The 57671-nt window shown below is 61.1% G+C and carries 52 protein-coding genes, 1 tRNA gene and 1 pseudogene (2 of these 54 only partly in view); 24 read left to right on the top strand and 30 right to left on the bottom strand.

Going from position 1 to position 57671, the window contains the following annotated elements; all coding sequences use genetic code 11:
• The 12 genes and pseudogenes from LOL23_RS17370 to LOL23_RS17315 form a co-directional block, all read right to left on the bottom strand.
• Window positions 1–852 carry the 5' portion of a TadA family conjugal transfer-associated ATPase gene (locus LOL23_RS17370; RefSeq protein ID WP_160979274.1) on the bottom strand. 594 nt of this gene lie to the left of the window's left edge, so 852 of the gene's 1446 nt are visible here — the first part of the coding sequence; its start codon is at window positions 850–852; its stop codon lies off the left edge, out of view.
• Window positions 852–2069, bottom strand: coding sequence for a CpaE/TadZ family protein (locus tag LOL23_RS17365; protein ID WP_160979272.1), 1218 nt, complete (start codon window positions 2067–2069; stop codon window positions 852–854). The genes LOL23_RS17370 and LOL23_RS17365 overlap by 1 nt, the downstream gene beginning before the upstream one ends.
• Before the next feature lie 19 nt (window positions 2070–2088).
• Window positions 2089–2628: a CpaD family pilus assembly lipoprotein gene (locus LOL23_RS17360; protein WP_237173981.1), complete on the bottom strand. Its 540-nt coding sequence runs from the start codon at window positions 2626–2628 to the stop codon at window positions 2089–2091.
• Window positions 2629–2702: 74 nt separating this feature from the next.
• A complete protein-coding gene (locus LOL23_RS17355) occupies window positions 2703–4115 on the bottom strand; it encodes a type II and III secretion system protein family protein (RefSeq protein WP_237173980.1) in 1413 nt (470 codons plus the stop codon).
• Between the two features lie 144 nt (window positions 4116–4259).
• On the bottom strand, window positions 4260–5210 hold the full coding sequence (cpaB, locus tag LOL23_RS17350; RefSeq protein ID WP_160979270.1) for a Flp pilus assembly protein CpaB: 951 nt from the start codon (window positions 5208–5210) through the stop codon (window positions 4260–4262).
• A 28-nt stretch (window positions 5211–5238) separates the two neighbouring features.
• The gene (locus LOL23_RS17345; RefSeq protein WP_160979268.1) at window positions 5239–5739 is read right to left on the bottom strand and encodes an A24 family peptidase; all 501 of its coding nucleotides are present in this window, start codon (window positions 5737–5739) and stop codon (window positions 5239–5241) included.
• Between the two features lie 76 nt (window positions 5740–5815).
• Window positions 5816–6010 carry a Flp family type IVb pilin gene (locus LOL23_RS17340; protein ID WP_237173979.1) on the bottom strand — a complete coding sequence of 65 codons (195 nt, stop codon included), beginning with the start codon at window positions 6008–6010 and terminating at the stop codon, window positions 5816–5818.
• Window positions 6011–6580: 570 nt separating this feature from the next.
• Window positions 6581–7273, bottom strand: a complete 693-nt coding sequence (locus tag LOL23_RS17335) for a response regulator transcription factor (protein WP_160979264.1) — start codon at window positions 7271–7273, stop codon at window positions 6581–6583.
• 223 nt (window positions 7274–7496) lie between these two features.
• On the bottom strand, window positions 7497–8222 hold the full coding sequence (locus LOL23_RS17330) for an ABC transporter substrate-binding protein (protein WP_237173992.1): 726 nt from the start codon (window positions 8220–8222) through the stop codon (window positions 7497–7499).
• Between the two features lie 48 nt (window positions 8223–8270).
• Window positions 8271–8855 (bottom strand): annotated as a pseudogene (locus LOL23_RS17325) (2-hydroxychromene-2-carboxylate isomerase); the annotation flags it as partial.
• Between the two features lie 128 nt (window positions 8856–8983).
• Window positions 8984–9724, bottom strand: a complete 741-nt coding sequence (locus tag LOL23_RS17320) for an SDR family oxidoreductase (RefSeq protein WP_160979260.1) — start codon at window positions 9722–9724, stop codon at window positions 8984–8986.
• 88 nt (window positions 9725–9812) lie between these two features.
• Window positions 9813–11375 carry a class I adenylate-forming enzyme family protein gene (locus LOL23_RS17315; protein ID WP_237173978.1) on the bottom strand — a complete coding sequence of 521 codons (1563 nt, stop codon included), beginning with the start codon at window positions 11373–11375 and terminating at the stop codon, window positions 9813–9815.
• A gap of 596 nt (window positions 11376–11971) precedes the next feature.
• Between LOL23_RS17315 and LOL23_RS17310 the strand changes: the two genes are divergently transcribed.
• From LOL23_RS17310 to LOL23_RS17295, 4 genes are all read left to right on the top strand, one after another.
• Window positions 11972–12919 (top strand): Bug family tripartite tricarboxylate transporter substrate binding protein, encoded by a 948-nt coding sequence (locus tag LOL23_RS17310; protein ID WP_160979364.1) that lies wholly within the window; start codon window positions 11972–11974, stop codon window positions 12917–12919.
• A gap of 96 nt (window positions 12920–13015) precedes the next feature.
• Window positions 13016–13987, top strand: a complete 972-nt coding sequence (locus tag LOL23_RS17305) for a tripartite tricarboxylate transporter substrate binding protein (RefSeq protein WP_160979258.1) — start codon at window positions 13016–13018, stop codon at window positions 13985–13987.
• 126 nt (window positions 13988–14113) lie between these two features.
• Window positions 14114–15100, top strand: coding sequence for an NAD(P)H-dependent flavin oxidoreductase (locus tag LOL23_RS17300; RefSeq protein ID WP_237173977.1), 987 nt, complete (start codon window positions 14114–14116; stop codon window positions 15098–15100).
• Window positions 15097–15831: an enoyl-CoA hydratase-related protein gene (locus LOL23_RS17295; protein ID WP_160979254.1), complete on the top strand. Its 735-nt coding sequence runs from the start codon at window positions 15097–15099 to the stop codon at window positions 15829–15831. The genes LOL23_RS17300 and LOL23_RS17295 overlap by 4 nt, the downstream gene beginning before the upstream one ends.
• A gap of 165 nt (window positions 15832–15996) precedes the next feature.
• Here LOL23_RS17295 and LOL23_RS17290 read toward each other — a convergent pair whose 3' ends face one another.
• From LOL23_RS17290 to LOL23_RS17270, 5 genes are all read right to left on the bottom strand, one after another.
• Entirely contained in the window at window positions 15997–16644 is a 648-nt protein-coding gene (locus LOL23_RS17290; protein ID WP_237173976.1) for a 3-oxoacid CoA-transferase subunit B, read from the bottom strand.
• A 15-nt stretch (window positions 16645–16659) separates the two neighbouring features.
• Complete coding sequence (locus tag LOL23_RS17285; RefSeq protein ID WP_160979252.1) at window positions 16660–17340, bottom strand: 3-oxoacid CoA-transferase subunit A; 681 nt, start codon at window positions 17338–17340, stop codon at window positions 16660–16662.
• Window positions 17341–17402: 62 nt separating this feature from the next.
• Window positions 17403–18380, bottom strand: a complete 978-nt coding sequence (locus tag LOL23_RS17280) for a Bug family tripartite tricarboxylate transporter substrate binding protein (protein ID WP_160979250.1) — start codon at window positions 18378–18380, stop codon at window positions 17403–17405.
• 134 nt (window positions 18381–18514) lie between these two features.
• A complete protein-coding gene (locus LOL23_RS17275) occupies window positions 18515–19693 on the bottom strand; it encodes an acetyl-CoA C-acyltransferase (RefSeq protein ID WP_160979248.1) in 1179 nt (392 codons plus the stop codon).
• A 49-nt stretch (window positions 19694–19742) separates the two neighbouring features.
• On the bottom strand, window positions 19743–21836 hold the full coding sequence (locus LOL23_RS17270; protein WP_237173975.1) for a 3-hydroxyacyl-CoA dehydrogenase NAD-binding domain-containing protein: 2094 nt from the start codon (window positions 21834–21836) through the stop codon (window positions 19743–19745).
• 196 nt (window positions 21837–22032) lie between these two features.
• Between LOL23_RS17270 and LOL23_RS17265 the strand changes: the two genes are divergently transcribed.
• Window positions 22033–23235 (top strand): acyl-CoA dehydrogenase family protein, encoded by a 1203-nt coding sequence (locus LOL23_RS17265; protein WP_160979244.1) that lies wholly within the window; start codon window positions 22033–22035, stop codon window positions 23233–23235.
• Between the two features lie 64 nt (window positions 23236–23299).
• Entirely contained in the window at window positions 23300–24451 is a 1152-nt protein-coding gene (locus LOL23_RS17260) for an acyl-CoA dehydrogenase family protein (RefSeq protein ID WP_160979242.1), read from the top strand.
• A gap of 162 nt (window positions 24452–24613) precedes the next feature.
• Here LOL23_RS17260 and LOL23_RS17255 read toward each other — a convergent pair whose 3' ends face one another.
• Window positions 24614–25435: an IclR family transcriptional regulator gene (locus LOL23_RS17255; RefSeq protein WP_237173974.1), complete on the bottom strand. Its 822-nt coding sequence runs from the start codon at window positions 25433–25435 to the stop codon at window positions 24614–24616.
• Window positions 25436–25687: 252 nt separating this feature from the next.
• Here LOL23_RS17255 and LOL23_RS17250 point away from each other — a divergent pair, with 252 nt between their 5' ends.
• Window positions 25688–26677 (top strand): Bug family tripartite tricarboxylate transporter substrate binding protein, encoded by a 990-nt coding sequence (locus LOL23_RS17250; RefSeq protein WP_160979240.1) that lies wholly within the window; start codon window positions 25688–25690, stop codon window positions 26675–26677.
• A 6-nt stretch (window positions 26678–26683) separates the two neighbouring features.
• Window positions 26684–27889: a CaiB/BaiF CoA transferase family protein gene (locus tag LOL23_RS17245; protein WP_160979238.1), complete on the top strand. Its 1206-nt coding sequence runs from the start codon at window positions 26684–26686 to the stop codon at window positions 27887–27889.
• Between the two features lie 287 nt (window positions 27890–28176).
• Here the strand turns inward: LOL23_RS17245 and LOL23_RS17240 are convergent, their stop codons facing one another.
• Window positions 28177–29898, bottom strand: a complete 1722-nt coding sequence (locus LOL23_RS17240; RefSeq protein ID WP_237173973.1) for a sigma-54 interaction domain-containing protein — start codon at window positions 29896–29898, stop codon at window positions 28177–28179.
• Window positions 29899–30046: 148 nt separating this feature from the next.
• Here LOL23_RS17240 and LOL23_RS17235 point away from each other — a divergent pair, with 148 nt between their 5' ends.
• The 6 genes from LOL23_RS17235 (at window position 30047) to LOL23_RS17210 (ending at window position 37031) form a co-directional block, all read left to right on the top strand.
• Window positions 30047–31591, top strand: a complete 1545-nt coding sequence (locus tag LOL23_RS17235) for an acyl-CoA carboxylase subunit beta (RefSeq protein WP_160979234.1) — start codon at window positions 30047–30049, stop codon at window positions 31589–31591.
• 49 nt (window positions 31592–31640) lie between these two features.
• Entirely contained in the window at window positions 31641–32675 is a 1035-nt protein-coding gene (locus LOL23_RS17230; RefSeq protein ID WP_160979232.1) for a Bug family tripartite tricarboxylate transporter substrate binding protein, read from the top strand.
• A 31-nt stretch (window positions 32676–32706) separates the two neighbouring features.
• Window positions 32707–34854: an acetate--CoA ligase family protein gene (locus tag LOL23_RS17225; RefSeq protein WP_237173972.1), complete on the top strand. Its 2148-nt coding sequence runs from the start codon at window positions 32707–32709 to the stop codon at window positions 34852–34854.
• Window positions 34851–36266 (top strand): acetyl-CoA carboxylase biotin carboxylase subunit, encoded by a 1416-nt coding sequence (locus LOL23_RS17220; protein ID WP_237173971.1) that lies wholly within the window; start codon window positions 34851–34853, stop codon window positions 36264–36266. Before LOL23_RS17225 ends, LOL23_RS17220 begins: the two co-directional genes overlap by 4 nt.
• 36 nt (window positions 36267–36302) lie before the next feature.
• Window positions 36303–36515, top strand: a complete 213-nt coding sequence (locus LOL23_RS17215; RefSeq protein ID WP_160979226.1) for an acyl-CoA carboxylase biotin carboxyl carrier protein subunit — start codon at window positions 36303–36305, stop codon at window positions 36513–36515.
• 69 nt (window positions 36516–36584) lie between these two features.
• Window positions 36585–37031 carry a PaaI family thioesterase gene (locus LOL23_RS17210; RefSeq protein WP_237173970.1) on the top strand — a complete coding sequence of 149 codons (447 nt, stop codon included), beginning with the start codon at window positions 36585–36587 and terminating at the stop codon, window positions 37029–37031.
• Between the two features lie 73 nt (window positions 37032–37104).
• Here the strand turns inward: LOL23_RS17210 and LOL23_RS17205 are convergent, their stop codons facing one another.
• Window positions 37105–38088, bottom strand: coding sequence for a Bug family tripartite tricarboxylate transporter substrate binding protein (locus tag LOL23_RS17205; protein ID WP_160979222.1), 984 nt, complete (start codon window positions 38086–38088; stop codon window positions 37105–37107).
• Between the two features lie 84 nt (window positions 38089–38172).
• Complete coding sequence (locus tag LOL23_RS17200; protein ID WP_160979362.1) at window positions 38173–39756, bottom strand: sulfatase family protein; 1584 nt, start codon at window positions 39754–39756, stop codon at window positions 38173–38175.
• Window positions 39757–39863: 107 nt separating this feature from the next.
• Between LOL23_RS17200 and LOL23_RS17195 the strand changes: the two genes are divergently transcribed.
• A complete protein-coding gene (locus LOL23_RS17195) occupies window positions 39864–40790 on the top strand; it encodes a LysR family transcriptional regulator (RefSeq protein WP_160979220.1) in 927 nt (308 codons plus the stop codon).
• Between the two features lie 37 nt (window positions 40791–40827).
• Here LOL23_RS17195 and LOL23_RS17190 read toward each other — a convergent pair whose 3' ends face one another.
• Window positions 40828–41946: a mechanosensitive ion channel family protein gene (locus LOL23_RS17190; protein ID WP_160979218.1), complete on the bottom strand. Its 1119-nt coding sequence runs from the start codon at window positions 41944–41946 to the stop codon at window positions 40828–40830.
• 128 nt (window positions 41947–42074) lie between these two features.
• On the opposite strand from LOL23_RS17190, the gene LOL23_RS17185 reads away from it, so the two are divergent.
• A complete protein-coding gene (locus tag LOL23_RS17185) occupies window positions 42075–42767 on the top strand; it encodes a tellurite resistance TerB family protein (protein WP_237173969.1) in 693 nt (230 codons plus the stop codon).
• A gap of 90 nt (window positions 42768–42857) precedes the next feature.
• On the opposite strand, the gene LOL23_RS17180 is transcribed toward LOL23_RS17185, so the two are convergent.
• Entirely contained in the window at window positions 42858–43595 is a 738-nt protein-coding gene (locus LOL23_RS17180; RefSeq protein WP_160979214.1) for an IclR family transcriptional regulator, read from the bottom strand.
• 134 nt (window positions 43596–43729) lie between these two features.
• On the opposite strand from LOL23_RS17180, the gene LOL23_RS17175 reads away from it, so the two are divergent.
• The 7 genes from LOL23_RS17175 to LOL23_RS17145 all read left to right on the top strand — a co-directional run bounded on the left by LOL23_RS17175 (window position 43730) and on the right by LOL23_RS17145 (window position 50378).
• The gene (locus tag LOL23_RS17175; RefSeq protein ID WP_160979212.1) at window positions 43730–44686 is read left to right on the top strand and encodes a Bug family tripartite tricarboxylate transporter substrate binding protein; all 957 of its coding nucleotides are present in this window, start codon (window positions 43730–43732) and stop codon (window positions 44684–44686) included.
• Window positions 44687–44714: 28 nt separating this feature from the next.
• The gene (locus tag LOL23_RS17170) at window positions 44715–45608 is read left to right on the top strand and encodes an amidohydrolase family protein (RefSeq protein ID WP_237173968.1); all 894 of its coding nucleotides are present in this window, start codon (window positions 44715–44717) and stop codon (window positions 45606–45608) included.
• Window positions 45609–45647: 39 nt separating this feature from the next.
• Window positions 45648–46640, top strand: a complete 993-nt coding sequence (locus LOL23_RS17165; protein ID WP_160979208.1) for a Bug family tripartite tricarboxylate transporter substrate binding protein — start codon at window positions 45648–45650, stop codon at window positions 46638–46640.
• Between the two features lie 59 nt (window positions 46641–46699).
• Complete coding sequence (locus LOL23_RS17160; RefSeq protein WP_160979206.1) at window positions 46700–47383, top strand: RraA family protein; 684 nt, start codon at window positions 46700–46702, stop codon at window positions 47381–47383.
• Window positions 47380–48351, top strand: coding sequence for a hydroxyacid dehydrogenase (locus tag LOL23_RS17155; RefSeq protein ID WP_237173967.1), 972 nt, complete (start codon window positions 47380–47382; stop codon window positions 48349–48351). Before LOL23_RS17160 ends, LOL23_RS17155 begins: the two co-directional genes overlap by 4 nt.
• Before the next feature lie 84 nt (window positions 48352–48435).
• On the top strand, window positions 48436–49323 hold the full coding sequence (locus tag LOL23_RS17150) for an amidohydrolase family protein (protein WP_160979204.1): 888 nt from the start codon (window positions 48436–48438) through the stop codon (window positions 49321–49323).
• Window positions 49324–49457: 134 nt separating this feature from the next.
• A complete protein-coding gene (locus LOL23_RS17145; RefSeq protein WP_160979202.1) occupies window positions 49458–50378 on the top strand; it encodes an SMP-30/gluconolactonase/LRE family protein in 921 nt (306 codons plus the stop codon).
• 254 nt (window positions 50379–50632) lie between these two features.
• On the opposite strand, the gene ychF is transcribed toward LOL23_RS17145, so the two are convergent.
• Window positions 50633–51724, bottom strand: coding sequence for a redox-regulated ATPase YchF (gene ychF, locus LOL23_RS17140; RefSeq protein ID WP_160979200.1), 1092 nt, complete (start codon window positions 51722–51724; stop codon window positions 50633–50635).
• 181 nt (window positions 51725–51905) lie between these two features.
• On the opposite strand from ychF, the gene LOL23_RS17135 reads away from it, so the two are divergent.
• Window positions 51906–53741 (top strand): gamma-glutamyltransferase family protein, encoded by a 1836-nt coding sequence (locus LOL23_RS17135; RefSeq protein WP_237173966.1) that lies wholly within the window; start codon window positions 51906–51908, stop codon window positions 53739–53741.
• A 67-nt stretch (window positions 53742–53808) separates the two neighbouring features.
• Here the strand turns inward: LOL23_RS17135 and LOL23_RS17130 are convergent, their stop codons facing one another.
• The 6 genes from LOL23_RS17130 to ispE all read right to left on the bottom strand — a co-directional run.
• Entirely contained in the window at window positions 53809–54645 is an 837-nt protein-coding gene (locus LOL23_RS17130; protein ID WP_160979196.1) for a CPBP family glutamic-type intramembrane protease, read from the bottom strand.
• A complete protein-coding gene (gene pth, locus LOL23_RS17125) occupies window positions 54626–55219 on the bottom strand; it encodes an aminoacyl-tRNA hydrolase (RefSeq protein ID WP_439652105.1) in 594 nt (197 codons plus the stop codon). Before pth ends, LOL23_RS17130 begins: the two co-directional genes overlap by 20 nt.
• Window positions 55220–55331: 112 nt before the next feature.
• Window positions 55332–55958: a 50S ribosomal protein L25/general stress protein Ctc gene (locus tag LOL23_RS17120; RefSeq protein WP_160979192.1), complete on the bottom strand. Its 627-nt coding sequence runs from the start codon at window positions 55956–55958 to the stop codon at window positions 55332–55334.
• Between the two features lie 105 nt (window positions 55959–56063).
• Window positions 56064–57014 (bottom strand): ribose-phosphate pyrophosphokinase, encoded by a 951-nt coding sequence (locus LOL23_RS17115; RefSeq protein ID WP_160979190.1) that lies wholly within the window; start codon window positions 57012–57014, stop codon window positions 56064–56066.
• Window positions 57015–57130: 116 nt separating this feature from the next.
• A tRNA-Gln gene (locus LOL23_RS17110) sits at window positions 57131–57207 on the bottom strand.
• A 5-nt stretch (window positions 57208–57212) separates the two neighbouring features.
• Window positions 57213–57671, bottom strand: the 3' end of a protein-coding gene (ispE, locus tag LOL23_RS17105; RefSeq protein ID WP_160979188.1) for a 4-(cytidine 5'-diphospho)-2-C-methyl-D-erythritol kinase. The gene runs 468 nt beyond the window's last position; the window shows 459 of its 927 coding nt (coding positions 469–927); its start codon lies beyond the right edge, outside the window — the gene reads right to left on this strand; the stop codon is at window positions 57213–57215.

The raw sequence follows: 57671 nt of genomic DNA, 5'->3' as shown, positions 1-57671 counted from the left end.
GGATACGTCGATGTAGCGCGACAATGCATTGAGCATGGTTGTCTTGCCCGAGCCGGTGCCGCCCGACACGATAATGTTGAGCCGGCAGGCGGCTGCGATCTGCAACACCTGAGCCATGCCGTGCGACATGCTGCCCTGGCTCGCCAGTGTTGGCAAGGTCAGGTTGCGTCGCGAGAATTTACGTATTGAGATCGACACGCCATCAATGGCCAGCGGCGGCATCACGACGTTGACGCGGCTGCCGTCGGCCAGGCGCGCATCCACCATGGGGCTACTTTCATCGACGCGGCGCCCCACCGAGGCAGCGATGCGCTGTGCCACGTTGGCCACGTGCATATGATCGCGAAACTTCAGCGCGGTCAGTTCCAGCTTGCCGCGGCGCTCGACGAATACCTGATCAGGCCCGTTGACCATGATGTCGCTGACGGAATCATCCTGGAGCAACGGCTCGATCGGGCCGACACCGAACATATCGTTCAGGATTTCGTCCGTCATCTGTGCCTGCTCACGCTGCGTGACGGGCAGCCGGTCGCGCATGGCGAATTCGGCGATCAGGCTTTCGACTTCGCGGCGCACCTGTTCGCGCGTCTTGCTCAATGCGCTGGAGACGTTCATGGTGGTGAACACGAACTGGCGCGCCGCCCCATAGTGCTCGGAACGAATGATGCTGGCCACAGCCTCGGACACAGGCTCGGCATCACCGGCTGAAGCGCCCGCGATCACCGCGGACGACGCGGCTGTAGCGGCGGGCGCATCCAAAAGCACATCTGCCGGATGCGGCAGGGCCAGCGTGTGCCCCGTGTCGTTGTATTGGCCGTTGTCGGTACCGGCTTCGGGCTTGCGGCCGAACATCACGCCGCCCTCCACAGCCAGCGCGCCATGCGCGAGCCGCCACGTGCCGCAGGATTAATCTCGCCGGTAAGCAGCCTCGCCAGCCGGCTTGATGCTTTGCGCAGTTCGCTGTTGGCCGGCAACGGTTCGCCCAAGTCTTCAGACAATGTCGGCGCCTTTCCATCATGCGGAATATCCAGCGACACTGGGTGTGCGATCGCACCTGCAAAAGCCTTGGCATCCACACTGCCGCGCACCGGCGGGCGCGGCGAATTCAGTACTACATATAGGGCGGGCGGCTGCGGCAGCCCATCCACGTGAGCTAGCAGCCGCGCCATCACACGCGCCGAGTGCACGCTGCGGTCAGCGACCACGCAGGCCATATCGGCCCCACCCAGTACTTCGGCCGCCACGGCGCCACCCGGTTCATGCAGATCCACCACAATGTAATGAAAATACTGGACCAGCATGTCCAACAAGCGCGCCATCACTCCTTTGCTAAAGACGATTGCATCCCCGTGGCCCAACCCCGCGCCCAGCACGAAAAGCTTGCCGTCCGCACTGCCCAGGGTGCGCTCCAGAAACTGCGGGTCGATGCGATCCAGGTTTTGCAACAGCTCCTGCAAACCGTGGTTGGGCACGGCACCAAGCCGGGTGGCGCAAGCGCTCCCATAGAGATCGAGATCCAGGTACGCCACCCGGCGGCGGCCCTTGCCTTCGGTAAGCTGGGCAGCCAGCGCCACCGCAACCGACGTGACCCCCACGCCGCCACGCGTGCCAGTGACTGCGATTACCTTGCCGGTGCGGGAGCGGCGCAACGGCTGCCCATCACGGTCGCCCAGCGAGGTGCGCAGCATATCGGCAGTCAGCGGCTTGACCAGGTAGTCCTGCACACCCGCCTGCAGCAGATCCCGATACAGGCTCACGTCGTTGTTGTCACCCAATATATACACCTGCACCGAAGGGTCGCAGGCATCGGCAAGGCGGCCCAATGCGGCCATGGGCATGGCCGCGCCCGATACATCCACGACCAGCCGCTGCGGTGTCGCGACCGCCTGGCCCAGGTGTTCAATGGCGGCATCAATGCCGCCTCGTGCGATGCGGGCATTCGTGATGCCCATGTCCTGCGCGAAACGCGTGAGCTCCTGCACACTCTCATCATCGCTGGCAAATGCCACAAAGGTGGCATGCCGGACATCGTCCGTTTTTTTTGCGCTCAATGCACCCAGTACACTCATGACGCTCTCCCTTGCCGTATCATTTGCCGCCCTTGGCGCCCACGTCGGTCGAGCGGGTTTCGCGCAGCGGTGTCACCTCACCCTCGCGATAACGTTTCACTGCTTCGCCCGCCGTATCGCCGGATTGGCCGCGATAAGTGCGCGGGCGCACGAGATCGTCGGGGCGTGCCACCTGCTCGGCCAGGTTGCTGTAGGTGGCGCAACCAAAGGCGATCGACATGCGCAGGTCGTCAGCCTTGTTGTATTGCGAGGGCTGCAGCAATTTATTGCAGTCGGGGGCAACAGCCCGGAAGCCCGGCCCTGACTGCTCGACCCGAATGACACCCGGATCCGGCACGCCCGAAAAATCTTTTCGTGGGAAGGCACAGGCGGTCAGCGCCAGCGTCAGTGCCGCCAGCACACAGGCCCGTGCACCGCGCCGATATGCGGCGGGCAGCCTGGCCTGCACCACCGGCCGGGGGCATAGCCGTGCCGCGCACCGCATCGGGGCGCCGGGCAAGCCTGCGCCAGGCGCAGCCGAAGTCTGGGGGTATAGGTATTTGTGCGTCATATCCAGCATGATGGTTTTCCGGTTGTGTTCCGACAAAGGAACGGGCCAATGCTGTGCTCACTAGCCGGGCTCAGCAGCCGCGCTCAGTAGACAAAGCCTGCCGAGCCGGTCAGGCGCGGCACTTCGCCACTCAAAGGATCCAGGCCAATCTTGTCGTGCAGAATGTATTCAATGTCGGTATTAGGTCGCAGGCTGTCCAGCGGCGTCGCCAACTGCGTGCTGTCGCTGGGCTTGACCAAGTAAGGCGTCACGATTACCACCAGCTCGCTCTTGTTGTTGCGGTATTTCGACGACGAAAACAGCTTGCCAAGCACGGGGATTTTGCCCAGGCCCGGTACCTGCGAGACGATGTCACGGATGTTGTTCTGCAGCAGGCCGCCGATAGCGAAGCTCTGGCCGCTGGCCATTTCCACCGTGGTCTCCACGCGTCGCACAGACAAGCCCGGGATGACCAAGCCTTCCATGACGATGCTGCTGTTCGGATCGATCTCGCTGATCTCGGGGCGCACCTTGATGCTGATGCGATCATCGGCCAGCACGGTAGGGGTGAAGTCCAGCGCCACACCAAACGGCTTGAATTCCACCGTCATGCTGTCCCTGTCCTGCTTGACAGGGATGGGGAACTCACCGCCCGCCAGGAAGCTCGCGGTCTCACCGGACACCGCTGTCAGATTGGGCTCGGCCAACACGCTGATCATGCCTTCCTGATCCAGCGCATCGATCATGGCCTGGATGGATCGCCCTTCTTTGGCGTAACCACCCAGGAAGGAGTAGCCACCGTTGCCGGCGCTGGTATAGCCGCTGCGCGTCGCAAAGCGCATCTCGCTGTCACCCTGTGCGAAAGCGCCCACCAGGCTCTGGAAAGGCCGGCCGCTGATCACTCCTGCAAAAAAGTTTCCAGGCGTGGCGATGGCCGACCAATTGATGCCCAGCTCCTGCGTCACTTCACGCGATACTTCGGTGACCCGTACACGCAAATACACCTGGGTGGGGCTGCTGATGGCCAGCCGGTTGATGAGCTGGTCTTTCTCGCCCAGATAGGACTGGACCGTGCGCGTGATGGCGTCGATCGTCTGCGCGTCGGGCACGGTGCCGGTCAGCATTAGTGAGCCCGGCGCGGATTCGAGCGAAAAGCGCATACCTGGAAACCGCTGGCGCAGCACTTGGTCAATTTCGGCGGTGTTATGGCGTACTGTGATTTTCTGCTGCGCAAGCGTCTGGCCGCCCAGCCCCAATACATAAAGCGTGGTCTGGCCGGTACGCTTGCCTACCACCAGCACAGCACCTTCGGAAGGCACCTGTACATCCGCAATGTCAGGATCCGCCACGAAGACGGTCTGCGCAATACCGTTGAACTTGATCAACTGCCCCTCGCCCACCGACAATGCCGCCGCCTGGGCGGCGGGCGCGTAACAGGCCATCACCGTCGTCGCGCATAACGCGGCGCAAATTGTTGCCGGATTTGCCGTCGCAAAACGCTGCATGCTTGCCACCATGTTGACCATCCTTGTTCGCTGAACCTGCTTTGTGTCCTGCGTCAACCTTTGTTGTCTGGCTGGACGCCGGCCTCGCCAAACCACCCGCCCTGCTACCGCTGTGCGACCGCTCGCCACGGGGCTGCGGCGCCTGGGTGGATACTGTTACTGAACACCCAGTTTTTGCTGTTCGCGCTTGGAACCGCGCATGACCGTGATCTCACGCGGGCCACTGGCCACGGGTTCGGGCTGTACTTTCGCTTCGGTGTCCACAGCCGCCGGGGCAGGATCTTCCCCGCCGATGGCACGCGACACGTCCCCGGCCCATACAGGCGACGCCTGCTCGGCCGACTCGCCCCAGGCAACGATGGAGCCTGCCTGCGCATCGGACGACGCATTTCGGTCGGCCACGGCAAAGCTGCGCAGGGCCATAGAGAGGGTGCCCAGCCGCGAGGCCACAGTCACCGCCTCTGCCGCACGCGGGGCTACCTCAATCGTGACCGTGCGGGCGGGCGTTTTGTTTCGATTCACCTCAACCGCCTCGGACTTGCTTAGCTGGAACACCGAACCCACCGCAATCACGCGCACGTTCTCAATCACGGTTTCACTCACCACCGAACGTGCCCTGCTTTCATTGACATTGGCGTTATCCTTAGCCCGCGTGGTTTGCGTCAGAATCATGTCGACATAGTCGCCAGGCTGGATCAATCCCGCATTGCCCGAAACTATGTCGATAGGCACAGACACCGCCCGCATGCCCGGCTTAAGCACCGCGGCCAGGAAGCCCGCCGCGTCGGGGCGGATCACATCCTGAGCCAGCAACCGCGCCCCCGTCTTCATGTCGTGCCGCACCAGCACACCGCCCATGTCGTCAGCCGCCGGGGTGCCTTGCACCAGAGCCCCCTGCGGCAGACGGGACTTGGGCACCGCCTGCCACGCAATATCTTCATTGCGCAGCAGCAGGCCCGCAGGCAGATCGCCTGCCGCGACGCGGATTTGGACCTGCGGATCAGCCGGCGCGGCGTTGCCCATCATGCTGGCAAACAGCACGCGCGCCATCAGCGCCAGTACTGCCGCGCCCAATATCAGCAGGGCAAATTTGAGTGTGTTGGACATCGTTCTTCCCCTTCCGTCGCCCGCCGGCTTACGCACCGGTTACGATCAAGACCTGTATGCCCGCCAGCGCCAGGCCCACGCCATAGGGCACGCCTCGCGATGCTGTAAGCATGCGGAGCATGCCCGCGCCCGCTGGTCGGCGGGCGCGGCGCAGCACTCTTTGGGCGCCCCAGCCCAACAGGCCAAGCAGCGCGCCGCACAGCGTAGCCAGCACCAGTGCTGTGACGGCGCCCTGCGGCCCCGCCCACAGCATGATCGCCCCCCACAGCTTCACATCCCCCCCGCCCATATACCCCAATGCGAACAGCAGAGTTGCCAGCGTGAACGCTGCCAGCCCCGTAATCGCATGCCCGCCGACCTGCGCCCAACCTATTCCGGCCGCCCCCGCGTAGCAGAGGAAGAGGAAGGCATAGAGGCCAACCCAGGCATTGGGCAGGCGTCGCTGGGACAGATCGCGGTACGCCAGCAGCAGCAGGATGGCGCCTGCGGCGGCCAGCGTGGGTGCGATGAGGGAAGAGGTTGTAATCATGTGGGGGGTCGTCATGCCTTGTTGTTATTACTGCGAGTACGCTCTCGTTCTTTTCTGACGTTCAGCGTCCATTGCATCAAGGTGTTGTGGGCGGCGGTGTTGTGGCGGTCGTTACAGCCGTCGACAGGTTCTGGAAGCCTGTTTGCAAACCGTCCGTGAACAGGCCTACGCCAATCACCACCGCACCCACAATCAGCCCCGCCAGAATCGCGTATTCCAGGGCGCTCACGCCGCGTTCGTCGCGGCGCAGTTTCTTAAGAAAGTTACGCATTGCTTATCTCCGAAAATAATTGACACATTGAAGTGGGACTGACGGGGATGGATCCCCTCCCTTATTGCTTGTACCCGCATTGGGTAAGGGCATATTACGGCTTGCTACATGCGGAAATATCTGTCGTTCGCGTAAACAGGAAAACTCTGAACCGCTTGCTAGTCACACTAAGAATTCGGACGATGGTTTTCCTAAGAAAAGTACCCGGAAACCGTTCCTGCCCCGCTCTACTCTGCCAGTTCCAGTACATGGTTTTCCTAGGAAAAGTGCCCGGAAGCCATTCCGGACCATCGCGTCGCCGTCATACCATGTCACGCCGCGTCACGATTTCATGACGTTTCCAAGCTGTCATCCCTAATTCGGGTTGCCTACGCGTAGACGAAAAGACGACCGCCAACTCGTCATCGTGCAGCGAGGTACCACGCCGAAAGGATGCTGCGGGACCGCCTCTGGGGTGGATGCTGCGGGTTGGGGTTGGGGTTGGGGTTGGGGTTGGGGTTGGGGTTGGGGTTGGGGTTGGGGTTGGGGTTGGCGAGAGGTGCCGCGAGCCTGCGGCGCCACACAGGGCGATCAGGCGACTGCGCAGTTTTCTGGCAGCAGCAGCGGCAGGGACAGATTGGGGCTCACGATATCGGCGGGCTGCTCATTGAGTGATTCTGTTACCATTTCGCGCTCGCTGATCTGCATGACGCCCGATACGCCCAGCTTCATCAATATATTGCGCTTGTGGGCGCTGATTGTCTTTTCGCTAAGAAACAGCCGCCGCGCCACATCTTTATTGCGCAAGCCCTGGCGCAGCAGCGTGAGCACGGTAAGCTCTTTCTTGGTGAGGGACTGCAGGCGATCAGACTGATGCCCGTGGTGACCTTGGCTGCCCCCGACCGCTTGCGGAAAGCATTGCATGCCGTCCAGCACCATGCGCGCAGTGGCGGCAATGGTCTGTTCGCTGCTGTGCTGCCCCAGATAGCCATTGACGCCCAGGCTGGATGCCAAAGCGGCGAATAACGAAACATCATTGCCGCCAAAAAACAGAATGGGGCAGCCAGACGCATTTTTGCGCAACGCGCTCAGGAAAACCGCAATGCTCATCGCGGGCTCGCGTGGATCCATAATGACCAGGGCGAGTTCAGTGCACACGTGATCGAGCGCTTCCTGGGGTGTATTGACCTCGCTTAGCGCGTGGGTAAAGCCTGCACCTTGCAGCACCGAGCGCAAACCAGCCCTGACGATGGGTGCGGAATTCACGATCAGAATCGACGGCATGCGACCTCCCCAACTTATGTCAACAAGCGGAACAGACGCTGCTGGCCTTGCGCTTATTTTGCAAAGCCTGCAAAACGTATCAAAGCCGATTCAAATGTATAAAAATGAATCAAGATTTGAGACAAGCCGATTCTGTAGGAAAGACTAGAGAAAATCAACTAATCTCCTGTGCCGCGGTCTCAATGGATACCCTTAGGACAAATGGCGGGGGCTTAATGGCTGGTTATCTGGCCACCGAGGCGCCTTCGATGCGATGGCGCGCCAGCGCCTCTTGCACGAAACCGCTGGCCTTGGCTTCTTCGACGAAGTCGGCGAGGATTTTCGCAGCCTGCTCCCCCCGCCCCTTGGGCAGGCCCATGGCCTGGCGGATCACCATGAAACGGCCCGGCAGCAGGCGCAAGCCCGGGATGCGCGCGGCATCGGCCTCAAGTTGCTGTCGCACGCCAGCGGCCACGTCGGCGCCTTCGTTCATAAAGGTATCGACCACAGCCGGCGAAGTGGGCGCGCGCAGAATCTCGGCCTGCTTGAGTTCGCGGGACAGGTAAAGGTCGTAGGCGCTGCCACGCCCTACGACGACGCGATTGCCCGGGGCGTCGACCTCGGCATTGCTTTGCAGCGGCGAGGTTTCAGCCACCAGATAAGCGCCTTCGATCAATACATAGGGCGCCGAAAACGCAATACCGGCGCCGCGCACGGGGTCCACGGCAAAGAAGCCGAAGTCAGCTTCTTCGCGCGTGACGGCGTCCACGGATTTGCCGGCGGCGTCGAATACGACAAGCTCTAGCTCCAGGCCCAGATGTTGTGCAAAGCGGCGCGCCAGATCAATGGAAACGCCTGCGGGGCGACCGTCTTCGGCGATTCGGGCAAGAATGGGATTGCCGACATTGATGGCAGCGCGCAGGCGGCCCGTTGGCGCCAAGATCGATTGAAGCTGTGGAGAAAGGCTCATGGTTGTTCCGGAGTGCGATGAATGAAGGGCCGACGCCATGGCTTCCTCTACCTCGCGCAGGCGATCCTTGCCGAAGTAGATCTCGTTGCCGACAAAGAAGGTAGGCGCCCCGAAGGCCCCTTGCTCGAATGCCCGCTGCGTGTTGTCGATCAGCGCCTGCTTGACGTCCGGCGCCTGACTGGCGGCCAGAAGGGCCGGGCCATCAAGACCCGCCTGCCGCAGCACCCCCAGGATGACTTCTGTATCGCCCATATTCTGTGCCTGCTCCCACATTGCGGCGAATACTGCATCGACATAGGGCTGGAAAATGCCCAGCTTCTGCGCAGCGACTGCGCCGCGCATGATCTGCAGCGTGTTCACGGGCCAGAACGGGTTGTCGCGGTACCCCTGCAGGCCATGCCTGTCGATGAAGCGTCGTTTCTCGATGGCGTTGTACTTGAGCTTGTTGGCCACGCCCGCGAAGGCCTCGGCCGGCGAACGATTGTTGGTGAGCTTGAATAGACCGCCCAGCAGGATGGGGACATACTCGAACCCCACACCTGTGCGGGCGGCGATCTCTGGCAACACCTTGTGGCAGAAGTAAGCGTTGGGGCTGCCAAAATCGAAAACAAACTGAACACGATCCTGCTGCATGTATTGATCTCCTGATCAAGAAAACGACGCCGCTGTTGTTGTTATCTTTCCCCAGCCTAAAGGCAGGCGCCGGGCGCGCACCAGGCGACCGACCTCCAGCGTGAAGGCTGGGGCTGGCCGTGCGCGGTTCACCATGGCTCCAGCCAGGGCCTAAGGTCGGCCTCATGCGTCCACGCGTTGCGCGGCTGCATATGAATCTGCCAGTACGCCTCGGCGATGCTGTCCGGATCGACGATACCGTCCTGCGCTTTCAGCGCATAGCGTTCGGGAAAGGTGTCGCGGATGAACTCGGTGTCGATGGCGCCGTCGATGATAGGATGCGCCACATGGATGCCCTTGGGCCATAGCTCGCGCGCCATGCTTTGCGCCAGCGCGCGCAACCCGTGCTTGGCGCCTGCAAAAGCTGCGTAACCATCTCGCCCGCGCAGGCTGGCGGTGGCGCCTGTAAATAATATCGTGCCGCGCCCGCGCGGCAGCATAGCCTTGGCCACCTCGCGGCCCATCAGGAAGCCGCCGAAGCAGGCCATTTCCCAGACCTTGTAATAAACACGTGCCGTCGTTTCGGTAATGCCAAAGCGCACGTTTGCACCGATATTGAATACCGCAACCTCAATCGGTGCGATCTCCCGCTCGATCTGTTCGACCAAAGCAACTACCTGGTCTTCCTTGCGGGCATCGCTGCCGAATCCGTACGCCTCGCCGCCGGCGGCCTTGATCTCATCCACCAGGGGCTGCAGCTTGTCGGTATGACGCCTGGTTACGCAGGCGATGTAGCCTTCGCGGGCAAATCGCCGCGCAATAGCGCCGCCGGTTGCATCACCTGCGCCCACCACCAATATAGCCTTCTTGTGCGTTTGCTCGTCAGTCATGTTGCTCCTCTTCTATCGTTCTGTTCCCTCAACGCTACACGGTCTGGCGCAGCGCGGCGCGAGGCGCGGCGTATAAGCCGGCCCCGCCTCATGGTTGGCCCGACACACCAGACGCACGCTCCTGCGCCATGGACTTCAGCACATTCTTGAGCAGCTTGCCAGTGGACGCCATCGGCATCTGCTCGACGAAGCGGATGTCGCACGGCACCTTGTAGGGTGAGAGACGGGCACGCAGATAATCGCGGAAGGCGTCAGGGTCGGGCGCTTGCATATTGCGCTTGAGCTCAACGAAGGCCACCACTTCCTCGTTGTGCTCCACCTCGCGCCCCACGACAGCCGACTGTACGACGGCAGGATGGCTGTTGATCACCTGCTCCACCTCTACCGGATAAACGTTGAAGCCGGAGCGTATGATCAATTCTTTGCTGCGCCCGACGATGTGCAGCGCGCCGTCCGCCGACTGCTGCGCCATATCGCCGGTATTGAGCCAGCCTTCGGCATCCAGTATCTCGGCGGTGCGCCCCGCGTCACGGTAATAGCCCTTCATGACGCCCGGGCTGCGCATATGCAGGGTTCCGATTTCGCCCGGCGTCACCGCCCCGCCGTCGCCATCCACGATACGGATCTCGACGCCCACAATAGGCGGCCCGACCGAGCAATCCGAGCGAGGGGCATCACGGCGTGTCTGGGCAATCGTAGGCGCGGCCTCCGTCAGGCCGTAGCCATTATGCAAGGTCAGGCCCAACGCTGCCTCGGTATCCGCCTTGAGCCTGGGCGTGAGCGGCGAGCCGCCCACGCTGATATAGCGCAGCGCCGGTGCGCGCAGCGGCACGCCGCTAGCCTGCGCATGGTCGAGCAGCCTGGCGAACATGGCCGGAACACCGGTGAACAAGGTAACGCCGCCCTCGGCCAATGCACGTGTCGCCGCCTCGACATCAAAACGCGGTTCGAGCATCACCGTCGCACCCGCCGACATGGAGCCAATAAATTGCGATGCCAGCCCGATGATGTGGGCCATCGGCAACACGCCGTACACGATGTCTCCCGGTGCGAGCCCGCGCGAATGCGCAGACCACAGCGCGGGGAACATGAGGTTTGCATGCGTGAGCATGACAGCCTTGGGCGCCCCCGAGGTGCCTGAGGTATAGACCAGCGCGGCCACCTGCTCTGTAGGCGATGGCGACACCGCCTCGAGCAGCACGGCTTCGGCCAACGGCCCGACATGCAGGCTGCCAAGGCCATCCCAATCCATGGATACGGCACCATGGCGCCTGGCATGCCCTTCGGCACTGTCGGACACATGACAGGTATAGAGCACACGCCGGGCGCCCGAATGCGCCACGACTTGATCGATTTCCCGCGCCGACAGACGGGCGTTTACAAAGCAGGACCATGCATCCATACGGCTGAGGCCGAGAATCACCGCGCAAGCGGCGGCGCAGTTCTCGCCCACAATCACGACCCTGTCGCCACCGCGCACATCCAGTTCCCGCAATCGATCAGCCGCCCGCAGCGACGCTTGGGCGAGTTCACCATAGCTGAGGGCAAGCGTTGCGTCCTGCAAGGCGGGCAGGCCAGGATGGGTTCGTGCCCATTCATCAACCAACAGATGGATGCGGTCAGGCCCGCGCGCCTGAAAAGTAGTGGCCAAGCTTTATCTCCACGAATTGTTCCGGGCGGCGGACTGCTGTCCGGAAAACGATGCCTGCCACCCGGCAGCGATGACCGCCCCCCGAAAGCAACGCCTGCCGCCCGAAAGCAACGCCTGCCGCCCGAAAGCGACGCGCGCCCCTCCGAAGGATACCTGCCACCCGGCAGCGATGTCCTCTGCTCCGAAGCGATGCCTTCCGCTGCAGCGGAAGACAGGCAAGATATATGACTTCATGCAAAATAAAATACTGCATTGCAGAACTAATGGCAATTACAGCCCTGACCAACCAAGCGACGCCCGTTTCCCTTTGAACCTACCGATATGCAATTAGAAACCGATTTACAACGAGGGATTTTCTTTACCTTACATCATTGATGGATTATCCTCTCTTTCGCTGTTTATCCATTAAAGTTCTGCAATGCAGAACATAGAGCCGAAAGACAAGAAGCATCGGGGCGGTATCCAGGTATCCGGGCAAAAGCCGGGCACAAGGCCCGAACGATGCTGATCACACAGGAGACAAGACATTGAAACACCTCGACCGCAATACCTTTGCCGGCCTAGTCTCGCCCGGGCGTCGCACTACCCTTGGCGCACTGGCATCATTGTGGGCGCTGGGCGCCGCACCCCGGGCCTTCGGGCAAACCGCCGCGGGCTATCCGTTGCAACCGATACGCCTGCTGCTGCCTTTCGGCGCCGGTGGCTCCACCGACGGCCCTGTCCGCCTGCTGGCCAAGAACGTGTCGAAGATCCTGAAGCAGCCCGTCATCGTGGAGTACCGGCCAGGCGCCGGCGGTACGCTGGCCGTGCAGAACCTGCATTCCATGCCCGCCGACGGATACTCCCTGGCCATTTCCGTGCTGAGCGTCTATCGCATGCCCTACACTCAGAAGATCAACTGGAACCCGGTGACCGACCTGAGCTACATCATCGGCCTGACGGGCTATGCCTTTGGCATCGTGGTGCCAGCCAATTCGCCCATCAAGAACATGGACGACTTCGTGGCCTACGCGAAAGCCCATCCCGGCGAGCTCTCGTACAGCTCGCCCGGCGTCGCCACGACCAATCACCTGACCATGGAAATGATTGCGCGGCACTATGGCATAAAGCTGAACCACATCCCGTACAAGGGTTCGGGCGAATCACTGCAGGCACTGCTTTCGGGGCAGGTGCAGTCGGGCGCCGAAACCTCCGCCTTCGCTCCGCACGTCGAAGCTGGCAAATTGCGCCTGCTGGCAGTTTGGGGCAAGAACCGCATGAAGCGCTTTCCGGATGTGCCAACGATGACTGAGCTCGGACTGGACATCGTGCAGACCTCGCCATGGGGCGTGGTGGGCCCCAAGGGCCTGGACCCGGAGATCGTACGGACCCTGCACGATGCCTTCAAGCAAGCGATGGAAACGCCTGAGTTCAGGGCAATTCTCGCCCAGTTCGATATGGAACCCGACTACCGCAATTCCGAGGACTTCCAGGCTTTCGCCGCACAGACGATGAAAAAAGAGAAAGTCATCCTGGACGCGTTGGGCTTGAACATCAATGCTTGAAACGCCTGCGGACAAGGCGCAGCGTGCACAGCGCGGCCAGGTCGCGCCGGGCCAGATCAAATACAAAACAACGCATTACGCAGCAAGGAGAACACAATGAGCATACATGCCGCAAAACTACTCGGCATCATCGCGCTGGCCGCCGCCGTGGCGCCCGCCGCCGTACTGGCGGAAAGCGCGGGCGCCTATCCGTCGCAACCCATCACCCTCATCGTGCCCTATGCACCGGGCGGCACCACCGACCTGGTGGGGCGTGCCCTGGCCGATAGCCTGTCACGCCAGCTCAAGCAGAGTGTCGTCGTCGAAAACAAGCCCGGCGCGGCTGGCTCCATGGGTGTGCTCGACATGATGACCAGCAAGCCCGACGGTTACCGGCTGACCATGGCACCAGTGGGCATCTTCCGCCAACCGTATCTGCAGAAAACCCGCTACGATCCGATCAAGGATCTCACCTATATCGCTTCCATCCTGAGCTATGACTTTGCGGTAACGGTAAAGAGCGATTCACCATTCAAGTCCATGAAAGACCTGGTTGAATATGCCCGCGCACATCCGGGTGAAATCACCTACAGCACTCCCGGCCGCTATACAGGCAACCAAGTCGTCTTGGCCTCGCTGGGCAAAAAGGAGGGTGTCCAGTTCTCGCATATCCCGTACAAGGGCGACTCCGACGCCACATCTGCGCTGCTCGGCGGCCACACAAAAGTGGGCGTTATTACCAACAGCGTACTGTCGTACCTGCGCGCCGGTACGGTACGCGTGCTGGCGACCGCGGATGCAGCCCGCAACCCGGCCTTCGGCGACGTGCCCACGCTGAAAGAAGCGGGCTACGACGTCGAGGTGCCCTCCCCGCTGGGTGTGGCCGGCCCCGCGGGCCTGCCTGATGAAATCGTCGAAAAGCTCGACAAGGCCATCAAGGCTGCGCTGCAAGACACCGACGTAAAGCGTGTACTAGACAACCTGGGTGTACGCACCTATTACATGGATCACACCGCCTACGCGGCATTTGCAAAAACAACATTCAAGAACGAGAAAGACATCATCAACTCCCTGGGCTTGCAGGACTGATGCGCAACGGGCTGCAAAGCTGCAGTAAAGTACCAGGCACGCATGCGCGCAGCATCAGCCAGGCAATTCTCCGCGGCCGGCCGGCCGCGGCCTCCATCAGGAAGTCCACAAAGGAGCACTCCAGTCATGCACCCCATTGTTTCCGATCTGTATGGGCAGCTAACACTGCCAGTCATCAGTTCGCCCATGTTCATCGTCTCGGGCCCCGAACTCGTCATCGCGCAATGCGCCAGCGGTGTCGTGGGCTCTATGCCTGCCCTGAACGCCCGCCCGCAAGAGCAGCTTTCACCCTGGCTCACGCAGATCGAAACCGAGCTTGCGGCATTGCGCGCGCGCGAGCCCGAGCGCGTCATCGCCCCCTATGCCATCAATCTCATCATCCATCGCTCGAATGACCGCGTCGAGCAAGATCTCGCCGTCTGCGCCGAACACCGGGTGCCCATCATTATCACCAGCCTGAGCGCTCCCCACCGCGTCGTAGATGCCGTGCATGGCTGGGGTGGCAAAGTTTTCCACGACGTTACCACCATCCGCCACGCCGAAAAGGCGCTGGAAGGCGGCGTGGATGGCCTCATTCTCGTGTGCGCCGGTGCGGGTGGGCATGCAGGTACCGCCAACCCTCTGGCCTTAGTGGGCGAGGTGCGCCGGTTCTTCGACGGCCCGCTGATTCTCTCGGGCGCGATCAGCCGCGGGCAGGATATCGCTGCGGCGCGGGCCATGGGCGCGGACTTTGCTTACGTGGGCACGCGCTTCATCGCCAGCCGCGAAGCCAATGCCAAGGACGCCTACAAGCAAGCCATTGTCGACGCGAGCGTCAAAGACATCCTCTATACACCTTACTTCACAGGCATCCCAGGCAACTATCTCAAGTCCAGCATCATCGCCGCCGGCCTGGACCCAGACAATCTGCCCGCGGTCGACCCAAGCAGCGCCAATTTCGGCTCCGCCCGAAGCAAGCCCTGGAAAGATATCTGGGGCGCGGGGCAAGGCGTTGGCAATATCGACGCGGTAATGCCAGTGGCTGACATCGTCGCGCAGCTCAAGCGCGAGTATCAAGCCGCAGTGCGCGGGCTGACCGACACTTTCGTCGAGGAAGGAGCCTTGCTGACATGATCGAAGCACGCATCGAAAACGGCGGCATGGTGCTCACCATCAACCGCCCGGCCCAGCGCAACGCCTTGAGCACTACCATGTACAACCAGTTGCGCGACGGGTTGCAGGCTGCAAACGACAATACCTCATGCCACAGCGTCATTATCACCGGCGCGGGCGGGCACTTCACGGCAGGCAATGATCTGGCCGATTTCCAGCGGGTGCGCACCCTGGATGAAGACAGCCCCGCGCTGTCTTTCCTGCGTACGCTGGCCAGCGTAGACGTGCCCGTAATCGCTGCCGTGGAAGGCGTTGCCGTGGGCGTCGGCGTTACCATGCTGCAGCATTGCGATTTTGTATTTGCCGACAGCACGGCCATGTTCAGCCTGCCGTTCGTGTCGCTGGGCCTGTGCCCCGAAGGCGGCTCCAGCATCCTGCTCGAACAGATTGCGGGGCGGCGCAAGGCCGCGCAATGGTTGATGCAGGCGCAACGCTTCGATGCGCGCGAGGCGCTGGAGGCCGACCTGATCACCGCTGTTTCGCCCGGCGGCAAGGCACTGGATGACGCACGCGAAGCCGCGGCCTCACTGGCCGCCAAGCCTCTGGAAGCCGTGCGCCTGACCAAGCGCATGCTGCGCGAGCCGGGCCGCCCGGCCCTGATGCAGGCCTTCGACACCGAACGCAAGCTTTTCGGCGAACGACTGGCATCGGAAGAAGCCCAGGCGGCGTTCAAGCGATTCTTCGAGCGGTAGCCCCGCCAGACACTGAATAAGCGGGCGGATCATGAGACGTGCCCCGCCGCACCACGCTGGCCGAACGCTGGCCGACCAATGCCAGCGCTGACAGACGGCGCAGTACGGAGCAGCCCTTGAGCTGTGGCGCACTGCGCCGCTTTCAGAACAGCAGCGAGCTGGCGGCTAAGCGTCCAGGGGCAGCAAGCGGGCGCCGGTGTGCGCCTGCAACTCGTCGAAAGTCAGCCCATCGTTCATCTGCTGCACCTGCAGGCCCGCGGGCGTGACCTCGAGCACGGCCAGATCGGTGTAGATGCGGCTGACAACACCCATGCCCGTCAGGGGCAGCGTGCATGCGGGCAGTATCTTGGGCGAGCCATCCTTGGCGTTGTGTTCCATCAGGATAAAGACACGGCGCGCGCCAACGGCCAGGTCCATGGCACCGCCGACAGCCGGCGGCTCGCCCGGCCGGCCCAGGTTCCAGTTGGCCAGATCGCCCGAAGCGGACACTTGCATGCCACCCATGATGCAAATGTCGAGGTGACCGCCCCGCATCATGGCGAAGGACACCACGTGATCGAAGTAGGCGCCGCCCGTCAGCAGCGTGACCGGCTTCTTGCCCGCATTGATCAGCTCGGTGTCTTCGTGCCCTTGCTCGGCCGGCGGCCCCATGCCCAGAATACCGTTCTCGCTTTGCAGCAGGATTTCTTTTTCGGGATCAAGATAGCGCGCAACCAGTTCCGGCATGCCAATGCCGATGTTCACGTAGCTGCCCGATGGAATGTCGGCGGCAAGCCGGCGGGCCATCTCGTCGCGGTTCAATCGTTTCAACATAGTATCTGCCACTGCTCAGCTGGAAAGTTGGGGGTTGCTCACACGCACGACGCGCTGGACGAAGATGCCCGGCGTAACGACGCATTCGGGGTCGAGTTCGCCCAGCTCGACGAACTGCCTCACCTGTACGATGGTGGTGCGGGCCGCCATGCACATCACCGGGCCGAAGTTGCGCTGCGCCTTGTTGTACACCAGGTTGCCCCAGCGGTCGGCGCGTTCGGCCTTGACCAGCGCAAAATCGCCCTTGATGGGCTTTTCGAAGACATAGTGGCGCCCGTCGATCTCGCGGGTTTCTTTGCCTGCCGCCAGGTCGGTGCCGTAGGCGGTGGGCGTGAAGAAACCGCCCAGGCCTGCCGCGCCGGCATGCAGACGTTCGGCAATGGTGCCCTGGGGCACCGTCTCGAGCTCGATCTTTCCGTCTTTGTACATCTGGTTGAAAACCCAGGAATGACTGGCCTTGGGAAAGGAACAAATAATCTTGCGCACCCGCCCCTCTTTGATCAAGGCGGCCAGGCCGTTGTCGTGGTTGCCGGCGTTGTTGTTGACGACGACGAGCTCGCGCGCACCCTGGTCGATCAGGGCGTGGATGAGTTCGGTGGGCATACCCGCGCCGCCGAATCCGCCAATCAGCACCGTGGCCCCGTCATGGATGTCCGCCACGGCGGCTTCCAGGCTTTCGGTAAACTTGTTGATCATTGCATCTCTGTATTCAGGTAAGAAAAAGGCATTGATGCCGCCTTGCCGGCGGCATCCGCGGACTACTGGGTCACGCTTATACCTGCCTTGCGTATGATATCGCCATACATGGCCGAGTCTTTCTTGATAAGCGCCTGGAAGGCCTTGGGGCCTTGGCCCACCGGCACAAAACCTGCGGCATGGAACTTCTCGCCAATGCCGGGCTCTTGCACCACCGCAACAATCTCGTCGGCCAGCTTCTTGACGATCTCATCCGGCGTACCGGCTGGCGCCAGCAGCCCTGCCCAGGATGCCATCGCAAACCCCGGGAAGCCCGACTCGGCCACCGTCGGCACACCCGGCTCATCCTTCCAGCGTTCGAGCGACGTGATGGCCAGCACCTTCAGATCGCCCTTCTTCGCATACTGCATCGGCACGAGGATGGGGTCAAACACCATCGACACACGGCCCGCGAGCAGGTCGGTAAGAATCGGCGCGCTGCCCTTGTAGGGTACGTGCGTCATCTTGAAGCCGGCAAGATGCGAAAAGTTAGCACCTGTGAGGTGAGCACTGGAACCCGTGCCGCTGGACGCATAGGTCAGCTCGCCCGGATGTTTCTTGCCGTAGGCGATCAGCTCCTGAAGATTATTGACCGGCAGGTCTTTGGCCACGAACAGGAACAGCGGCAAGTCGGCCATCTGAGACACAGGCGTGAAATCGCTGTCGCTGTAGCTCAACTTGTACAGGTGCGGGTTGACTGCATGGGCCGCCAGCACGGTCACGAAGGTGTAGCCATCGGGCTTGGCGCGCGCAGCCTGTGCCGTGCCGATCGTGGCGTTGGCGCCCGGCTTGTTGGTGATGATGAACGTCTGGCCCAGGCGCTGCGACAGGCGCTCGGCCACCGCACGCGTGACGGTGTCGGTGGCGCCGCCCGGCGTGTAGGGCACGATGATCTCCACCGGCCGCTCGGGCCACGCCGCCTGTGCGGCCGGAACCGCCGCACACACCATTGCCAGGCCGCTACTCACCGCAAGCAGGTACTTCTTGAATTCGAACTTCATCTATTGTCTCCTGGGTATTGCCTCGCCGCGCTTGTGGCCGACGAAGCGGCAGCGCGCCATGACGGCACGCCATTGATCGTAAACTTTCTAGTGTTTCACTATACAGGCGCATGCCGCTTGACGGCCGTGCGCCACTAAGCCACTTCGAACAGGCCGGCAGCGCCCTGACCACCGCCTATGCACATGGTAATGACCACATACTTAACGCCACGCCGCTTGCCTTCGATGAGCGCATGACCCACCATACGCGCCCCCGATACGCCATATGGATGGCCAACCGCAATGGCACCGCCATTCACGTTGAGTTGATCGTCGGGAATGCCCAGCTTGTCGCGGCAATATAGTACCTGGCAGGCAAACGCTTCATTCAATTCCCACAAACCGATGTCCGATATGTTCAGCCCCGCACGCTCCAGCAGACGCGGCACCGCATACACAGGGCCGATGCCCATTTCATCGGGCTCGCAGCCCGCCACCGCAAAACCACGGAAGATGCCCAGCGGCGCAAGCCCTTTGCGCTCAGCCACCTTGCTGTCCATCACCACGCACGCCGACGAGCCGTCTGAAAACTGGCTCGCATTACCCGCCGTGACGACACCGCCCGGCAAGGCCGAACGAATGCGCGATACACCTTCGATCGTCGTATCGGGGCGTATGCCCTCGTCGGCTGAAATCGTGACCTCGCGCCGGCTGACCTGGCCGCTGCGGGGGTCGAAGACCGCCATGGTCGTGGTCATAGGCACGATCTCGTCGTTGAATAGGCCTTTGTCCCGCGCCGCCGCGGCGCGCAACTGGCTGCGGACGCCGTATTCGTCCTGCGCCTCTTTCGCGATGTTGTAGCGCTTGGCCACCCGCTCGGCAGTCTGCAGCATGCTCCAGTAGAGTTCGGGCTTTTCCTGCTGCAGCCGGGGATCCCGGCGCATATGCATGTTCATCTGGTTCTGCACGCATGAAATGCTTTCCACGCCGCCGGCCACCATCACCGGCACGCGATCCACGATCACGCGCTGCGCCGCCATGGCGATGGCCTGCAAGCCGGATGAACAAAACCGATTGATGGTCACGCCCGCCGACGACACCGGCAGGCCGGCGCCCAGGGCGATGGCGCGTGCGATATTGCCGCCCAGCGTGCCCTCGGGCTGCGCGGTGCCCATGATCACGTCTTCCACTTCGCCGGGTTCGATGCCGGCACGCGCGACCGCATGCCGCACCGCATGGGCGCCCAGCGTCGCGCCATAAGTCATGTTGAATGCACCACGCCAGGACTTGCCCAGCCCCGTGCGCGCTGTCGATACGATTACCGCTTCAGTCACAATTGTCTCCACAAGCAGGGGCTCACGCCCGCGTTCAGTGCCACAATGATTATTCCCAAGTGCCGCCGGCCTCGACACGTTCCAGCAGCAGGGGCGACGCCTTCCAGAACTGCCCCGCCGCATCCGACTCGCCCGCGTACTGGCGCATGGCCCGCGCGATGTTGTACAGGCCCACCTGATTGGCTGCGTAATGCATGGGGCCGCCGCAGAACGCGGGATAGCCGTAGCCGTTCAGGTACACGACATCGATATCCGAGGCGCGCAGAGCAATCCCTTCCTCAAGTATCTTGGCGCCTTCATTCACCAGGGCGCACAAGCTGCGCATCACGATTTCCTCGTCGCTGACCGTGCGCGGCGTCACGCCCTTCTCGCGGCGATACGCATCGATGATGGCGGCCACCTCAGGGTCGGGGACAGGCTTGCGATTGCCGGGTTCATAGCGATACCAGCCTGCCGAGGTCTTCTGGCCGAAACGGCCCGCCTCGCACAACTTGTCGGCCACCATGGAAAAATCCTGCCCGGGGTTTTGCGCGGCGCGATGCTTGCGTACCGACCAGCCGATATCCAGGCCGGCCAGGTCGCCCACGCGGAACGGCCCCATGGCCATGCCGAAGGCCTCCAGCGCCCTGTCGACTTGTTGCGGCAGCGCGCCCTGGATGATCAGATCGTTCGTCACGGAGTAATACCGGTGCAGCATGCGGTTGCCGATAAAGCCGTCGCACACGCCCGACACCACGGGTTTCTTGCCGATCTTCCTGGCCATATCTATGCACGTGGCCAGTACATCGTCGGCAGTCTTGGCGCCGCGCACGATCTCCAGCAGTTTCATGACGTTGGCCGGGCTGAAGAAATGCAGGCCGATCACATCGCCGGGGCGCGAAGTGGTGGCGGCAATTTCATCGACGTCCAGCGTGGAAGTATTGGTGGCCAGGATGGCGCCCGGCTTCATGACCTCATCCAGCTTGCCGAACACCTGCTTTTTGACGTCCATGCTCTCGAAGACGGCTTCAATCACCAGGTCTTGCGTCGACAGATCCGTGTAGTCGAGCGTTGTCGACAGCAGCGCCATGCGTTCGTCGAGCTGCGTCTGTGTCAGCCTACCCTTCTTCATGGTGGCTTCATAATTGCGGCGAATGGTGGCAAGACCGCGATCCAGTGCCTCTTGGCTTGTTTCCAATATGACGACGGGCAGGCCCGCGTTCAGGAAATTCATAGCAATGCCGCCGCCCATGGTACCAGCACCGATGACAGCCACCTTCGCAACGGGCCGCAGCGCAATGTCGGCCGCAATGCCAGGCACCTTGGTGGCAGCGCGTTCGGCCGCGAAAATATGGCGCAAGGCGGCCGATTCGGGCGAATTCATCAGTTGCACAAACAACTCGCGCTCTTTGCGCAGGCCCTGCTCGAATGACATCGACACGCTGGCGGCAACAGCTTCCAGACACTTGCCGGGCGCGGGCAGGTGTGGGTTCGCCGCCGCCACACCAGCGCGCGCTACCTGCAGGATGGCTTCAGCATCGGGCGCATCTACCGACAGATCGCGCACGCGCCGGTGTGCCTTGTTTTCCGTTGCCACCTTCTCGGCGAACGCCACAGCGCGCCCGACCACATCAGCGTCCACCACCAGATCGAACAAGGGCGTATCGACCAACGACGACGCCGACAGCACCTGCCCATTCACGATCATATTAAGCGCCTTTTCCAGCCCCAGCAGGCGCGGCAGGCGTTGTGTGCCGCCCGCCCCCGGCAGCAGGCCGAGCTTCACCTCGGGCAGACCGACCTGCGCCTTGGCGTGGGCCACCCGATAGTGCGCACCAAGCGCCAGCTCAAGCCCGCCGCCAAGGCAAACGCCTTCGATCGCTGCCACCACCGGCTTGCCGCTTGCCTCCAGTGCGCTGATGACAGTGCGCAGCGTGGGCTCGCGCCCAGAAAGCGGCGTGCCGAACTCGCGCACATCGGCGCCGCCGGAGAACGCACGACTGCTGCCTGTGAGGACCACCGCGGCCACTTGAGTATCCGCCTGGGCCTGGTCGAGCAGAGAAATGATCGCGTGGCGAAGGCCGAAGCCCAGCCCGTTGACGGGCGGATTGTCGAAGGTAATGACGGCGGTCTTGCCAATAAGCCCGTAGCGTGCGGCTGACATCGTTTCTCCTTTGTTCTGCATTGCAGAATTAAATTTTGGTTTACGGAATCAATGCTAATCCGGTAGCATACCGATGTAAAGACGGGTTTGCCCCTGTGCGGAGCATGTTTGCCGCGATTTTTTGCCCATCATTTTGCACAGCAGAATTCAACAACCCCATCACGCTTACCCGGAACAAGGGAAAAAGGTTTGCACCATGGACATTCAATACACCGCTGAACAACTTGCCTTTCGCGATGAAGTGCGAGCTTTTCTGGCGGAACATCTGGACGCCGGGCTCGCGCGCAAGGTCAGGCAGGAGCAACCGCTGAGCAAGCAGGAGCGCCAGGAATGGCAGCGCACCCTTTACCAGCGCGGCTGGGGCGCCCCAGCCTGGCCCGCCGAATACGGCGGCACGGGCTGGAATGCCATCGAACGTCACATCTTTGAAGAAGAATGCGCACGGGCGCATGCGCCAGACCAGCTTTCCTTTGGACTGAAAATGGTCGCGCCCGTCATCCAGAAATACGGGAGCCAGGCGCAGAAAGACCGCTTCCTGCCGGGAATCATCTCGGGCGACGTATGGTGGTGCCAAGGCTATTCAGAGCCCGGCGCGGGCTCTGACCTCGCCTCGCTCAAGACGTCGGCCGTGCGCGAGGGCGATGAGTACATTGTCAATGGCCAGAAAACCTGGACGACTCTGGCCCAGCATGCTGACTGGATCTTCTGCCTGGTGCGCACTGACCCTGGCGCGCGCAAGCAGCAGGGCATTTCCTTTCTGCTTATCGATATGACGACGCCCGGCGTCACGGTGCGGCCCATCATCATGCTCGACGGCGGACACGAAGTGAACGAAGTCTGGTTCGATAATGTTCGCGTACCCGTCGCCAACCGTATCGGCGACGAGAATATGGGCTGGACGTACGCCAAGTACCTGCTTGGCCACGAACGCACCAACATCGCCCGTGTCGGGCTCTCCAAGGCCGCGCTGCGGCGCCTAAAGCAGGTCGCGGCGGCACAGCCGGGCAATGATGGCGGCCACCTGATCGACGAACCTGCCTTCCGTGCCAGGATCGCTCTTGTCGAACTGGAGCTTCAGGCACTGGAGATCACGCAGCTCAAGCTGGTGGCCGCGGACGGGCAGCAGCGCGCCCCCGGCCCCGAAGCATCGATTCTAAAAATCAAGGGCTCCGAAATCCAGCAAACCATTTCCGAGCTTACCGCGCTGGCCCTGGGCCCCTATGGCGTGGCCCACCTGCCGGCGGACGAAAACCCCTATCCGGACGGGGTAAGCCCCGCCTTCCCCGCGGCACTGGGCGGCGCCACCGGCCGCTACTTCAACAACCGCAAGACCACGATCTATGGTGGCTCAAGCGAAGTCCAGAAAAGCATCATCTGCAAGGCCATCCTCGGCATCTGACAGCCGGGCCGCATGCAACATGCGCCGCCCGCGCCCGGCGCATAGCACAGAACAAGGAAGCAACATGAATTTCGATTTCACAGAAGAACAGCTTGGCCTGGAAAATACGCTGCAGCGCTTTTTCGCGAAGGACTACACCTTCGAACAGCGCCGCGCACTGCTGGCCAACGACGACGGGTTCAGCCGGCAAGCCTGGACGACCTATGCCGAACTGGGCGTGCTCGCCCTGCCCTTCCCCGAATCATGCGACGGGCTCGGCGGCACAGCCGTCGACACCTACCTGGTGATGCGCAACCTGGGCCGCGGCCTGGCGCTCGAGCCTTATCTTGCCACGGTGGTGTTGTGCGGCGGCCTGCTGCGGGATTTCGCCACGCAAGTGCAGCAAGAGGCGCTGCTGCCCGCCATTGCCGCCGGTGAAAGCATGCTGACCCTTGCACACTACGAACCGCAGGCGCGCCACAATGAAGGCCGCGTGGCAACCCGCGCCAGCGTCGATGGCGCAGGCTGGCTGCTCGACGGCCACAAGAGTGTCGTGCTGCATGCAGCCAGCGCCCGCCATATCCTCGTGTCAGCGCGCCACCACGGTGACGAAGGCGAGCAGGCCGGCGTTTCGCTTTTCCTGCTGCCCCGCGGCGCCGCCGGGTTGACGTTCAAGCCTTGGAGCAATCACGATGGCACCCGCGCCGCCGACATCCTCCTGAATAAAGTCAGGGTTGGCCGCGATCAACTCATCGGCAAAGAAGGCGAGGCCCTGCCCGCCATTGCGCTGGCCATTGCGCTGGCCAATACAGCGATCGCGGCCGAAGCCACCGGCATTATGCGCGCATTGGTCGACGCCACGCTCGAGTACCTGAAAACCCGCAAGCAGTTTGGTGTGCCGCTCAGCACCTTCCAGGCACTGCAGCACCGCCTCGCCGATATGGCCATCGCCACCGAGCAGGCAGATTCCATGGCGCTGCGCGCCGCCATCGAAATGCAGAACCCCGACCCGGTCGTCAGGCTGCGCCAGGCGTCGGGCGCAAAGGCGTATGTGTCGGAATGCGCCCGCAAGGTCGGCCAGGAGGCCATCCAACTGCACGGCGGCATCGGCGTCACCGACGAGCTGAACGTGGCGCACTACTTCAAGCGGCTCACCACGCTGAGTATGTTGTTTGGCGACGCCGACTACCACCTGCGGCGCTACAGCGAGGCCATGGCGGCGGACGAGGCGCAATGACAAGCGGCGGGCATGCCTGCCGCGACGCCACCCCTGAGGCTTACCATGCAGTGCCGGCGGCCCGCCGCACCGCCATATCACCCAGGGCACGAAGCTGGCTTGCCCACAGCACGGGCACCCGGCCCAAGCTTCAGAGCCCGTTCAGAGCGGGCTCGGCATGCCTCAGTGGTGCCCCATGGCGCGCCGAATCTTGCTTACGGTTTCCAGCAGGCGAGGCCGCACCTCATCCAACAGAAATTGCTCGGACATCTTGAACGAAGGTGCGCCGCAGGTAATGACCATGATGGGCTGCGTGCTGCTGAACTGAAAGCCCAGGGCAATTGCGTTGACATCCTTCTGCCAGTCGCCGAACGATGTCGTCACACCAAGCGTACGGTATTCCTCGACAGCCTTGTCGATGCCATCCATGATTTCCTTGCGCGACCAGGCGTCCAGTTCGCTTAGGCGGTCGGCGATCTCGCGGCGCTCGGCCTCGCTGGCTACCGCGAGATAGCCGCGCCCCATCGAAGACGTCACAATAGGAATACGCGCCCCCACATCGAGGCTTAGCGTCAGGGCTGACTGGCTGCGGCAGTTCTCGATATACAGCATGGACAGGCGATCGCGTACCCCCAGCGACACCATGGCCTGCGAGAAATCTGCCAGCTCCTGCATATAGGGCCGCGCCACCTGCCGGATGTCGAGCTTGGCCAGCATACCGACCCCCAGCGACAGCGTCGCCATGCCCAGCTTGTATTTGCCGCTATCCTCATCTTGCGTCAGATAGCCCAGCTTTACCAGGGTATGCGTCAGGCGCGATATCGTGGACTTAGGCAGGCCGCAGCGCTCGGCCAGTTCCTGGTTGCCCAGCATACGCCGCCCCGAACGAAAGCACGCCAGCACCTCCAGCCCACGCGCCAGCGCCGTTACGAAATGCCGGTCATCGTCAAACTGCGCCAACGCGGAAGGGTACTTTTTGCCTGTTGATGTCGAGTGTGTTGCCACTGCTGCCCCAATGTGAAAAAAGGCTTATGGATAAGCGCCACGAATGTAGCAGTAAAACACCGCCCATGTTCTGTTTTCCAGCAATTTTATTCTGCATATCGGAACTTGCAGCCCCAAACAAACCTAGGGCTTACCCGGTTGCAGCCTCTTACCCCACTTTATAAAATGACTGCTGTTCCGCATAGCAGTTTTAATGGTCACTTATCAGAACACAAACTGCTTTCACACGGTATCGTCATCCAGGAGTCACCCTTGATTGCCAGCCTGCACAGGTGTTCGCCGCTGCGCGCCCTTTTCACCCTTATCATAGGCACCGCGGTTCTCACCGGGGCCCCCGCCTTTGCCGCCTATCCCGACAAGCCCGCCAGCTGGGTCGTGCCCTTTCCGCCCGGCGGCCCCACTGACGTCGCCACACGCGTCCTTGCAGATGCATTTGGCAAGGCCCTCGGCGGCAACTTCGTCGTTGAAAACAAACCCGGCGCCTCAGGCACCATCGGTGTTCGCAACGTCATTCGCAGCAAACCCGACGGCTACACCATCGGCACACTGGCCTCGCCCAGCCTGACTGCTCCCTTCATCCTGGCGGAACGTCCTTATGATCTGAACAAAGACGTTACGCCTATCGGGCTTGCGTATGTCACGCCCCTCATCCTGGTCGTCAATCCTACTGTTCTGCCCGATGTTATCGACGTAGCGTCGCTCGCCAAGGCCGGTAAGCACGGCAAGTCACTGAACTACACCTCCGCGGGCGTAGGCAGCACCGGCAATCTCACGATGGAACTGCTCAAGAAAGAACTAGGCTTCGATGCCGTGCATGTGCCCTACCAAGGCAGCTCGCCCGCCGTCACTGCGGTACTGGCCGGCGACGTGCCCATCATGTTGTCCGACTCAGTCGCCGTGCTCCAGCACATCAAGGCGGGCAAGCTGCGTGCCATCGCCGTCAATACCGATGCGTTCCAGGATCTCCCCGACGTCACGTCGCTCAAAGCGCAAGGCGTACAGAGCACCAAGGCCATTTCATGGGGCGGCATCTTCGCGCCCGCAGGCACACCGGACGATGTTCGCGACACGCTGACCAACACACTGCGCAAAGTACTGCAAGATCCCAAAGTGACTGATCGCATGAAGTCCGTCGGCGCCTATCCCGTATTCGGCGATGCCGCCGAGATGACCGACCACATCAAGACAGATTCGGCCATCTGGGAGCGTGTCATCAAAGACAACAAACTTGGTGCACAGTAAACCGCTATGTCCGATTCTGGTATTGCGCCGCTGGCGGGCGTTCGCGTCCTTGACCTGTCCCGTGTGTTCGCGGGGCCGCTTTGCACCATGGCGCTCGGCGACCTCGGCGCCGAAATCATCAAGGTGGAGCACCCGGTGCGCGGTGACGATACCCGGGACTGGGGCATGCACGTATGCCCCACGCGCACCACATATTTCAACTGCGCCAATCGCAACAAGCGTTCCATTACGCTCGATCTCAGCACCGAAGCAGGCCAGCATATCGCTCGCAAGCTGGCGGCCGAGTGCGATGTTGTCGTGCAGAACTTCAAACTCGGCGGCGCCGCAAAGATGCGGCTGGGCTATGAAGACCTCAAGGCCATACGCCCCGACATCGTCTATTGCTCGATCGCAGGCTATAACAGCAGCGGTCCCGAGGCCAGCCGACCGGGCTACGACCTGGTGCTGCAGGCCGAGACGGGCCTGATGCACATGAATGGCGAGCCCACGCAGCCACCGCTCAAGTTCGGCACTTCAGTCGTGGACATGTTCACCGGTATGTACGCCGCGCAAGCCATCCTGGCCGCCCTGTATCACCGCAAGGGCACGGGCGAAGGCCGTCACATCGAAATGTCGCTCTATGACAGCGGCATTTCCATCAGCGCATTCTATGGCTTGGAATCCCTCTGGCGCGGCGAAGACGTGCCCCGCTACGGGAACGCCCATCCGTCCATCATCCCCTACGGCGTGTTCGACGCCCAGGACGGTAGCCTGGTGATCGCCGTGGGCAACAACGCCCAGTTCGTCCGCTTCTGCACCGACGTCATCGACCAGCCAAGCCTCAAGGACGACGAACGCTTCAGTACCAACGTCGCCCGTTCGCGCAACCGCGATACCCTCCTGCCCATCATCAGGCAGGCCGTGGGCGCCCGCAAGCGCGCCGAACTGCTCGAGCGCCTGCATGCCGCCGGCATCCCGTGCGGCGAAGTACTGGGCCTGCACGAGGCGCTCAGTTCGGCACGCACCCGGCAGGGAAAGCTGATCGAAACCTTCCCCGTGCCCGAGGAACGCGACGCGCATGTCATGGCGCCCCCCTACCGCCTGGATGGCCAGCGGCCTCCGGTGCGCCACGTGCCTCCCACACTCGGCGAAGGCACCGACGACATCCTGCAATCATTGCTCGGCCTGTCGCACGATGAACTTGCGCAACTGCGCGGCAAGGGTGTGATCTGACACCCGACCGCTGGGCCGACCGAGCCTCGGCGGTCACGGCGACCCGGTCGTGACCGCCGGTACGATCCGAACCCGGTGGGCGGTGAGATCTTATCTTCGCATCCGGTGCGGTCTGATCCCGGCATCCGGTGCGGTCTGATCCCGGCGTCCGGTGCGGTCTGATCCCGGCATCCGGTGCGGTCTGATACCGGCGTCCGGTGTGGTCTGATCCCGGCGTCCGGTGCGAGCCGGCCCCGATAGCCGTTAAAATCACACGCCGCCGCGCAGGGCGCAATGCGCGGCCCCGCCTAGCCGCCCGACCGCGCCAGAATCTTGTATAGATGCGAACGTGAAATACCGAGCACTTGCGCGGCCTGTTTCTTGTTTCCGCCGAGCTTGTCCAGCGCCTCGCGCACTGCCTGGTATTCCCGTTCCTTGAGGCTGGCCGGCATGGCGCGTGCATCACCTTCCTGAATCGTAATGGCCGCATCGATTGCATAGGCCGCCTGCATGCCCGCGGAAGGCGGCGCGCCAACGACAGCCTGCCCGGCGGCGTGACCCGGCATGCTGTAACGTTCGAAGTCAGCCACGCCCAGCTCACGCAAATCGCAGAACACCAGCGCTTCTTCAATACGCTGACGCAACTGCCGGACATTGCCCGGCCACTCCTGCCCCGCCAGATACGGCACCACCTCGCTGCCTATCACCGGTACAGGCATACTATTGCGGCGACAAAAATCCCGAACGAAATAGTCCAGCAGTTCAGGGATATCCTCGCGCCGATGGCGCAGCGCAGGTATGTGAAGCACCACGCCGCTCAATCGATAGTAAAGATCCAGGCGAAAACGCTCCGCGTCGATCAACTGTTGCATATTGCGGTTCGTAGCGGTGATCAGGCGAAACTGCACCTGGCGGCTGTCTCCGCCCCCCAGGCGCTGCACGCGCCGGTCTTCCAGCACACGCAGCAGCTTGACTTGCATCTCGATAGGAATGTCACCGACCTCGTCAAGAAACAACGTGCCGTTCTGCGCCTGTTCGATGCGGCCTTGCTGGCCACGGCGGCTGGCGCCGGTGAATGTGCCGGGCTCATAGCCGAACAGCTCAGCCTCAAGCAGCGTAGCGGGTAAGGCGGCCAGATTCAGGCTCACCAAGGGCGCTACGTCATCCGGATTCGACTGGCGATGGATGGCTTGAGCCACGAGCTCCTTGCCCGTGCCGCTCTCCCCAAGTATTAGTACCGGTATATCCAGATGCGCCACTGTGGCGATCTCCCGGCGTAGCCGCTGCATAGGCGCGCTGCTGCCGAGCAGCGGCACACCGTCCCGCGTATCGTCCGGGAAGTCCACCTGCTGGCTCAACACCGTGCGGTGCACGCGCAGCACCGATTCTGGATCCTTGAACAGCACCTGGCCCACCGCGCCCACAACCTGCTCGCCACGCCTGATAGGCAAACGGTTGACGACCCGCGTTACCCCCTGCATCCGCTGCAATTGCGCAATTTCGGCCCGCCCACTGCGTGCGACCTCGGCCAGCCGGGAATTTGGAATGACTTTGGCCGCATCCTGCCCCACCGCGCCGCCTGGCGGTAAGCCCAGGAATCGCTCGTGCACCGGGCTGACGTAGCGCATCCTGCCCTGGGCGTCTGCCACCGTGATCGCCTGATAGGGATTGCTGATCATGAACTCCATGATTTCGGTAGCGAACGGCACCTGAGACAGAAACTCAAACAGCGGACTGGATGCATCCATCGGCCGCAGCAGCACGGCAAGATGTACGCCGTGCTGCAGGACCAGACCTATGAATCGATCCGCATCAGGGCCGTGCCCATCGATTGCGATCAACCGGGATCCGCCGTTTTCAGGGCCGGACACCCCTTCCGCACGCGCGGCGCGCAGCGCCTTACCCACCGCCTGCTGCACGTCAGGGACGGCGCCAGCGCCCAGGCACCATGCGACTGTGTCATGAGCATCGAAAACGATGATGCCCAGGCTGTCCTCGCCATTACCCGACTGTGTTTTCAGTGAACACATGCTTTCTCTCTTGTACACATATGTCGTCTATGACGACACATTTAAACCAATTCAAGCTGTCTTTCCTGTGAATCATTCTGGCACAGGTTTTGCTTGTATGCCATATGTAGTTATCTGAGACACGACAAGCATAAAAAGGAGGCTGCCCATGTCCTGGCAACCCGAGATCGACGAACTGGCCTACCGCAAAAAGCTCTCCCTCGCCATGGGCGGGCCGGAAAAAGTACAGAGACACAAAAACGCGGGCAAGCTAACGGTGCGCGAACGCATCGAAGGCATTGCCGACCAGGGATCATTCACCGAGATCGGCGCGCTCGCCGGCAGCGGACAGTACGATGCACAGGGCAAAATTCTGGGTGTCACGCCATCAAACCTAGTCGTAGGCCGCGCCCGGATCGATGATCGCCCAGTCGTACTTATGGGTGATGACTTTACCGTCCGCGGCGGCGCCAATGACGGTGCGGTGGGCGAGAAGCTCGTCTATGCGGAGCGCATGGCAGGCGACCTGCGGCTCCCGGTCGTGCGGCTGGTCGATGGCACGGGCGGCGGCGGTTCCGTGCGCAATATCGAAACCAAAGGCCACACCCTGATCCCCACCATGAAGGTGTGGCAGCACGTTGTGGAAAACATGACGCTTGTGCCGGTCGTCTCCCTGGCGCTCGGGTCCGTCGCGGGCATGGGGGCGGCGCGCGTCGCAGCAAGCCATTATTCGGTCATGGTTAAGGACACCGCCCAGCTCTTCAATGCGGGCCCGCCGGTGGTTGCCCGTATAGGCCAGAACGTCACCAAGAACGAGCTCGGCGGCAGCCAGATCCACACGCGCAACGGCGTGGTTGACGACGAAGTTGCCACCGAGGCCGAGGCTTTCGAGCGTGCACGCCGCTTTCTGTCGTACTTGCCCTCATCGGTTTTCGACACCGCGCCGCGCGCCGCGCCGCCGGTTGCACAACAAGACCAGGCCTGGCTGCTGAGCGCGATTCCCCGCGATCCTCGGGCCGTCTACAAAATCAGGCCCATCGTCGAAACCCTGGTCGATGAAGGCTCATTCTTCGAAATGGGCCGTCGCTGGGGCAAGGCCCTGGTTACGGGCCTTGCACGCATCGACGGCTGGCCGGTCGCCGTAATGGCCAGCGACCCTTACCACTACGGCGGCGGCTGGGACCGGGCGACGGCAGAAAAGCTTATCCGCTTCGTCGACCTCGCCCAGGCCTTCCAGCTACCCGTCGTAAACCTGGTCGACATTGCCGGCTTCCAGATCGGCGTCGATGCGGAAAAATCGGGCGTCATGCGTGCCGGTGTACGTGCTCTCGCCGCGGTCTACCAGGCAACTGTGCCTTGGTGCTCAATCATCCTGCGCCGCGCATATGGCGTGGCGGCGGCTGCGCACCAGCATATGGGCCGCCACAACTTCCGCTACGCCTGGCCCTCGGCAAACTGGGGGTCATTGCCCATCGAAGGCGGACTGGAGGTCGCCTACAAGGCCGAGATCGAGGGCGCCGACGATCCGCAACGCAAACGCGCCGAAATCGAACAACGCGTGCGCAGCTTGACATCCCCATTTCGCAGTGCCGAGGCCTTTGTCATCGAAGACATCATTGATCCGCGCGAAACCCGCACGCACCTGATCGAGTTTGCAACACTGGCGGCACGGTTGCGTGAGCCCGGCCAAAAGCAGTTCGGCCTGCGGCCGTGACGCAACACACACTGACACGAACCATCATCAAACAACAAGGAGACTCACCATGCACTTTTACGCCGACCACACCGCCAGCGCCGGGCAACACACAACAACCACCGCGCAGCGCGGGCGCCTGCGGCTCGCCGCCGCCTTCGCGCTCGCGGGGCTGACGGTATTCGCCCCCTTGACCGCCACCGCCGCCGAGTGGCCGACCCAGCCCATTACCATCATTGTGCCGTTTCCTGCTGGCGGCATGACAGACGTACTGGCGCGCCGCCTGGCCCAGCACATGCAGGACAAACTAGGCCAGAGTGTGGTCGTGGAGAACCGCGCTGGCGCCAGCGGCCAGATCGGCTCCGCCGTGGTGGCACGTGCCAAACCGGATGGCTATACCCTGCTGGTTTCAGCCACCCATCACGTCATCAACCCGGCGATACGCACCAACCTTCCCTACGATACACGCAAGGACTTCACCGATCTGGCCCTGATGGCGACGACACCCAACGTGCTGGTGGTCAATAAAGACGTCCCTGCCAATGACTTGAAGTCGTTCTCAGACTACGTTAACAAGCATCCCGGCGGCGTCATGTTCGGCTCGTCAAGCATTGGCGGCGCCACCCATCTTTCCGGAGAGCTGCTGAAACTGGAAACCGGCCTCAAGATTGCCAATGTCCCCTACAAAGGCGCAGCACCGGCAATGACAGACTTGCTGGGCGGGCAAATCCCGGCACTGTTCCATGACATCACCACCATGACGCCCTATGTGCTGGACGGGCGCGTCAAGGCCATTGGCGTAACGTCTGCCCAGCGCAGCCCCGCGCTGCCCAACGTCCCCACCATCGCGGAACAAGGGGTGCCCAATTATCTGGCCATCACCTGGATTGGCTTCTACGGCCCGGCCGGGCTGCCGGATGGCATCGCACAGAAGCTCAACACGCTTGCCCGCGAAAGCATGCATACCAAATCCGCCCTGGCCGCTTTCAACAGCAACGGCACCGAGCCGGGCGACCTGGATCTTCCGGCATTCAAGGCCTTCGTCAGCAGCGAATTGAACAAGTGGCAGGATGTCGTAAAACGCGCGGGGGTCAAGGTTGAATAAACCCGTTGAAGCCATCGCCAGGAACCGTTCCATGACGCAGGCAGCCGATGTGCTGGATATTCTGTCGCCCCGACGCGTGGCCATACTGGGCGCGTCGGACAACCCCATCAAAGCGGGCGGCCGCCCCATCCACTACATGCTGCGGCACGGTTATGCAGGAGACATCTACCCCATCAACGCAAGCAGGGAGCGCATACAGGGCATCAAGGCCTACCGCACGCTTGCCGACCTGCCTCACACGCCCGATGTAGTCGTCATCAGCATCGCCGGCAAAGATGTCGCCGAGGCGATAGACCAGGCAGCGGCGGCAGGCGCACGCGCCGCTGTCGTCTATTCGTCGGGATTTGCCGAGCTTGGCGACACCGGGCGAGTGGCGCAGGCGCAGATGCTCGCGCGGGCTCGCACCGCGGGCTTGCGGCTTTTCGGGCCGAACACCCAAGGTGTTGCCAACTTCCGCAATCAGGCCATCCTGAGCTTTTCGACGATGATCAATGAATGCCCGCCGCAAGACGGGCCCGCTGCGATCATCAGCCAAAGCGGCGCTGGCGCGGCCATCGTCTACGGCGGCCTTCGGCGCCAGGGCCTGGGCGTGCGTTATCTGGTGGCGACGGGTAACGAGGCAGACCTGAACGTCGCAGATGTCGCCGACGGCTTGATGCAGGATCCTGATCTGCGCCTGCTGCTGACCTACGCAGAATCGCTGCGTGACCCCGCCTTGATGGCCAGGGCCGCGCGCCTGGCTGCCGCCCGGGATCTACCCATTCTCGCCGTCATGGCGGGTCGCACCCAGGAAGGCCGGATCACCGCCAGCTCGCATACGGGCGCGTTGGCAAGCGAAGACGCACTGACAGATGCATTCCTGCGCCAGCACAATATTGTGCGGGTCAACGACTTCCATGAGTTGTCCGAGTACGCCCATTTGTTCACAAAGCGTGAGCGGCCGCGCGGCAAGCGCGTCGTCGCCATCAGCAACTCTGGTGCAACCTGCGTGCTGGCCGCCGATGCCGCCCAGCAGAACGGGCTGGATCTGGCCCGGTTCAATACGGTGCAAACCGATAGCCTGCGCGAAGTGCTGCCCGCATTTGTTTCGCCCCGCAACCCCATTGATATGACCACGGCGTTACTCACCCAGCCGGAGATTTTCGGGAAAACCTTGCAAAGTGTCGCGGCCAGCGATGCTGCCGACAGCGTATTCACCGGCTTTCCCATTGGCGGAGAAGGCTATGACATGCAAGACTTCGCCCGCCAGACTGCCGCATTCTGCGCACAAACCAATGTGCCCGTGGCCGTGTGCGCCGTACAGGATTGGGTTGCGGATGCTTTCCGCCAGGAGGATGTGCCTGTATTCCAGAGCGAAGCGCGCGCTATGCGAGGGCTGAGCCTGCTGGCCAATTACGAAACGCGACGGCAAGCCATCCTGCGCAACGCGCAGACTGCCAACAATGCGGCGCAGGACGCAGGCGCGCGCCCGCCGATCGCACTTGCCGACACCGAACCTTCTGGCTCAGGCTCTCGCCACCGCTCGCTGGACGAGCCGGCCAGCCTGGCGCTGCTGGCCCAGGCGGGCCTGAATATCGTTGCACACCAAGTCTGCCGCGAGGAAGATCTGCTGCGCGATGCTGTGGCTCGCCTTCAGGCGCCCTTCGTTGCCAAGGGCGTATCCGCCACCGTGACACACAAATCGGATCACGGCCTGGTACGGCTGGGGCTGGACAGCGTCAGCAGCGCCCAACAGGCATGGACAGACTTTTGCGCAACCCTGCAATCCATCGGCGTCCCCTTCGAAGGCCTGCTGTTGGCTGAACAGCACAAGGCAGACTTCGAACTCGCCCTGGGCGCACACTGGGACGACGCTTACGGCCCGGTGGTCATGATCGGCCAGGGCGGCGTTCTGGTAGAGGCATTGCGCGACACGCAGTTCCTGTGTGCACCGTTCACGCAGGACGATGCGCGGGAAGCCATTGAGCGTCTCTTCATCTTCCGCGCATTTGCCGCCACGCGGGGCATGCCCGCCGTCGATGTCGACGCGCTTGCCGCCCTCCTTGTGAGGCTGGGCGACTGGTTCGCCGCGCAGGCGGGGGCGGTTCAGTCTGTGGACGCCAATCCGGTTCTTGTATCCCGGCGGGCACCCCCCGTCATCGTGGACGCCGTCGTCATTCAGAAGGAGAAAATCGCGTGACATCCGCACACCAGGCCACATCGTCGGCAGCGCCCCTCCCCAAGCGGCTGCTCATCGCCAACCGTTCGGCAGTCGCCGCACGGATACTCCGTTCGGCAAAGGCGCTGGGCATAGAAACCGTCGTCATCTACTCCCCCACCGACGCCACGCTTCCGTATATTGGCGAGGCGGATGCTGCCTATGCGCTGCCCGGCGACACCCCTGCCGAGAGCTATTTGAATCAGGATGCCATCCTGAAGATCGCCGCAGACTCAGGCACCGACGCCATTCATCCCGGCTACGGGTTTCTGTCCGAGAACGCTGAATTCGCAAAGCGGGTGTGCGATGCGGGCCTGTGCTTCGTCGGCCCCAGCCCCATCTGGCTTGAGCGTCTCGGCGAAAAAACGGGTGCACGCCGCTTCATGCGGGCGCACGGCATGCCGCAGACCCCCAGCTCCGACATACTGGCAGGCGATCTCGATACCGTCAGTGCAAGCGCCCGCGCAATAGGTTATCCGGTGCTGATAAAGCCGGCATCGGGCGGCGGCGGCATCGGCATGGTTCCAGTACATCATGAAGATGATTTGCCCGCCGCGTGGTCCTCCGCCATGGCAATCGCCCAACGCAGCTTCGGGCAGTCAGGCCTCTATCTGGAAAAACTTGTCGAACGGCCGCGCCATATCGAGTTTCAGTTTCTTGCCGACCGCCACGGCAATGTGGCGCTGCTGCACGAACGCGATTGCAGCGTGCAACGCCGCAACCAAAAAGTGCTCGAAGAAGCGCGGGCGCCGGGCCTGCCGCCACAAGTACTGAATGAGGTTGGTGAACAGCTGCGAGGCATACTGGCGCGCACAGGCTATGACGTCATCGGTACCGTTGAAATGCTGTACACCCCGGAAACTGGCTTCAGCTTTCTAGAGGTCAATACACGCCTTCAAGTCGAACACGCGGTCACGGAACAAATCACTGGCGTGGACATCGTTGCCGCCCAGATCCGTCTTGCGGCCGGCCAGCCGTTGAGCCAGGTTCTGCCCACGCCGCCCGCCGCGCGCGGGCACGCCATCCAAGCACGGATTTATGCGGAAGACCCGCGACGCTTCCTGCCCTCCCCCGGCACGCTGTCGCGTTTTAATATGCCGCAAATGCCAGGCATACGCGTGGAAACCGGCTACGCCGCCGGCTGCATCGTACCGCGCCACTACGATCCGATGCTGGCAAAGATTATCGCCACCGGCGACACAAGGCAGCAGGCACTGGCGCAGTTGCAGGCTGCTCTGGCGGCAACAGATATAGCGGGCGTCAAAACCAACGTCCCCTTTCTACTGCGTGCCTTGGATCACACCGACTACCGCAACGGCAGGCTTGATGTCGAGATTGTCGGCCGCATCCTTGCCACGCCCGAAACCACCGAGGCCGCGCCACAGACGGCCTGACTCGCGACCATTACGCAACATAAGACAGGACACAAGATGAACACGATAAAATCGATCGTTTCAGGTACAGTTACGCGAATCCATGCGGCACCGGGCGACACACTCTCGCCAGGCGATATCGTCCTTACCGTGGAGTCCATGAAAATGGAGATCCCTGTCGAGGCGGAAACAGCCTGCCGCATCCGCGAGATCCTCGTCGCCGAGGGTGCCTCCGTGAACGAAGACGACGACATCGCTGTCGTCGACTAGGTGGCGCAACGCGCCCTGAACAACCAGGCCGGCCCCTGCCGGCCGCCAGCAGCACCAGATACCTTAACGATGAACACTGCAACAGCCCCCCAGCCCAACACCTCAGCCGGCAATGTGTCCGACAGCGCCTACTTCGGCCTCGATATCCCTTTCATGGAATACCTCGGCCTGCAGGCCGAGCACATGGAAGACGGCTATGTGCGTACACGCCTGCCGGCGCATCCCATGCTGGTCAACAGCCGTGGAGACACCCATGGCGGCACATTGATGAGTGTGCTCGACTTCACCCTAAGCGCCGCCGCCCGCAGCCACGATCCTCACAACCTGGGTGTCGTCACCGTGGAAATGTCGACGCATTTCCTCGATGTAGCGCGCGGCGAACTCGTGTTCGAAGCCCGCAACCTGCGCCGGGGCCGCAGCACGGTCTTCAGTGAAGGCACCGTCACCAATGCCGCCGGCGACACCGTCTGCGTAGCGCGGGCCACGTTCAAGCTGATCAAGCGGAACAAGCCGTAACGCAAGATGCGCCTAGGCGTCGAAGCGCCCGGGCGCGCAGGCAACAAGCCACGCCCGAGGGCGAATCCTCGTCTCAATGTATCGAAATATCGGCCTTCTTGACGACCTGCTCCCACCGCGCCGCCGCTTTATCCAATTGCACTCGGGTCTGCGCGGGCGTAGTCACCACGGGTTCCAGCCCCAACGTGTCCAGGCGCTCGCGTATCCTGGGGTTCGCAAACGCTTTCTTCATCGCGTCGCTCCAGGTCTGCACAACAGCCTCAGAGGTCCCCTCGGGGGCCATCAAGGCGTAGCCGAACGACACGTCAAAGTTCTCCAGGCCTTTGATGCCCGATTCGGCAATGGTGGGCACATCAGGCATCTTGGGGTCGCGCTTGCCACCTGATACCGCGAGCGGAACCAGCTTGCCCGCCTTCACGAACTGAAACGATCCGCCGGTAATCAGAAAGCCCACGTCCGTCTGCCCCGCCAGCAAGCCGTTCGTGGCCGGCGCATTGCCCTGGTAGGGCACATGGGTCAGTTTGCCATCCAGTTGCTGGTTGAAATACGCCATGGTTAGATGCCCAGGTGAACCTAGGCCCGCCGACGCATAGGTAAGGTCGGAGGCCTTGGCCTTGTCCACAAACTGCGCCAGCGTCTTTACACCGAGCGAAGGGTGAGCCACCAGCGTCTGGTTGAACACACCCGCCATGCTGATCGGCACCAGCACTTTGCGTGCGTCGAATTTCGACTTGGTATACACGAAGGGATTGACCGTATACAGCGTATCCACAGTCAGCAGCAACGTATAGCCGTCGGGCTTCTGCCGCGCCACATACTGCCCGCCCACCTGTCCCCCCGCGCCCGCGTGGTTTTCCACAATAACAGTCTGGCCCAGTTGCTGCGATGCATCTTCCGCGACCAGCCGAGCGACGATATCGAGCGGACCGCCAGGCGGGTAGTTGACCACAATCGCCACCGGCCTTTCGGGATAGGCGGCCTGCGCCTGCCCGGCTGGGAGCCCCACAATGCCGACTGCGGCCACCAGGGCATAAAGATACGAGCTATAGGGTTTCATCAATGTCTCCTTTATGTAGGTTTCCCGCAAGGCGCGGTGTCGCGGCGCCCGAGGGACGATAAGGTTTTTGTCCAGCCACGTGCGTCAAGCCAGCGCGGTCGGTGCGGGGCTGGTCTCGGAGTGCTCGATCATCCCAAGCGCCAGCGCATGCAGCATCGATTGCCTCACCTGCGCATGCCCGGGTGAGCGCCACAAGTTTTCCAACTCCATCGGATCTGCACGCAAGTCATACAACTCACCCCACTCGCATCCTTCATACACGCTGACCCGGTATTCGGCGTTTACCAACGTGCGCATCCGCACCCGCCGGTCAAAGCCAAACATAATGCGCTGGCCCTCTTCCTCGACCAGGATATCGTCCCGCAACGACGCTTGCGCACCAGCCATAAGCGGCAGTAGCGATTTGCCCTGCATGCCGTTGTAGGGCGTGATGCCGACCCGATCCAGGATCGTGGCGGCCACATCGATGGTCGATGCCAGGGCACCGCCATTCGCGTGGTCGTTCGGGCGCGTGGGATCCATCCATATAAACGGCGTCCGGATCAGGCTCTGGTAGTGAATCGGCCCCTTCCAGAGCAACTGGTGATCGCCCAGATAGTCTCCGTGATCGCTCATGAAAATGATGATGGTGTTATCGCTGACGCCCTGTTGCGCAAGCTCGGCGGTCACCTCCCCGATTACTGCATCAATGTGCGAGATCGAACCATAGTTGAGCGCAATGGCTTCGCGGGCCTCGCGCTCGGTACAGGCGAACAGCGCCGGTGTGGACTTCACCGCCTTCCCCTCGTCGCGCTGCCGGTACAGCCATTGCACCGGCGGCGCAGCCTCGTGCTCCGCGCAGGCGTGAAACGATTCGGGCAGATCCACCGCCTCGGGCCCGTACATATCCCAATACTTGCCGTGCGGCGTGAACGGATGATGCGGATCGGGAAACGAACACATCATGAAGAACGGCTTACCAGCCTGCGCATATTCGCGGATCAACGAGCGCGCCTCGTTGCCAATATAGGCACTGGTCGACAACTCTTCAGGCACACGGGTGCGCCAGGCCTGCCCGCAGCGCGACAGTTCATAATCCGGGGTGGGGATGGCGTGTTCGGGGCCGGCTGTGGCGGCGGCCTCTGGGTGGTTCTTCTCCAGCCAGCGCCAGTAGTGCCCCCAGACCTGATCACCATGATCCACCGCAAGCGCCACCCGCGAGAAACCATAGAACGGCGTTTCGAGATCATGAGCGGGATCCCGGCGCCACAAAGGCCCCCACTCCTGATCATAGTTGCCGGGCGCGGCACGACGCGCCTCGCCGTCCATTGGCGGATCTGCGGGGCCGGGCCAATGCGGCCCCTTGCCGGTCATATTTTGCAGGTGCGACTTGCCCACCAGCGCCGTTTCATAGCCCGCTTCCCGCAGACGATCAACGAATGTCACCGACTCCAGCGCCAAGGGGATGCCATTATGCCGCGCGCCGTGCACGGACGGCATCCTGCCCGTCATCAAGGAAGACCGGTTGGGCATGCAGATCGGGCTCGCAACATAGAACCTGTCCGCTCTCCAACCGCGACGTGCAATCGCATCAAGATTCGGCGTCTTCACGATCTTGTTTCCGTATACCCCCAGGTGATCGGCTTTGTGCTGATCTGTGATGAACAGCAGGATATTCGGCTTCCTCATCATCTTTAGGCCTCAATAGTATAGGTATGCAGCCATCATTATCCTGGCCATAGATATAATTTAATAATGATTCTTTCTTTGATATTCATAAATTAAGGTAATGCCTTATGGCAACAGACTGGACACGCAATCTGCGGCTGCGCCAGCTCAAGATGCTTGAGCGTATGTGCGAAACCCGCAACCTCAGCCAGGTTGCGCAAGAGTTCCAGCTTACTCAGCCGGCGCTGTCGAAGTGGTTGCGCGACTTTGAAGAAGATCTCGGCACTAGGCTGTTCCAGCGCCATGCGCGCGGCATGACTCCGCTCCCTATCGCATTGGAGCTCGCCCGCCAGGCTAAGGCCATCACCGGTCGGCTCGATCGCGCCCGACAGACCGTCGAGCAAATGGTGGGCGCCGCCAGCGGGCAGATCACCCTGGGCGCCAGCCCGATGGTGGCCATTGTCCTGCTGCCCCAGCTCGTGCAGGCACTCCACCTCAGGTGCCCTACCGCTGTCATCGAAATCATCGAGGGCCCCATTGATACGCTAATTCCCCGGCTACGCTCTGGGGCGCTGGACCTGATCATCGCGCGGGTCGAGGCCGGGGACGCGCCACACGACATGCACCATGAGCGGCTCTGCAGCGTGGGCCTGTGCCTGGCAGCCTGCCGCACGCATCCATTGGCGAACCGGCCCACCGTCACGTGGGAAGAAGCGCTCAGCTACCCCTGGATCGCACCCGGCAGGCACAGCCCTATACGCCAACAGCTAGACCTGGCCTTCGAGAGCCTGGGCGTCGGTAGCCCGAATGTGCTGATCGAGTCCTCGTCCGTCTCGACCACGGCCAGGATACTGCCCGGCACGGCTTTCATTGCCCCCATGGCCTCCTTCCTGGCCCACAGCGTAGGCGTCACAACCACCATCAACGTCTCCTGGGCCGGCCTGAACCTATCGGCCTCCATGGACATGATCTGGCGCCCCGATGACACAGAATTTGCGCTACTCGACACACTGAAGGCGTGCGTGCGCGAGCAGGCGCTGGCATTGCAGGCATAAACAGTACGCCCGCAGTACCCCCGCATGGCGCGGCGCATCAGGGCGCCGGGCTGGAGGCATCCTGACCGGCAGTGTCCAGCGGCCCGCCTGGCTCGCTGGCCTGTGTGCCGAGCTCCGCGCGCATGCGCGGCAGGCACTCGGGATGATGCTGCTGGATGTAGGCCACAAGCCCCTCGCGCACCTTGCAGCGCAAGTCCCACGCCAAGCCGGAGTCCGCAGCGCTCACCAGGGCGCGGAGTTGCATGGCCCGCTCCCCGGCTTCTGTCACCTGCAGCAGACACACCCTGCCATCCCATTCAGGCGCTTCGCGGCACAGGCGATCGAGCTCTTCGCGCAAAGGAGCCAACGGCAGACGATAATCGGCCCACAAAAATACCGTGCCAATGATTTGCGCGGTTCTTCGCGTCCAGTTCTGGAACGGATTCTCGATGAACCATTGCAACGGCACTACCAGCCGGCGCTCATCCCAGATGCGCACCACCACGTAAGATCCGGTTATCTCTTCAACCCGGCCCCATTCACCCTGTACGATCAACACATCATCCAGCCGTATGGGCTGGGTGATGGCAATCTGCAGCCCAGCGATCAGGTTGCCCAGCACGGGCCGCGCCGCAAAGCCCGCCACCAGGCCCATCAAACCAGCCGAAGCCATCAGGCTCGCTCCGATCTGCCGCACAGCGGGAAACGTCATAAGCATGGCAGCCAGCGCCACCAGCACGATAGCCATATTCATGCAGCGCACCAGAACACGCGTCTGCGTATGGATGCGGCGCGCACCCAGGTTATCGGCCACATCGGCAGGGTTGAGGACGATGATGCCTTCGCCCAAGCCCATCGTCGCGCGTACCGCCAGCCAGGCAAGCACTGCAATCAAGGCCAGTTTCACCGCCTGGCGCACCCCCGCGATACCAGGCAGCGTATCCGACGCCCCTATGCAGACCATCGCCAGCGCCACCCCCACCAACACCCAGCGCCCGGGCGTGAACGTAAAGCGTGCCACAGATGCCAGCAACGGCCGCCGCAGCGTCAGCCGCCGCACCAACGCAGCCAGCAGCCGATGCGCGACCAATGCAGCCAGAACAGCCAGTACCGCCACCAGGCCCGTCGCCATCCACGGGTGCCGTTGCGGAAACATCAAGACCAGAGACCAATCCATGCCGACTCCTTGTGGTATGGATTTACGCTAGCATGGTCCGTGCCAGCGCGCCCCGGATATACTGATGCGATCAAGTTATCCGGCATATTGATTGCCGGCGTTGCTCGAAACAGCAAGGAACGCACTGCATGTCTATCCAGCAATTACTTCAACAAGTACTCCAGTCAGGGCAGAGTCTGGTCCAGGATGCCGGCAACCGCGCCCAGCAGTCCGCGCCCGACCTTACATCGGCACTCGGCGGCTTCGGCGGCGGCGCGCTGGCGGGCGGTGCCCTCGGCCTGCTGCTGGGCAACAAAAAGTTTCGCAAAATGGGCGGTAAATTCGCCACCTATGGCGGCGTAGCCGCCCTAGGTGCCCTGGCGCTCAAAACCTACCAAGACTGGCAGCGCAACAATGCCACCGGCGCCGATGCGGTCAGCAGCGCAGCGCCCGCCAGTGCCCCCGTGCCCGCCCTGCCCTCGGGCAACCTCGAAACCGACAGCCGCATCATGCTTTCCGCCATGATCGCCGCCGCCAAAGCCGACGGCCACATTGGCGCCGAAGAACGGCAACTGCTCGATGACGAAATCGCCCGCCTCAATGCCAACCCCCACGACCGCACCTGGTTCGACGCCGAACTGGCCAAACCGGCCGACCCCGCCGAAGCCGCCGCACTGGCGTCCACCCCCGAGCAAGCCGCCGAAGTCTACCTGGCCAGCCTACTGGTCATCGACGAGCAAAGCTATATGGAACGCGCCTACCTCGATGAACTCGCCCGCCGCTTGCCGCTTCCGCCAGGGTTGAAAGAGGAGCTAGAGGCCAAGGTGGCTGGCCTGGCGTAAGGCCCGCCATCATGAGAAAGCGAAATACAACGTGCATGCAGCCCATTTAACTCCATACGCTGTAATTCCCGCAGCTCACACGTGAGGCTATCAAAAAGATCTAGGTACTTTAGTTCCTTGATGCACACCCATCATCGCGCGTGACAGGCGGCTGGCTGCCGAGAGGATGGTTTCTTTTTGCTGTAGCAAGATTCCTTCGGTCAATCTTGATAAGGGGCCCGATATGCAGATGGCACCCAGTAGCGTCCAATTCACGCTATACACAGGTGCCGAGATGCTGGAGACTTCGGGATCCCGCTCCCCTAACGAGATCATGTATCCAGCACGTCGTATCGACTCATAAGGCTCCCCGGCTTCACCAGAAAATGCCAGAATAACTCTGCCTGGTCCGCCAAGGTCCAATGGCAAGCCTGCTCCAACACGGACATGATGGCGAATGGATCGCGGCCCCTCCACACGCACAACGCATATCCGCTGGTTTCCCTCTCGCACGTAAAAGGTGGCGCTTTCTCCAGAGAGAATTGAGAGCTCGCGCAGAACGGGTTCGACCACATCATGCACATTAAATGTCGCTTGATAGCAGGCGCCCAACCAGCCGGCAGCCCGCGCTAGGCGCCATGCCCCGTCGGCGCCCTGAGCGAGGTAATCATCTATCGCCAACGTTCTCGCTAGTCGCAATACCGTAGAGCGGTGATATCCCGTACGGCGGCTCAATTCGGCCAAGGAAAGATAAGCATCCTCCATGCCAAACGCCTGGAGGATACGCATTGCCCGCCGGACAGCCTCAACCCCGTTCTGAGCGTTGGGATCGGTATTTTCAGATTTCATTGAACTTTTCACCTGTCATGACGCGTTTCACCAAACGAGACAGCATTGTAATGGACGGAACATGGCCCGACAATACGCAGGCCTAGACGACGTTCGGGTGGGCGAATCAATACAAGATCAATTAGGAGATATGAATGAAAAAACTGCTTATGGGCATCTTGATGGCCATGTCGGTAGCGCCAACCCTAGCTGCGGCTGAATACCCAGACCGGCCCATAACGTTCGTGGTGCCTTACGCGCCAGGTGGCACTGCCGATGCCTTGGCTCGGGTCATTGCCATTAATTTAGGCAAGAAGCTTGATCAGAGTGTTGTAGTGGAAAACAAGTCGGGCGCAAGTGGGATGATCGGCGAGTTCTATGTAACCCGTGCTAAAGCGGACGGATACACGGTGCTCTATGACGCAACGCCGCTGTCGATCAATCCAGCACTGCACACGTTGAATTTTGATCCGGCCAAAGATCTGCAGCCGTTGACTATGGTGTCCGTCACGCCAAACATTCTGGTAGTTCCCAAGTCTTCGACCTTCAATAGCATCGAAGATGTCGTTAAAACCGCAAAGGAACAACCTGGCAAGTTGACCTTCGCTTCGGGCGGCACAGGAACAGTCCAATTCATGGCGGGAGAGCTATTTCGGCAGGGGTTGAATCTGGATATGCTGCACGTGCCCTACAAAAGTGGAGGACCAGCGATTATGGCAACGGTAGCAGGGCAAGTGAACATGATGTTCACCAATATTTCATCTTCACTTCCTCTGATCAAGGACGGCCAAGTAAAAGTTCTGGCTATCACGTCGCCAAAACGAAACGCGCTTTTGCCCGACACGCCAACAGTGGCAGCGTCAGGACTGGACGGCTATCAAGTATATGAATGGAATGGCATGTTTGTGCCTAGCGGTACCCCTGACGCAGTTGTGAGTAAGCTTCAGATGGCCATACGTGATGTCTTGAAAGAGCCAGAGGTGAAAGCGAAGTTCGATTCTCTTGGCGCCGATATCGTTGCATCAAGCCCAGAGGATTTCGCCAAGTTTCTTCAGAAGGAATTTGCGAAATGGGAAGATGTCGTGCGCAAATCGGGCATCCAGAAGCAATAACAGCAGACGCCAAGAGGGGGGGTACAAGATGACTTTCTCGCACACAAATCGTGCCCCTCAACCCTTCGCCTACTCTGCAGGAGTAGCTTCACCCAGGACAAGAATTCCGAACGGTGCATGCGACTGTCACATCCATGTATATGACAGCACATACCCGGCGGCATCTGGTGCAACACTGCTTCCTCCTGATGCATCGGTGATGCAATATCAAAAGCTACAAAGCCGCTTGGGTACACAGCGCGCTGTATTGGTGACTCCCTCTACATACGGCAATGACAATCGGTGCTTGTTGGCAGGGCTTGCTCAAATGGGCGATAGCGTACGCGGTGTGGCGGTCATTGATGGATCGGAAACTGACGACATGCTCCAGACGCTTCACAGTGCGGGAGTGCGAGGTGTTCGTCTGAACTTATCGCTTGGCGTTGTCGGCACAGTCAATGATCTCGTGCCCTTGGCCCATCGCATCGCCGAACTCGGCTGGCACATACAGCTTCTAATGACCCCTGATCAATTGGCGTGCATTGGCGCGATGCTCCATACGCTACCAACCCAGATCGTGTTTGATCACATGGGTAGATTGAGCCCGTACAAATTTGTTTGGCAACCTGCCCATGCACTGATACTGCGTCTTTTATATGACGGCAAGGCTTGGGTCAAGCTATCCGGCGGGTACCTTTTGAGCAGGACCGGCAATGTGAATGATCCGTATCTGACAGAGCTGGCGCGCAGCTATATCAAGGCATCACCTTGCCGCGTTATATGGGGCAGTGACTGGCCGCACGCGACAGCCTCAGCCGGGCAACAAGCTATGCCTGATGATGCTGAGCAGCTCGACCGACTGTCTGTTTGGGCAGATGACGAGGCAGTTTTCAATCACATTCTCGTTAACAATCCAGCCAACCTCTATGGCTTCAATTATTGATTTCAAGATACTGCATATCAATAATTCTACGGAGACAACATGAGCAATATCCTCACTTTTCGCCGCTTAGATCGTCGGCAATTTCTTGTCGCCGCTACGCTGTTTGCAACGGGCGTTGTTCATGGAAAAGAACGATGGCCTGGCGGCAAGACGATAACCTGGGTTGTTCCATATCCGCCTGGCGGAAGCACTGATGTACTGGGACGCGCCATCACCCGTCAACTGGATGCTTTTCTTGATACGACAGTTGTCGTAGAAAATCGACCGGGAGCAACTGGCACTATTGGAGCCGCTCGTGTCGCACGATCAGAGCCCGATGGACTGACTATTCTGGGAACATCAATAGGCCCTCAGGCAATTGCGCCTCACATAATGGGGCACCTGCCCTACGATCCAATAGCGTCTTTTGCTCCAGTTATTACAGTCGGCACCATTCCTCATATCTTGGTCGTGGGTGCCAAGCTGCCGTATGAATCGGTTAAAGATTTGATCACGCAGGCAAAGGCAAACCCCAATCAAATTGCCTTTGCGTCCGGCGGAACCGGAACCATACTTCATATGCAGGGTGAGTTGCTGCAACATCAAACTGGCGCACGTTTCATACACGTACCTTATAAAGGCGACACGCCCGCTTTACAGGATACGTTGGGAGGGCAGGTCCAATTCATGTTTGCACCGGCTGCAGCAGCACTGCCTCATATACAGAATGGCTCCCTAAGAGCACTTGCCGTTACCGCTGCACAGCGACTGAGTGCGCTGTCAGATGTGCCGACCATGACTGAGCTGGGGTTCAGTGATTTTGTGGTGGAACAATGGCAAGCCGTCTTTGTTCCTGTGAAGACTCCGCCGTTAGTCATTCAAAAGCTGAACGGAGCAATTGGTAAAGCGTTGCAAACGCCAGACCTTAAAACTCTCGCTGAAAAACTCGGCATTACGTTAGTCGGAGGGAGCACTCAAGAGCTCGACAACCGGCGTCGCGCAGATTATGCCAAGTGGGGAAAGCTCATCCGTGATGCAGGCATTAAACGCTAGTGTGCTCGAATAATTAACTCAGATTCTTAAATTCTCTCCGCATTAAGAAGGACTTTGCTATGGCCATACCTGACATCATTAAGGATTTTCCACGAGTGCCCGCTGACGTTATTGATAAGGCTTCGGCGTTTCAGCCCGCTATTCTTGCCGATGTGGCGGGCCGTCGTGGCGCGCTTCACGGACGCATAAAGCCACTAAGTTCTGGCATGAAGCTTTCTGGCTCTGCATTCACGGTGGAAGTTCGTCCAGGCGATAATTTAATGATTCACGCGGCAATCGCTTTGGCCAAACCTGGCGATGTTCTTGTGATTGACGGTAAGGGGGATCTAAGTTCGGCATTGATGGGCACGATTATGATGACTGCGTGTCGCCAATTGGGTATTGCGGGCATTGTCATTGACGGGGCGGCACGCGACAGCCTGGATATCATCGACATGGCCTATCCCGTATTTGCGGCAGGCACCAATCCGAACGGCCCCACCAAAAACATTGGCGGTCGTATAGGTCATCCTGTCACAGTAGGTGGGGTAACGGTCAATCCTGGCGATTTCGTTATCGCAGACAACGATGGCGTCGTGGTTGTGGAGCGCGAGAAAATCGCCAGCTTGTTGGCGGCGGCGGACAAGAAAGTCAAGGATGAAGCTGCGCGTATAGCGGCTATCAAGGCGGGCGACGCCAAGCCCAAGTGGCTTTCAACTGCACTGCGCACAGCTGGTGTTCTCAAGGATGGAGAAGAGCTGTGATATCCCCGACCGTAAACAGCAAGACAAAATCGCCCATTCTCGTGACGGGCGCAGACCTGGCTCCCGAAGCATTGGCGTTGCTCGCAGACTATGAGGTTGTTTATGCAGGAAACGCACCTACTGAGCAGGACATAGTACAACTGTGTCACAGACATGATCCGGTTGCTATTATTGTGCGCTATAGCAAGATTGGCGCTGCAGCAATGGACGCCGCCCCATCACTTCGCGTTATCTCCAAGCACGGTAGTGGCACCGATACCATCGACAAGGAGGCTGCTCGAACTCGTGGCATTCAGGTTGTCGCCGCAGTAGGGGCAAACGCAGCAGCAGTGGCAGAGCATACCATGGCCTTACTACTGGCCTGCGCCAAATCGATTGCTGATCTGAACACACGCATGCATGCAGGCCTTTGGGACAAGGCTGCGCACAAGAGCATGGAGTTAAGCGGAAAAACATTGGGGCTCATTGGCTTGGGCGCCATAGGCCAGCGGGTGGCTCAAATGGCTCAGGCAATGCATATGCATATCGTTGGCTTCGATCCTTACGCCGCAAATCTTCCCGACTACATCAGGCCGGTGTGCCTTGATGAGCTTTTGCGTCAATCCGATGTGATCTCTTTGCACTGTCCTCTTACGGATCAGAATCGCCGCCTTATTAATGCGCAGACTTTGGCTCAATGCAAGCACGGAACAATCGTTGTAAATACGGCTCGCGGGGGGTTGATTGATGAGCCGGCGCTGTTGTCGGCAGTTAAGTCCGGCCAGGTTAGGGCAGCCGGATTGGACAGCTTCACTGTGGAACCTATGGCACCCGGCCATATCTTTCAAGGTGAGAAGGGCATTATCCTGAGCCCGCACATCGGTGGGGTAACCAACGCCGCATACATCAATATGGGAGTAGCTGCCGCCGAAAATTTACTTGCCGTTTTGAGAAAAGAAACTGTCCGCACGGATAGCGCGGACCAATAAAAGCGGTTCATGAGACATAGCTTAAACCAGTCCGCGGCAGACTTATAGTCGGGCAGCAAACAAAAGCGTTTGATTTGACTACGAATGAACAATTCTCACGATGCCCACCTGGCAACGCTTCACTCAAGTGGGACGAACACGCCTGCACATCCGTTGCCTGACGGTGCGTGTGATAGTCACATGCATATCTTTGATCCCAGATTTCTGCCGTCTGCGCACTGGACGCGTATTCCTCCGCTGGCTGATGTGAACGCATATCGAAAACTGCAGGAGAGGTTAGGTACCTCGCGTGCAGTTGTAGTGACCCCATCGACCTATGGTACAGATAACGCCTGCACATTGGATGCGTTGTCTGTGTTGGGCAAGGCCGCTCGCGGCGTTGCAGTGGTCAGCGCAGATGTGCGCCGCCCGGAGCTTGATCTGCTGGCAGGTAGCGGCGTATGTGGTCTTAGAGTCAATTTCGTAACTCCCCAGTCTTGGGGAGAGACAACCGTCGATATGTTGACTACGCTCGCCCACAAAGTAGCTGCACTTGGGTGGCACATCCAGATATTCGTGCATCCCTGGCAGCTCATTGCGCTCGAGTCGACTTTGTCGACGCTTCCCGTGCCAGTGGTTATTGATCATATGGCACGCATAGATCCAACTGAAGCTGAATGTGGCCCCGCATCCATGGTCTTGCGCCGCTTGCTTGACCAAGGTAATACTTGGGTGAAGCTGTCAGGTGCGTATATGCGATCAACTTCGGGGGAGCCAGATTATTCCGACACCTTGCGCTTAGGAAGCATGCTAGTTAGACACGCACCCGAGCGAATAGTCTGGGGTAGTGATTGGCCACATACCACGCAACCACCTGATAGCGTCAATGACGCAAATCTCGTGGACCTTCTATTTAAGTGGTGTGATACCGAAGCTGTCTTCCGGCGTGTTCTAGTCGACAATCCGCGTGAACTGTACGGGTTTGCATTTTGAATAGTGTGCTGGTGTGCTGGTGTGCTGGTGTGCTGGTGTGCTGGTGTGCTGGTGTGCTGGTGTGCTGCGCTAGTGCAGGTCAGTTTAGTGTAGTGTAGGTCAGTTGATCGTTATCGCATTTAATGGGGATAGAGATGTATCTGCGATACCCTCCAAAATTTATGGAACTGTCATTGTTCTCTTCGATGCCGGCTTCGTTCCGTCGTGGCCAGCGCAGTGCATGGGCTGATGCGAATCGAGCGGGGAGCATTGTCGATTCATTTTTGGAGGGCCCGGTGTTTGACGACGCAGGGAACCTTTATGTAACTGATATTCCATGGGGCCGAATTTTTCGCATCGATCATACGGGTGCCTGGGAACTTATCACTGAGTATGATGGTGAGCCAAATGGTATGAAGTTTCTCGATCGCGGAACTCTGCTGATCACCGATTACAAAAATGGCTTGATGCAGTTGGATATAGCCAGCGGCAAAGTTCGTACTTATCTTGAGAGGCGTAATAGTGAACGATTCAAGGGCGTCAACGACCTGATATTCGATAGTGACAGAAACCTATACTTTACAGATCAAGGGCAAAGTGGTTTGCACGACCCAACCGGCCGTCTCTATCGTTTGCGCCCCAATGGCCAACTCGATCTGCTGCTGCATAACATACCCAGCCCTAACGGCGTAGCGCTATCACCTGATGAGAAGACCCTATATCTGGCCGTAACGCGAGGTAATTGTATTTGGCGAGTTCCTCTGTTGCCCGACGGCAGTGTATCCAAGGTGAGTCAGTTTTTTACTTCCTATGGGCCGAGCGGGCCCGACGGGCTGGCCGTGGATGCAAGCGGGCGTCTGTTAGTGGCTAATCCTGGCTTGGGCTATATCTGGGTGTTGAATGCAAGGGCGGAACCCGAATTGATTTTGCATGGGGCGGCAGGGGCGTCTCTCACCAATCTGGCGTTTGGTGGGAGTAATCAGCGTTCCTTGTTTGTGACGGACTCAACGCACGGAAATCTCCTTTGCGTGGAACTGAATATAGCGGGCCTGCCCCTGGCGCAAGGCCACCATTGAATCGCCGCTGTGTCCACCGACTTCTTGCTGCACTAACAACACCGATGGGTGCTCACAAGTGCCGGCTCGTACCCAGCAGGAACAAGCCCCCCCAACGCCCCCCCGATTTTCCGAACCTCGATGAGCAACCAGAAAACTCTGCAGACCGTATTGCTTCTGCAACCCATCGATTTAAAACGGGTCAACCTGCCCAGCAAGCGCTACCAAGCGCTCCTGAGCGCCACCGAGATCCAGCAAAAATCGTCAGACGTTGATCACACGTTGAACAGAAAGTTCAACACATCCCCGTCCTTCACCACATACTCCTTCCCTTCGGCCCGCATCTTGCCCGCTTCCTTGGCGCCCTGCTCGCCCTTGCAGGAGATGAAGTCGTCGTAGGCGATGGTCTGGGCGCGGATGAAACCGCGTTCGAAGTCGGTGTGGATGACGCCTGCCGCGCGGGGGGCGGTGTCGCCGATGTGGATGGTCCAGGCGCGCACTTCCTTGACCCCTGCGGTGAAGTAGGTCTGCAGGCCGAGCAGGCTGTAGGCGGCGCGGATGACGCGGTTCAGGCCGGGCTCGTCCATGCCCATGTCTTCAAGGAATACGGCCTTGTCTTCGTCGTCGAGCTCGGCGATCTCCGCCTCGACCGCGGCGCACACGGCCACCACGGGCGCGTGCTCGGCCTCGGCGTATTTGCGCACGGCGTCCAGGTGGGGGTTGTTCTGGAAGCCGTCTTCGCGCACGTTGGCCACGTACATGCAGCGCTTGGCGGTAATAAAGCAGAACTGCTTGATCTGGGCCAGATCCTCTTCATCGAGGCCCAGCGAACGCACGGGCCGCGCCTCGTTGAGCACGGGGATGATTTTTTCCAGCAGGGCCACGAGCTTGATGGCTTCCTTGTCGCCGGCGCGCGCAGTCTTCTGGTGGCGCTGCAGGGCTTTCTCGGCGGTAGCCAGATCGGCCAGCGCCAGTTCGGTATTGATGACTTCGATGTCGGACACGGGATCGACCTTGCCGGCCACGTGCACCACGTTCTCGTCTTCAAAGCAGCGCACCACATGCACGATGGCATCGGTTTCGCGGATATTGGCCAGGAACTGGTTGCCCAGGCCTTCGCCCTTGGAGGCACCGGCCACCAGCCCAGCGATATCGACGAATTCGACGACAGCGGGCAGGATGCGCTCGGGCTTCACGATGTCGGCCAGCGACTGCAGACGCGCATCGGGCACTTCGACCACGCCAACGTTGGGCTCGATGGTGCAGAAGGGATAGTTTTCGGCCGCGATGCCGGCTTTGGTGAGCGCATTGAACAGGGTGGACTTGCCGACGTTGGGCAAGCCCACGATGCCGCATTGGAGAGCCATTGAAAATCCTTGAGTCGTCTGGAGAAGGCGGACGAGAGCCCCGTGAGCCTCGCGCCGCCCTGTATTCTGAAACAGCGATTGTACCTCTGACGGCGCCGGGCTTCCGGGCTGGCCCCCCTCGGCAAGACCTATACTGAGCGGTATCAGCCCCCTCCGGCTCCAACGACCAGGACGAAAAACCATGACCGACTTCACGACCCGGCCCGAGATCCGCGGTACCTTTGGCGTCGTATCCTCTACGCATTGGCTCGCGTCTCAGGTTGCCATGAGTGTGCTGGAACGCGGCGGAAACGCCTTCGACGCGGCCGCCGCCGGCGGCTTCATGCTGCAGATTGTCGAGCCGCACTTGAACGGGCCGGGCGGGGAGGTTCCCATCATGCTCTGGAGCGAGGCCGAAAAGCGAATGCGCGTAGTGTGCGGGCAAGGCCCTGCCCCGGCGCTGGCCACGCAATCGTTCTTCCGCGCCAAGGGCTTCGAGCTGGTACCAGGAACCGGGCTGCTGCCCGCAACCGTACCGGGCGCCTTCGGCGCATGGGCGACCATGCTGCGCGACTATGGCACCTGGGAACTGGCCGACGTATTGCAGCCGGCGATCGCCTATGCCAGCCAAGGGTTTCCGCTGGTGCCCCGCATCGTGCAGGCCATCGTTGCCGTCGAGACGCTGTTTCGCCAAGAATGGCCCAGCTCAGCCGCCATCTGGCTGCCTGACGGGCGCCTGCCTTCGCCCAACGGCCTGTTCCGCAACCCCGCCGTTGCACACACATACCAACGCATTGCCGACGAGTCCGCCAACGGCGGCAGCGATCGCACAGCCCGCATCAACCATGCGCTTTCGCTGTGGTATCGCGGTTTTGTTGCGCAGGCCATCGACCAGTTCTACCGCAACGAAGCGCTGTGCGACTGTTCCGGCGAACGCCACGCCGGCCTGCTGCGGCTGGATGACATGGCCGACTGGCAGGCTGGCTACGAAGAGCCGGTGATGGTCGACTACGGTCGCTACACCGCCGCCAAATGCGGCCCCTGGTCTCAGGGGCCCGTGTTCCTCCAGCAGCTTTCCATGCTGCGCCATCTGGACATCGACAAGCTGTCTTACGAATCGCCCGAATTCGTCCACCGCATCGCCGAGGCGGCCAAGCTTGCATTGGCCGACCGGCTCGCCTGGTATGGCGACCCCGATCATGTCGACGTACCGTTAGCCACTTTGCTGTCTGACGATTATGCGAAACTGCGCGCGGCGCTGGTGGGCGCGCACGCGTCGCACGAACTTGTGCCCGGACAGCCTGGCGGCCTTTCGCCGCACCTACCCGATCTCTCCGCATCGGCGCGGGCGCTCGCCACCTCCGACACGCGCTACGGTGTGGGCGAACCAACGTTCGCTAATCTACCGCCCATCGACACCTGGCTCGATCGCGAACTATTTGTGGGTGATACCTGCCATATCGATGTCATCGACCAGCATGGGAACATGGTCGCTGCGACACCATCCGGCGGCTGGCTTTCGTCCAGCCCCGCAGTGCCGGGCCTGGGCTTTTCTATCAGCACCCGCCTGCAGATGACCTGGCTCGATGACAAGCTGCCGGGCAGCCTGCAACCGGGCAAACGCCCCAACACCACGCTCTCCCCCGGCATGGCATTGCGCGACGGCCAGCCCTATATGGCGTTCGGCACCCCCGGTGGCGACCAGCAGGATCAATGGTCGCTTTCCTTCTTCATGCGCCACTGCGCGTTGGGCATGAATTTGCAAGAAGCCATCGACGCACCCGCCTGGCACGTGGAACACTATCCGATGTCATTTTGGCCCCGTACCGTCAAGACCGGGAAACTCGCCATCGAATCGCGTTTTTCTGCCGAAACGCTGGCACGGCTTGCCGCAGCTGGCCACGACATGCAGGTAGGCGGGCCATGGTCCGAAAGCCGCATGAGCGCATGCACCCGCGAACCCGCCGCCGGTGGTGCCTTACTGCTTCGCGCGGGCGCCAACCCGCGGGGCATGCAAGGCTACGCGGTGGGGCGATGACGGCGCTGTGCGCCTACCTCAGCACCGATCCAGGCAATGGCAGGCCTAGCCACCCTGCGCGCTGTGCCTACATCAACGCCTCTGGCATACCGCGCAGGATAAACGCGACCACCAATAGCGGCCCGCCATTGAAGATGGCATGCAGCAGCATGGACGCGCCGATGCCCCGGCGCACGCGTATCCAGCCCAGCACCAAGCCCGTCACCCACTGCGGCGCTACCAGCAGGGGCAGCAACAACAAGGGCGTGCGGTGCAGATTGAAGTTATATAAGTGCACAGCGGCGAACGAGACCGAGGCGATATAAAAGATATAGGGAAAGCAACGCAAGTAAAACACCCGGTAGCGCCAGGGCCACGGCCGACGCGACCACATGGGCGGTTGGCGCTCGAGGTACGGCCACCAGCACAACAGCAGCACCAGCGCCAATACCATGATGGCCCAGGGCTTGGGGCCCGAAAGCATGATGGCTACCGTGATGGGCACCAGCCACCATGCCACTCCGGGTCGCCGCAAGCCAAAGCGAAACACCAGTTCTTCCACCAACGGCGCCCAGATCAGCGCCTGTATCCACGGCATATCGTTGATGTCGATACGGTGCGTGGCGCCGCCCGCGCCTGCCGCCAATACAGCCAGCGGGCCCAGAAACACCAGGTTCAGCAGCCATAGCAACATGGCCCACTTGAGCAGCCGGCCCATCCTCATGGAAGGAAACCAGTCTTCCCACCAGCCATTGTCGAGTCGCCGGCCCGGCAGGCGCGGCGCCACCCGTGGCCTGCGCACGAAACGCAGGAAGTCGCGCACCTCATCACGAAACCGTGGGCCAGCCGGCCTGCGCCGGATGGCAGGGCGCAGGCGCGCGCGCGTGGGCAGACCGGTCTTCACCTCATCCACTGTTAGCCCCATGCAGTTGGCTGGTGATCTGCGTGAACTCCCCGCGCAGCAGCGCGGGCACCACCGCCCGGCATCGGTCGATCACCCCTTCTATCGCTGCAAGCTCCTCGCGGCGCGGGCGTTCCAGCACGTAGCCGGCCACTTGTTGGTTCAAGCCGAGCGCCCGGGGGTGACCGATACCGATGCGCAGCCGCCAAAAGGCAGGGCTACCGAACGCCGCCTGAATATCGCGCAAACCATTGTGCCCAGCGTGCCCGCCGCCCTGCTTGATCTTGACGCTGCCTGGTGGCAGATCCAGCTCGTCATGCAGCACCAGCACCTGCTCCGGCGCAAGCTTGTAGAAACGCAGCAAGGCGCCCGCTGCCTGCCCCGAGCGATTCATATAAGTCGTCGGCTTGGCAACCACCACCACTTCACCCTCGACACGCGCTTTGGCGACCCAGGCAGAAAAGGCTTTTTCCAGCTGAAAACTCGCCTTCAGGTCGTCGGCGATGTGGTCGGCCAGCCAGAACCCCGCATTGTGGCGCGTGGTTTCATATTCGGGGCCCGGGTTGCCCAGGCCAATAATCAGGCGTATTGGTTGCATGCTCATACCGCGCAGTCTACACAAGAAAAAACCCCTGCTGGCCGCAAGGCCATACAGGGGTTAGTTGGCCAACCGCAACCCGGCACAAGCCGCGGGCGGCTGCCAATACCGATTACTCGGTTGCGCCTTCCGCAGCGCCGCCTTCGGCTTCCTCGGCGCCACCGGCGGCGGCTGCGCCACGGGTGGACAGCGCGGCGGCCAGCACGATATTGGCCTCGGTGCCGTGAACCGTCGCGGTCACGCCTTCGGGCAGCGTGATGTCGCTCAGGAAGACGTTGCCGTCGGCAGCCAGGTTGCCCAGGTCAACCGTGATGAACTGCGGCAGGTTGGCCGGCAGGCAGGTGATTTCGAGTTCGGTGGCAACGTGGCTGATCAGTTGGCTGGACAGCTTGACGGCGGGCGAGTTTTCGCCGTTGATGAAGTGCAGGGGCACCTTGGTGGTGATAGCCTGCGATGCATCGACACGCTGGAAATCGACGTGCAGCACCTGAAGCTTGTAGGGGTGCCATTGCACGGCACGCAGCAGCACCTGCTGGCCCTTGCCGTCCAGTTGCATATCGAGAATCGATGCGTGGAACTCTTCTTTGCGCAGTGCGTGGAAGATCTCGTTGTGATCGAGTTCGATGTTCAAGGCGTCCGCAGTGCCGCCGTAGACAATGGCGGGAACGCGGCCGGCGCGGCGCAGGCGGCGGCTCGCACTCGAACCCTGGACGCTACGCGTGGTGGCGGTAAATTTCATGGATGACTCCGATAATCGGGGCATTTGCCCCGGCTTGTTGAAAACGCGGCCCGTAGTGCCGCGCGTGTTGCGCCACCCGCCGCGACCAGCGGATGACGATAATGCTTAATCGACGAACAGCGACGAAACGGATTCGGCATTCGAGATGCGCAGCATGGTTTCACCCAGCAGCGACGCGCAGGAAAGCGCGCGTATCTTGCCACAGCCGCGCGCGGCTTCAGACAGCGGGATCGTATCCGTGACCACGAGTTCATCGAGCTGGGATTCGATGATGCGCTGCACGGCGCCGCCAGACAATACCGGGTGCGTGCAATAGGCATAGACAGACGTGGCGCCACGCTCTTTGAGCGCCTGGGCCGCCTTGCACAACGTGCCGGCGGTGTCGACCATGTCGTCCATGATGATGCAGGTGCGGCCTTCGATCTCGCCGATGATGTTCATCACCTCGGACACATTGGCGCGCGGACGGCGCTTATCGATGATGGCCAGGTCGACCTCGAGCTGCTTGGCCAGCGCGCGAGCGCGCACCACCCCGCCGATATCTGGAGACACCACAACCAGATCCTGGTAGTTGCGACGCCAGATATCGCCCAGCAGAATCGGGCCTGCGTAGATGTTATCGACCGGGATATCGAAGAAACCCTGGATCTGGTCAGCGTGCAGATCCATGGTGAGGACGCGGTCTACGCCTACAACCTGCAGCATATTGGCCACAACCTTGGCAGAGATCGCCACCCGGGCCGAACGCGGCCGGCGGTCTTGCCGGGCGTAGCCGAAATATGGGATGGCGGCCGTGATGCGGCCTGCGGAGGCGCGGCGCAAAGCATCGACCATCACCATGATTTCCATCAGGTTGTCGTTGGTGGGCGCACAGGTGGGCTGCAGGATGAAAACGTCTTTGCCGCGTACGTTCTCGTTGATTTCGACCATGACTTCGCCGTCAGAAAACCGGCCTACTGTCATTTTCCCGAGCGACATGTCGAGATGATTGGCGACGTCTACAGCCAGACGGGTGTTGGCTGTGCCGGTAAAGATCATGAAACGGTCGTTTGCCATGACGAATGTATTTTGCTTGGCGTTAAACGACAAAGCTGTTGACCAGCCTAGGGGCCGACTCAACAGCTTCGCGCTTGCTGCGAGCCTGGGCGGATGTGCACAGGCCTGCACGTTTTTGGCTGGGGAAGAAGGATTCGAACCTTCGCATGCTGGAATCAAAATCCAGTGCCTTAACCAACTTGGCGATTCCCCAATAATTCAGTTGCGTACCCAATGGCGCAAGGGGTGATCCAACAGACCCGGGCAAGCCCAGGAACCCTGTATTACCGCTGCGCAATCGTTTGCACGACTCGCTATTTTACTGAGAATTTCGGCTCGGAAAAGTGCTGCTTCCGCCTGCGTTACAAATTCCACAAACAGGCACGCCCCCGAACCGCTCATTCTTACCGACACCCCTTGCTGCGCCAACCATTTTGCTGCGGCGGCCACCCTGGGGTACCGGGAAAAAACAACTGGCTCCAGATTGTTGCTGCCAAAAAAACCGTTCTTGTAGAACCCGTTTTGCGGCGCGTTTTCTGTTTGCCAATCAGTAAAGACCGCTATTCTGATGCATTCAGAATCTCTTGTCAAATCGGAGGCAGAAAATACCGCCGCAGTGGGCACGTGCTGCGGCGGCTGCACCACAACATAGGCGCGCTCAGGCAATTGCAGCGGCTC

This window comes from Paracandidimonas lactea (genome assembly GCF_021653995.1).
GTDB classification, from domain to species: domain Bacteria; phylum Pseudomonadota; class Gammaproteobacteria; order Burkholderiales; family Burkholderiaceae_B; genus Allopusillimonas; species Allopusillimonas lactea.
This window is presented reverse-complemented; position numbering and strand designations above follow the sequence as displayed.

What these genes read in the sequence shown, in the direction of transcription:
- LOL23_RS17175 (WP_160979212.1), top strand. Translation starts at nt 43,730, where the DNA reads ATGAAAAAACTGCTTATGGGCATCTTGATGGCCATGTCGGTAGCGCCA.
- LOL23_RS17230 (WP_160979232.1), top strand. Translation starts at nt 31,641, where the DNA reads ATGCACTTTTACGCCGACCACACCGCCAGCGCCGGGCAACACACAACA.
- LOL23_RS17305 (WP_160979258.1), top strand. Translation starts at nt 13,016, where the DNA reads ATGAGCATACATGCCGCAAAACTACTCGGCATCATCGCGCTGGCCGCC.
- LOL23_RS17355 (WP_237173980.1), bottom strand. Translation starts at nt 4,115, where the DNA reads ATGGTGGCAAGCATGCAGCGTTTTGCGACGGCAAATCCGGCAACAATT.
- LOL23_RS17235 (WP_160979234.1), top strand. Translation starts at nt 30,047, where the DNA reads ATGTCCTGGCAACCCGAGATCGACGAACTGGCCTACCGCAAAAAGCTC.
- LOL23_RS17320 (WP_160979260.1), bottom strand. Translation starts at nt 9,724, where the DNA reads ATGACTGACGAGCAAACGCACAAGAAGGCTATATTGGTGGTGGGCGCA.
- LOL23_RS17200 (WP_160979362.1), bottom strand. Translation starts at nt 39,756, where the DNA reads ATGAGGAAGCCGAATATCCTGCTGTTCATCACAGATCAGCACAAAGCC.
- LOL23_RS17145 (WP_160979202.1), top strand. Translation starts at nt 49,458, where the DNA reads ATGTATCTGCGATACCCTCCAAAATTTATGGAACTGTCATTGTTCTCT.
- LOL23_RS17240 (WP_237173973.1), bottom strand. Translation starts at nt 29,898, where the DNA reads ATGTGTTCACTGAAAACACAGTCGGGTAATGGCGAGGACAGCCTGGGC.
- LOL23_RS17365 (WP_160979272.1), bottom strand. Translation starts at nt 2,069, where the DNA reads ATGAGTGTACTGGGTGCATTGAGCGCAAAAAAAACGGACGATGTCCGG.
- LOL23_RS17270 (WP_237173975.1), bottom strand. Translation starts at nt 21,836, where the DNA reads ATGTCAGCCGCACGCTACGGGCTTATTGGCAAGACCGCCGTCATTACC.
- LOL23_RS17215 (WP_160979226.1), top strand. Translation starts at nt 36,303, where the DNA reads ATGAACACGATAAAATCGATCGTTTCAGGTACAGTTACGCGAATCCAT.
- LOL23_RS17360 (WP_237173981.1), bottom strand. Translation starts at nt 2,628, where the DNA reads ATGCTGGATATGACGCACAAATACCTATACCCCCAGACTTCGGCTGCG.
- LOL23_RS17170 (WP_237173968.1), top strand. Translation starts at nt 44,715, where the DNA reads ATGACTTTCTCGCACACAAATCGTGCCCCTCAACCCTTCGCCTACTCT.
- LOL23_RS17115 (WP_160979190.1), bottom strand. Translation starts at nt 57,014, where the DNA reads ATGGCAAACGACCGTTTCATGATCTTTACCGGCACAGCCAACACCCGT.
- LOL23_RS17245 (WP_160979238.1), top strand. Translation starts at nt 26,684, where the DNA reads ATGTCCGATTCTGGTATTGCGCCGCTGGCGGGCGTTCGCGTCCTTGAC.
- LOL23_RS17190 (WP_160979218.1), bottom strand. Translation starts at nt 41,946, where the DNA reads ATGGATTGGTCTCTGGTCTTGATGTTTCCGCAACGGCACCCGTGGATG.
- LOL23_RS17195 (WP_160979220.1), top strand. Translation starts at nt 39,864, where the DNA reads ATGGCAACAGACTGGACACGCAATCTGCGGCTGCGCCAGCTCAAGATG.
- LOL23_RS17300 (WP_237173977.1), top strand. Translation starts at nt 14,114, where the DNA reads ATGCACCCCATTGTTTCCGATCTGTATGGGCAGCTAACACTGCCAGTC.
- LOL23_RS17330 (WP_237173992.1), bottom strand. Translation starts at nt 8,222, where the DNA reads ATGAGCCTTTCTCCACAGCTTCAATCGATCTTGGCGCCAACGGGCCGC.
- LOL23_RS17225 (WP_237173972.1), top strand. Translation starts at nt 32,707, where the DNA reads ATGACGCAGGCAGCCGATGTGCTGGATATTCTGTCGCCCCGACGCGTG.
- LOL23_RS17120 (WP_160979192.1), bottom strand. Translation starts at nt 55,958, where the DNA reads ATGAAATTTACCGCCACCACGCGTAGCGTCCAGGGTTCGAGTGCGAGC.
- LOL23_RS17135 (WP_237173966.1), top strand. Translation starts at nt 51,906, where the DNA reads ATGACCGACTTCACGACCCGGCCCGAGATCCGCGGTACCTTTGGCGTC.
- LOL23_RS17205 (WP_160979222.1), bottom strand. Translation starts at nt 38,088, where the DNA reads ATGAAACCCTATAGCTCGTATCTTTATGCCCTGGTGGCCGCAGTCGGC.
- pth (WP_439652105.1), bottom strand. Translation starts at nt 55,219, where the DNA reads ATGCAACCAATACGCCTGATTATTGGCCTGGGCAACCCGGGCCCCGAA.
- cpaB (WP_160979270.1), bottom strand. Translation starts at nt 5,210, where the DNA reads ATGTCCAACACACTCAAATTTGCCCTGCTGATATTGGGCGCGGCAGTA.
- LOL23_RS17165 (WP_160979208.1), top strand. Translation starts at nt 45,648, where the DNA reads ATGAGCAATATCCTCACTTTTCGCCGCTTAGATCGTCGGCAATTTCTT.
- LOL23_RS17335 (WP_160979264.1), bottom strand. Translation starts at nt 7,273, where the DNA reads ATGCCGTCGATTCTGATCGTGAATTCCGCACCCATCGTCAGGGCTGGT.
- LOL23_RS17130 (WP_160979196.1), bottom strand. Translation starts at nt 54,645, where the DNA reads ATGGGGCTAACAGTGGATGAGGTGAAGACCGGTCTGCCCACGCGCGCG.
- LOL23_RS17295 (WP_160979254.1), top strand. Translation starts at nt 15,097, where the DNA reads ATGATCGAAGCACGCATCGAAAACGGCGGCATGGTGCTCACCATCAAC.
- LOL23_RS17290 (WP_237173976.1), bottom strand. Translation starts at nt 16,644, where the DNA reads ATGTTGAAACGATTGAACCGCGACGAGATGGCCCGCCGGCTTGCCGCC.
- LOL23_RS17280 (WP_160979250.1), bottom strand. Translation starts at nt 18,380, where the DNA reads ATGAAGTTCGAATTCAAGAAGTACCTGCTTGCGGTGAGTAGCGGCCTG.
- LOL23_RS17345 (WP_160979268.1), bottom strand. Translation starts at nt 5,739, where the DNA reads ATGATTACAACCTCTTCCCTCATCGCACCCACGCTGGCCGCCGCAGGC.
- LOL23_RS17180 (WP_160979214.1), bottom strand. Translation starts at nt 43,595, where the DNA reads ATGAAATCTGAAAATACCGATCCCAACGCTCAGAACGGGGTTGAGGCT.
- LOL23_RS17340 (WP_237173979.1), bottom strand. Translation starts at nt 6,010, where the DNA reads ATGCGTAACTTTCTTAAGAAACTGCGCCGCGACGAACGCGGCGTGAGC.
- LOL23_RS17260 (WP_160979242.1), top strand. Translation starts at nt 23,300, where the DNA reads ATGAATTTCGATTTCACAGAAGAACAGCTTGGCCTGGAAAATACGCTG.
- LOL23_RS17265 (WP_160979244.1), top strand. Translation starts at nt 22,033, where the DNA reads ATGGACATTCAATACACCGCTGAACAACTTGCCTTTCGCGATGAAGTG.
- LOL23_RS17185 (WP_237173969.1), top strand. Translation starts at nt 42,075, where the DNA reads ATGTCTATCCAGCAATTACTTCAACAAGTACTCCAGTCAGGGCAGAGT.
- ychF (WP_160979200.1), bottom strand. Translation starts at nt 51,724, where the DNA reads ATGGCTCTCCAATGCGGCATCGTGGGCTTGCCCAACGTCGGCAAGTCC.
- LOL23_RS17160 (WP_160979206.1), top strand. Translation starts at nt 46,700, where the DNA reads ATGGCCATACCTGACATCATTAAGGATTTTCCACGAGTGCCCGCTGAC.
- LOL23_RS17150 (WP_160979204.1), top strand. Translation starts at nt 48,436, where the DNA reads ATGAACAATTCTCACGATGCCCACCTGGCAACGCTTCACTCAAGTGGG.
- LOL23_RS17210 (WP_237173970.1), top strand. Translation starts at nt 36,585, where the DNA reads ATGAACACTGCAACAGCCCCCCAGCCCAACACCTCAGCCGGCAATGTG.
- LOL23_RS17285 (WP_160979252.1), bottom strand. Translation starts at nt 17,340, where the DNA reads ATGATCAACAAGTTTACCGAAAGCCTGGAAGCCGCCGTGGCGGACATC.